The organism is Parasphingorhabdus sp. W113 (assembly GCF_055693205.1).
The window spans coordinates 3,532,608-3,588,914 of sequence record NZ_CM146328.1 but is presented as its reverse complement, the minus strand read 5'-3'; the positions used below and the strand labels follow the sequence as shown (position 1 = coordinate 3,588,914).

General features: G+C 59.6%; 55 protein-coding genes, 2 tRNA genes and 2 pseudogenes (2 of these 59 running past the window's edge). 30 read left to right on the top strand and 29 right to left on the bottom strand.

Going from position 1 to position 56,307, the window contains the following annotated elements; translation table 11 throughout:
• Both ACZ1GS_RS17500 and ACZ1GS_RS17495 read left to right on the top strand, forming a co-directional pair.
• Positions 1–472, top strand: the 3' portion of a protein-coding gene (locus ACZ1GS_RS17500; protein WP_472696435.1) for a peptidyl-prolyl cis-trans isomerase. The gene continues 371 nt to the left of window position 1, outside the view; 472 of the gene's 843 nt are visible here — the last part of the coding sequence; the start codon falls outside the window, past its left edge; it ends in the stop codon at positions 470–472.
• Positions 469–1,470: a HupE/UreJ family protein gene (locus tag ACZ1GS_RS17495; protein WP_472696434.1), complete on the top strand. Its 1,002-nt coding sequence runs from the start codon at positions 469–471 to the stop codon at positions 1,468–1,470. Before ACZ1GS_RS17500 ends, ACZ1GS_RS17495 begins: the two co-directional genes overlap by 4 nt.
• A gap of 28 nt (positions 1,471–1,498) precedes the next feature.
• Here the strand turns inward: ACZ1GS_RS17495 and ACZ1GS_RS17490 are convergent, their stop codons facing one another.
• From ACZ1GS_RS17490 to ACZ1GS_RS17470, 5 genes are all read right to left on the bottom strand, one after another.
• Positions 1,499–1,873: a DUF6768 family protein gene (locus tag ACZ1GS_RS17490; RefSeq protein WP_472696433.1), complete on the bottom strand. Its 375-nt coding sequence runs from the start codon at positions 1,871–1,873 to the stop codon at positions 1,499–1,501.
• Positions 1,860–2,423: an RNA polymerase sigma factor gene (locus ACZ1GS_RS17485; RefSeq protein ID WP_472696432.1), complete on the bottom strand. Its 564-nt coding sequence runs from the start codon at positions 2,421–2,423 to the stop codon at positions 1,860–1,862. The genes ACZ1GS_RS17490 and ACZ1GS_RS17485 overlap by 14 nt, the downstream gene beginning before the upstream one ends.
• A gap of 75 nt (positions 2,424–2,498) precedes the next feature.
• Positions 2,499–3,266: an SDR family NAD(P)-dependent oxidoreductase gene (locus ACZ1GS_RS17480; RefSeq protein WP_472696431.1), complete on the bottom strand. Its 768-nt coding sequence runs from the start codon at positions 3,264–3,266 to the stop codon at positions 2,499–2,501.
• 5 nt (positions 3,267–3,271) lie between these two features.
• The gene (locus tag ACZ1GS_RS17475; protein WP_472696430.1) at positions 3,272–4,204 is read right to left on the bottom strand and encodes an SDR family oxidoreductase; all 933 of its coding nucleotides are present in this window, start codon (positions 4,202–4,204) and stop codon (positions 3,272–3,274) included.
• 103 nt (positions 4,205–4,307) lie between these two features.
• On the bottom strand, positions 4,308–5,081 hold the full coding sequence (locus tag ACZ1GS_RS17470; protein ID WP_472696429.1) for an SDR family oxidoreductase: 774 nt from the start codon (positions 5,079–5,081) through the stop codon (positions 4,308–4,310).
• 101 nt (positions 5,082–5,182) lie between these two features.
• Between ACZ1GS_RS17470 and ACZ1GS_RS17465 the strand changes: the two genes are divergently transcribed.
• Entirely contained in the window at positions 5,183–5,371 is a 189-nt protein-coding gene (locus ACZ1GS_RS17465; RefSeq protein WP_472696428.1) for a hypothetical protein, read from the top strand.
• 22 nt (positions 5,372–5,393) lie between these two features.
• Here ACZ1GS_RS17465 and ACZ1GS_RS17460 read toward each other — a convergent pair.
• Positions 5,394–5,485 (bottom strand) — tRNA-Ser (locus ACZ1GS_RS17460).
• 258 nt (positions 5,486–5,743) lie between these two features.
• On the opposite strand from ACZ1GS_RS17460, the gene ACZ1GS_RS17455 reads away from it, so the two are divergent.
• Positions 5,744–6,580 carry a DUF1134 domain-containing protein gene (locus ACZ1GS_RS17455; protein ID WP_472698169.1) on the top strand — a complete coding sequence of 279 codons (837 nt, stop codon included), beginning with the start codon at positions 5,744–5,746 and terminating at the stop codon, positions 6,578–6,580.
• A gap of 33 nt (positions 6,581–6,613) precedes the next feature.
• Here ACZ1GS_RS17455 and ACZ1GS_RS17450 read toward each other — a convergent pair whose 3' ends face one another.
• The 7 genes from ACZ1GS_RS17450 to ACZ1GS_RS17420 form a co-directional block, all read right to left on the bottom strand.
• Positions 6,614–7,228 carry a riboflavin synthase gene (locus ACZ1GS_RS17450; protein WP_472696427.1) on the bottom strand — a complete coding sequence of 205 codons (615 nt, stop codon included), beginning with the start codon at positions 7,226–7,228 and terminating at the stop codon, positions 6,614–6,616.
• 58 nt (positions 7,229–7,286) lie between these two features.
• Positions 7,287–8,234, bottom strand: coding sequence for a bifunctional diaminohydroxyphosphoribosylaminopyrimidine deaminase/5-amino-6-(5-phosphoribosylamino)uracil reductase RibD (ribD, locus tag ACZ1GS_RS17445; RefSeq protein ID WP_472698168.1), 948 nt, complete (start codon positions 8,232–8,234; stop codon positions 7,287–7,289).
• Positions 8,235–8,271: 37 nt separating this feature from the next.
• Positions 8,272–8,688, bottom strand: coding sequence for a hypothetical protein (locus ACZ1GS_RS17440; protein WP_472696426.1), 417 nt, complete (start codon positions 8,686–8,688; stop codon positions 8,272–8,274).
• A gap of 83 nt (positions 8,689–8,771) precedes the next feature.
• On the bottom strand, positions 8,772–9,440 hold the full coding sequence (locus ACZ1GS_RS17435; protein ID WP_472696425.1) for an energy transducer TonB: 669 nt from the start codon (positions 9,438–9,440) through the stop codon (positions 8,772–8,774).
• 161 nt (positions 9,441–9,601) lie between these two features.
• Complete coding sequence (gltX, locus tag ACZ1GS_RS17430) at positions 9,602–10,939, bottom strand: glutamate--tRNA ligase (RefSeq protein WP_472696424.1); 1,338 nt, start codon at positions 10,937–10,939, stop codon at positions 9,602–9,604.
• 108 nt (positions 10,940–11,047) lie between these two features.
• The gene (locus tag ACZ1GS_RS17425; RefSeq protein WP_472696423.1) at positions 11,048–12,703 is read right to left on the bottom strand and encodes an NAD+ synthase; all 1,656 of its coding nucleotides are present in this window, start codon (positions 12,701–12,703) and stop codon (positions 11,048–11,050) included.
• Between the two features lie 40 nt (positions 12,704–12,743).
• A complete protein-coding gene (locus ACZ1GS_RS17420) occupies positions 12,744–13,301 on the bottom strand; it encodes a DUF2306 domain-containing protein (protein ID WP_472696422.1) in 558 nt (185 codons plus the stop codon).
• 158 nt (positions 13,302–13,459) lie between these two features.
• Here ACZ1GS_RS17420 and ACZ1GS_RS17415 point away from each other — a divergent pair, with 158 nt between their 5' ends.
• The 3 genes from ACZ1GS_RS17415 (at position 13,460) to ACZ1GS_RS17405 (ending at position 15,767) form a co-directional block, all read left to right on the top strand.
• Positions 13,460–14,272, top strand: coding sequence for a LytTR family DNA-binding domain-containing protein (locus tag ACZ1GS_RS17415; protein ID WP_472696421.1), 813 nt, complete (start codon positions 13,460–13,462; stop codon positions 14,270–14,272).
• Between the two features lie 111 nt (positions 14,273–14,383).
• Positions 14,384–15,319: a ribose-phosphate pyrophosphokinase gene (locus ACZ1GS_RS17410; protein ID WP_472696420.1), complete on the top strand. Its 936-nt coding sequence runs from the start codon at positions 14,384–14,386 to the stop codon at positions 15,317–15,319.
• 43 nt (positions 15,320–15,362) lie between these two features.
• Positions 15,363–15,767, top strand: coding sequence for a hypothetical protein (locus ACZ1GS_RS17405; protein ID WP_472696419.1), 405 nt, complete (start codon positions 15,363–15,365; stop codon positions 15,765–15,767).
• Positions 15,768–15,801: 34 nt separating this feature from the next.
• Here ACZ1GS_RS17405 and ACZ1GS_RS17400 read toward each other — a convergent pair whose 3' ends face one another.
• Positions 15,802–16,299 (bottom strand): hypothetical protein, encoded by a 498-nt coding sequence (locus tag ACZ1GS_RS17400; RefSeq protein WP_472696418.1) that lies wholly within the window; start codon positions 16,297–16,299, stop codon positions 15,802–15,804.
• A 63-nt stretch (positions 16,300–16,362) separates the two neighbouring features.
• Here ACZ1GS_RS17400 and hisN point away from each other — a divergent pair, with 63 nt between their 5' ends.
• The 9 genes and pseudogenes from hisN to ACZ1GS_RS17355 all read left to right on the top strand — a co-directional run bounded on the left by hisN (position 16,363) and on the right by ACZ1GS_RS17355 (position 25,120).
• Positions 16,363–17,142, top strand: a complete 780-nt coding sequence (gene hisN, locus ACZ1GS_RS17395; protein ID WP_472696417.1) for a histidinol-phosphatase — start codon at positions 16,363–16,365, stop codon at positions 17,140–17,142.
• Positions 17,130–18,032, top strand: a complete 903-nt coding sequence (locus ACZ1GS_RS17390; RefSeq protein WP_472696416.1) for a helix-turn-helix domain-containing protein — start codon at positions 17,130–17,132, stop codon at positions 18,030–18,032. The genes hisN and ACZ1GS_RS17390 overlap by 13 nt, the downstream gene beginning before the upstream one ends.
• A 115-nt stretch (positions 18,033–18,147) precedes the next feature.
• A complete protein-coding gene (locus tag ACZ1GS_RS17385; protein ID WP_472696415.1) occupies positions 18,148–18,621 on the top strand; it encodes a hypothetical protein in 474 nt (157 codons plus the stop codon).
• Positions 18,622–18,738: 117 nt separating this feature from the next.
• Positions 18,739–18,939, top strand: a complete 201-nt coding sequence (gene rpmI / locus ACZ1GS_RS17380) for a 50S ribosomal protein L35 (protein WP_472696414.1) — start codon at positions 18,739–18,741, stop codon at positions 18,937–18,939.
• 59 nt (positions 18,940–18,998) lie between these two features.
• Positions 18,999–19,361, top strand: a complete 363-nt coding sequence (gene rplT / locus ACZ1GS_RS17375; RefSeq protein WP_229954995.1) for a 50S ribosomal protein L20 — start codon at positions 18,999–19,001, stop codon at positions 19,359–19,361.
• Between the two features lie 113 nt (positions 19,362–19,474).
• On the top strand, positions 19,475–20,590 hold the full coding sequence (pheS, locus tag ACZ1GS_RS17370) for a phenylalanine--tRNA ligase subunit alpha (protein ID WP_472696413.1): 1,116 nt from the start codon (positions 19,475–19,477) through the stop codon (positions 20,588–20,590).
• A gap of 115 nt (positions 20,591–20,705) precedes the next feature.
• Positions 20,706–23,071 (top strand): annotated as a pseudogene (gene pheT / locus ACZ1GS_RS17365) (phenylalanine--tRNA ligase subunit beta).
• 4 nt (positions 23,072–23,075) lie between these two features.
• On the top strand, positions 23,076–24,638 hold the full coding sequence (locus ACZ1GS_RS17360; RefSeq protein ID WP_472696412.1) for a peptide chain release factor 3: 1,563 nt from the start codon (positions 23,076–23,078) through the stop codon (positions 24,636–24,638).
• A gap of 11 nt (positions 24,639–24,649) precedes the next feature.
• Positions 24,650–25,120: a YtoQ family protein gene (locus ACZ1GS_RS17355; RefSeq protein WP_472696411.1), complete on the top strand. Its 471-nt coding sequence runs from the start codon at positions 24,650–24,652 to the stop codon at positions 25,118–25,120.
• A 20-nt stretch (positions 25,121–25,140) separates the two neighbouring features.
• On the opposite strand, the gene ACZ1GS_RS17350 is transcribed toward ACZ1GS_RS17355, so the two are convergent.
• The 4 genes from ACZ1GS_RS17350 to metX are packed head-to-tail and all read right to left on the bottom strand — an operon-like array spanning position 25,141 to position 29,552.
• Positions 25,141–26,934, bottom strand: coding sequence for an SLC13 family permease (locus ACZ1GS_RS17350; protein WP_472696410.1), 1,794 nt, complete (start codon positions 26,932–26,934; stop codon positions 25,141–25,143).
• Between the two features lie 29 nt (positions 26,935–26,963).
• Complete coding sequence (locus ACZ1GS_RS17345) at positions 26,964–27,797, bottom strand: enoyl-CoA hydratase/isomerase family protein (protein ID WP_472696409.1); 834 nt, start codon at positions 27,795–27,797, stop codon at positions 26,964–26,966.
• 31 nt (positions 27,798–27,828) lie between these two features.
• Positions 27,829–28,419, bottom strand: coding sequence for a methionine biosynthesis protein MetW (gene metW / locus ACZ1GS_RS17340; RefSeq protein WP_472696408.1), 591 nt, complete (start codon positions 28,417–28,419; stop codon positions 27,829–27,831).
• Entirely contained in the window at positions 28,419–29,552 is a 1,134-nt protein-coding gene (gene metX / locus ACZ1GS_RS17335; protein WP_472696407.1) for a homoserine O-acetyltransferase MetX, read from the bottom strand. The genes metW and metX overlap by 1 nt, the downstream gene beginning before the upstream one ends.
• Positions 29,553–29,666: 114 nt before the next feature.
• Here metX and hisC point away from each other — a divergent pair, with 114 nt between their 5' ends.
• Positions 29,667–30,773, top strand: a complete 1,107-nt coding sequence (gene hisC / locus ACZ1GS_RS17330; RefSeq protein ID WP_472696406.1) for a histidinol-phosphate transaminase — start codon at positions 29,667–29,669, stop codon at positions 30,771–30,773.
• Positions 30,773–31,682: pseudogene (locus tag ACZ1GS_RS17325) on the top strand (prephenate/arogenate dehydrogenase family protein). The gene hisC and the pseudogene ACZ1GS_RS17325 overlap by 1 nt, the downstream one beginning before the upstream one ends.
• A 240-nt stretch (positions 31,683–31,922) precedes the next feature.
• Here the strand turns inward: ACZ1GS_RS17325 and ACZ1GS_RS17320 are convergent.
• From ACZ1GS_RS17320 to ftsE, 4 genes are read right to left on the bottom strand one after another with little or no spacing between them, the layout of a single operon-like run.
• Positions 31,923–32,615 (bottom strand): lysophospholipid acyltransferase family protein, encoded by a 693-nt coding sequence (locus ACZ1GS_RS17320; RefSeq protein ID WP_472696405.1) that lies wholly within the window; start codon positions 32,613–32,615, stop codon positions 31,923–31,925.
• The gene (locus ACZ1GS_RS17315) at positions 32,615–33,148 is read right to left on the bottom strand and encodes a YdcF family protein (RefSeq protein ID WP_472696404.1); all 534 of its coding nucleotides are present in this window, start codon (positions 33,146–33,148) and stop codon (positions 32,615–32,617) included. The genes ACZ1GS_RS17320 and ACZ1GS_RS17315 overlap by 1 nt, the downstream gene beginning before the upstream one ends.
• A 9-nt stretch (positions 33,149–33,157) precedes the next feature.
• Entirely contained in the window at positions 33,158–34,066 is a 909-nt protein-coding gene (locus tag ACZ1GS_RS17310) for a cell division protein FtsX (protein ID WP_472696403.1), read from the bottom strand.
• A 12-nt stretch (positions 34,067–34,078) separates the two neighbouring features.
• Positions 34,079–34,792 (bottom strand): cell division ATP-binding protein FtsE, encoded by a 714-nt coding sequence (ftsE, locus tag ACZ1GS_RS17305; RefSeq protein WP_472696402.1) that lies wholly within the window; start codon positions 34,790–34,792, stop codon positions 34,079–34,081.
• Positions 34,793–34,992: 200 nt separating this feature from the next.
• Here ftsE and ACZ1GS_RS17300 point away from each other — a divergent pair, with 200 nt between their 5' ends.
• Positions 34,993–35,823, top strand: coding sequence for a zinc-ribbon domain-containing protein (locus tag ACZ1GS_RS17300; protein WP_472696401.1), 831 nt, complete (start codon positions 34,993–34,995; stop codon positions 35,821–35,823).
• Between the two features lie 49 nt (positions 35,824–35,872).
• On the opposite strand, the gene ACZ1GS_RS17295 is transcribed toward ACZ1GS_RS17300, so the two are convergent.
• Positions 35,873–36,157 (bottom strand): hypothetical protein, encoded by a 285-nt coding sequence (locus ACZ1GS_RS17295; RefSeq protein WP_472696400.1) that lies wholly within the window; start codon positions 36,155–36,157, stop codon positions 35,873–35,875.
• Between the two features lie 240 nt (positions 36,158–36,397).
• On the opposite strand from ACZ1GS_RS17295, the gene ACZ1GS_RS17290 reads away from it, so the two are divergent.
• The 3 genes from ACZ1GS_RS17290 (at position 36,398) to ACZ1GS_RS17280 (ending at position 38,304) form a co-directional block, all read left to right on the top strand.
• Positions 36,398–36,486: transfer RNA gene (locus ACZ1GS_RS17290), tRNA-Leu, on the top strand.
• 174 nt (positions 36,487–36,660) lie between these two features.
• Positions 36,661–37,221, top strand: a complete 561-nt coding sequence (locus ACZ1GS_RS17285) for a phosphoribosyltransferase (RefSeq protein ID WP_472696399.1) — start codon at positions 36,661–36,663, stop codon at positions 37,219–37,221.
• A 111-nt stretch (positions 37,222–37,332) separates the two neighbouring features.
• Positions 37,333–38,304: an NAD-dependent epimerase/dehydratase family protein gene (locus tag ACZ1GS_RS17280; RefSeq protein ID WP_472698167.1), complete on the top strand. Its 972-nt coding sequence runs from the start codon at positions 37,333–37,335 to the stop codon at positions 38,302–38,304.
• Between the two features lie 19 nt (positions 38,305–38,323).
• Here ACZ1GS_RS17280 and ACZ1GS_RS17275 read toward each other — a convergent pair whose 3' ends face one another.
• Positions 38,324–38,893 carry an NADPH-dependent FMN reductase gene (locus ACZ1GS_RS17275; protein ID WP_472696398.1) on the bottom strand — a complete coding sequence of 190 codons (570 nt, stop codon included), beginning with the start codon at positions 38,891–38,893 and terminating at the stop codon, positions 38,324–38,326.
• A gap of 197 nt (positions 38,894–39,090) precedes the next feature.
• On the opposite strand from ACZ1GS_RS17275, the gene ACZ1GS_RS17270 reads away from it, so the two are divergent.
• The 7 genes from ACZ1GS_RS17270 (at position 39,091) to ACZ1GS_RS17240 (ending at position 48,877) form a co-directional block, all read left to right on the top strand.
• Positions 39,091–40,251: an acyl-CoA dehydrogenase family protein gene (locus ACZ1GS_RS17270; protein WP_472696397.1), complete on the top strand. Its 1,161-nt coding sequence runs from the start codon at positions 39,091–39,093 to the stop codon at positions 40,249–40,251.
• Positions 40,252–40,402: 151 nt separating this feature from the next.
• Entirely contained in the window at positions 40,403–41,617 is a 1,215-nt protein-coding gene (locus tag ACZ1GS_RS17265) for an acetyl-CoA C-acetyltransferase (protein WP_472696396.1), read from the top strand.
• A gap of 91 nt (positions 41,618–41,708) precedes the next feature.
• Positions 41,709–43,898, top strand: coding sequence for a 3-hydroxyacyl-CoA dehydrogenase NAD-binding domain-containing protein (locus ACZ1GS_RS17260; RefSeq protein ID WP_472696395.1), 2,190 nt, complete (start codon positions 41,709–41,711; stop codon positions 43,896–43,898).
• 138 nt (positions 43,899–44,036) lie between these two features.
• Positions 44,037–45,182 (top strand): NAD(P)H-dependent flavin oxidoreductase, encoded by a 1,146-nt coding sequence (locus ACZ1GS_RS17255; RefSeq protein WP_472696394.1) that lies wholly within the window; start codon positions 44,037–44,039, stop codon positions 45,180–45,182.
• A 15-nt stretch (positions 45,183–45,197) separates the two neighbouring features.
• Positions 45,198–46,355 carry a CaiB/BaiF CoA transferase family protein gene (locus tag ACZ1GS_RS17250; protein ID WP_472696393.1) on the top strand — a complete coding sequence of 386 codons (1,158 nt, stop codon included), beginning with the start codon at positions 45,198–45,200 and terminating at the stop codon, positions 46,353–46,355.
• A 7-nt stretch (positions 46,356–46,362) separates the two neighbouring features.
• On the top strand, positions 46,363–47,166 hold the full coding sequence (locus ACZ1GS_RS17245) for a TIGR03084 family metal-binding protein (protein ID WP_472696392.1): 804 nt from the start codon (positions 46,363–46,365) through the stop codon (positions 47,164–47,166).
• A 73-nt stretch (positions 47,167–47,239) separates the two neighbouring features.
• Entirely contained in the window at positions 47,240–48,877 is a 1,638-nt protein-coding gene (locus tag ACZ1GS_RS17240; RefSeq protein WP_472696391.1) for an acyl-CoA synthetase, read from the top strand.
• Between the two features lie 33 nt (positions 48,878–48,910).
• Here the strand turns inward: ACZ1GS_RS17240 and ACZ1GS_RS17235 are convergent, their stop codons facing one another.
• Entirely contained in the window at positions 48,911–50,002 is a 1,092-nt protein-coding gene (locus ACZ1GS_RS17235) for an NAD(P)/FAD-dependent oxidoreductase (protein WP_472696390.1), read from the bottom strand.
• 58 nt (positions 50,003–50,060) lie between these two features.
• Between ACZ1GS_RS17235 and ACZ1GS_RS17230 the strand changes: the two genes are divergently transcribed.
• Entirely contained in the window at positions 50,061–51,020 is a 960-nt protein-coding gene (locus ACZ1GS_RS17230; protein ID WP_472696389.1) for a diacylglycerol/lipid kinase family protein, read from the top strand.
• 5 nt (positions 51,021–51,025) lie between these two features.
• On the opposite strand, the gene ACZ1GS_RS17225 is transcribed toward ACZ1GS_RS17230, so the two are convergent.
• From ACZ1GS_RS17225 to ACZ1GS_RS17210, 4 genes are all read right to left on the bottom strand, one after another.
• Positions 51,026–51,916 (bottom strand): alpha/beta fold hydrolase, encoded by an 891-nt coding sequence (locus ACZ1GS_RS17225; protein ID WP_472696388.1) that lies wholly within the window; start codon positions 51,914–51,916, stop codon positions 51,026–51,028.
• Positions 51,917–51,993: 77 nt separating this feature from the next.
• Complete coding sequence (locus ACZ1GS_RS17220) at positions 51,994–54,759, bottom strand: MSCRAMM family protein (protein WP_472696387.1); 2,766 nt, start codon at positions 54,757–54,759, stop codon at positions 51,994–51,996.
• Positions 54,760–54,817: 58 nt separating this feature from the next.
• Complete coding sequence (locus tag ACZ1GS_RS17215; protein ID WP_472696386.1) at positions 54,818–55,663, bottom strand: fimbrial biogenesis chaperone; 846 nt, start codon at positions 55,661–55,663, stop codon at positions 54,818–54,820.
• Between the two features lie 255 nt (positions 55,664–55,918).
• Positions 55,919–56,307, bottom strand: partial view of a DUF4402 domain-containing protein gene (locus tag ACZ1GS_RS17210; protein WP_472696385.1) — the 3' portion only. 100 nt of this gene lie beyond the right edge of the window; 389 of the gene's 489 nt are visible here — the last part of the coding sequence; the start codon falls outside the window, past its right edge — the gene reads right to left on this strand; the stop codon is at positions 55,919–55,921.

The window sequence follows — 56,307 nt, the reverse complement described above, 5'->3', positions numbered from 1 at the left end:
ATTGCAACAATGGCTCGATGAACGGCCAGAACAATATACGCTGTCGGCGCGCTATGATCTGGACCAGGTCTATCTCGGCCAAGCACCCGATATTACGGACGAAGATGTTGCGGCCTTGCGCGACCAGCTGAACCAGGAGGCGATTGATTCGGCTGCAGCGGGGCGACCGATTTCCTTGCCAACCACCGTCCGCAAGTCGGCGACATCCGCTATTGCACGGCAATTCGGGGAAGAATTTGCCGCGGCTCTGGCCAGTCTTCCAGTCGGCTCCTGGCAGGGGCCGGTTGATTCTGGCTTCGGCCAGCATCTGGTGAAGATTCGGGCCCGGGTTCCGGGCCAACCGCCGTCGCTGGACGATGTCCGCCAGACCGTGACCAATGACTGGCGCGCAGCCCAACGCGCCCGCCAGCAAGCCGCCGCGTTCGACCGCTATCGCGCACAATATGATATTCAGGTGGCTGGCCGGCAATGAGAGCAGTCTGGTTCGGTTTTCTCGGCCTGATGATCCTCGCCCTGACCCCAGGCACGGCCCGGGCGGATGAATTGCGACCAGCCTATATCGAACTGACCCAAGAGTCAGAACAGGACTGGACGATTGTCTGGAAAGCATCGGCCAATTCCCGGCTTGGGCGCTCCGGGCAGGTCGAGTGGCCCGAGAATTGTACCCCGACCGGCGAAGCCGAGCGGCGTTTCGTTGCCAGCAGCATTCTGACCCGTCAGGCGCTGCGGTGCACCGGGTCCATCGCCGGACAGGAAATTGGCCTTGCTGGGCTCGAACTGGCCACCACTGACGCGCTGGTCCGCATCAGCCCGCTTGCAGAGGACACCCAGACGCTGCGGCTGACCCCCGACGCGCCCAGCGCAACCATCGCGCAGAAGGATGCAATTGCCAATGTGGCCTGGACCTACACCATCATCGGAATCGAGCATATCCTGCTGGGCTTTGACCATCTGCTATTCGTGCTCGCGCTGGTCCTGCTGCTCAAGGGCGGGTGGCTGGTGGCGCAGACGGTTACTGCGTTTACCATCGCCCACAGCATCACGCTGATCGGAACGACGCTCGGCTATCTTGCGCTGCCATCCCAACCGGTCGAAGCGGTCATTGCGCTGTCAATTGTGTTCCTGGCGGTGGAAATTGTCAAAGCGCAGCGCGCCGGAGATGCGGCCAGTCTGCGCCTGTCGGAACGCTATCCGTGGATTGTCGCTTTCCTGTTCGGGCTGCTGCACGGTTTTGGCTTTGCCGGCGCGCTGGCGGAAATCGGTTTGCCGCAGGATGCCATCCCGATGGCGCTGCTGACCTTTAACCTAGGCGTTGAAATCGGCCAGCTGGCCATTGTTGCGATCGCCCTCGCGGTGCTGGCGCTGATCCGCCGGGTTCGCATCGCCGCGCTACAGCCGGTCAAGCTGGCGACCTCCTATGGAATCGGCATTATCGCAACCTACTGGTTTATCGAACGGATGATCGCCTGATCCATCATCCGGGTCGCCGCTGGATCGGTCATTTGATGCGGTCATTGAGCTGCACGATCCGCAGCTCCAGTGTCTTTAACTCGGTCAGCACTGACAGCAGATTCATCCGCTGAAACAACCAGTTCTTCATAAACGCGACCATCATGAACAGCAAGATGGTCGCGGCTGACCAGAGGATGATGTCCCGCATGGCGGCAGCGTGGAACGCCTGCCAGCCAGCATAAAGGGCCGCCATCGCCACGAAGAAGGTCAGGATCGTAATCAGATAGGACCAGAAGCGCATCGGGCCCTGCAAGGTGGCGCCAAGCTGCTCGAATAGGCCCCGGCCATTTTCCAGATCGGCGAGAAACGCCTGGTCCTCGGCGCTCAGCCTGCCTTCCGGCTGATTGTCAAACATGTTCATGGTCTTCTCCTTCGTCTTGGTGATCGAGTGCCGCCTGCAATTGGCGGCGGGCATGAAACAGGCGGGACTTGGTGGTCCCCACCGGCGTCGCGGTCGCTTCGGCAATTTCGCGCATCGTCAGCCCCTCCTGAAAATAGAGGAGCGCGGTGGCGCGATGATCGTTGCTCAGTCCCGCAAAGGCCTGCTCCAGCGACACCTTGTCCTCACCGCGCGGGCTGATCGTCGCAACCGCTTCTTCCCGCGCATCCATCCGCTCCCGATAGCGCTTGTTGGACCGGATATGATCGGCGCATTTATGATGCAAAATCCGATAGGCCCAAGCCGGAAAGCGATCCGGATTGCGCAGACCAGTCCAGCCTTTGCAGATGCCGCTCCACGCCTCTTGTACGGCGATCTCGGCTTGCTCCCTGTCGCCCAAAAGACGATGGGCCGTTCGCAGCAGCCTGGGATACCAGCGCGCCGCCAATCGTTCTCCGGCACGGCGATCCCCGGCCTGGATCCGACGGAGCAGCAAGGCATCAAAAACCCGGTCTGTATCACTATATCGCATAAGCAAGCTGAATGCCTTTTACCCTGATAGTCGGCATCGCGGGTAAAAAGGTTCAAACGGGCGGAAATATGTTCGCTATTGCGCGGTATAGCCGCCATCGACGACAAATTCTGCGCCGGTCACATAGCTGGATTCATCCGATGCGAGGAACAGGACGCAATTGGCAATATCCTTCGGCTCCCCGAGCCGTCCCGCCGGGATAGCCGCCTCTATCGCGGCATAATTCTCGGCATTGGTGTCGGCACCCGCGCTTTGCATATTGGTGCGGATAATGCCCGGATGTACGGTATTGACCCGAATTTGATCAGCCGCCACTTCCAGGGCGACGGATTTACTAAACAGCTTCACCGCGCCCTTCGATGCCGCATAGCTCGCGCTGCCGCGGAACCCGACCAACCCTGCGACGGAAGACAGGTTAATGATCGACCCGCCGCCGGTCTCCCGCATCGCGGCCACCGCTGCCTGCGTGCCCATGAAGCTGCCCTCGACATTGACATCATATTGGCGGCGCAAGGCCGGTACTGCGTTGCTGCTGGTGATCGCGGCGACATCCAGGATTCCGGCATTGTTGACCAATATGTCGAGCCGGCCATGCGCGGCCAATATGGCCGCGATGGTGGCGTCCCAGCCCTCCTGTGACGTCACATCCTGATGCATCGCGGTCACCTGGCCACCCTGATCGCGAATCAGCTGCGCGGTTTCTTCCACGCCAGGCAGATCCACATCGCTGAGCACGACAATAGCCTTTTCCTCGGCCAGCCGCTCGGCAATCGCGGCACCAATGCCGGGCCGCGACGCGCCACCAGTGACCAATGCAATCTTGCCCTCCAGGCGCTGTGTCATACGGTCTAGCCTGCGGGTGGCCGGTGGGCATTTTCCGACCAGTCCTGGCGGGCCGCCCATTGTTCCAGCGTTTCAAACTCGACTTCGGGCAGGCGTTGCTGGACAAAATCGAAATTCACTTCAAACGGCTTGGTCTCGGCCTTGTTATTATATTCATAAAAGGCCGCGATGCCGGCGGACATGGTGGCGCGATTTTCCTCCGGTACATCATCGCCAAAGGCATTGACCAGCAAGTCACCAAATTCCTTAGGCGTACAGGGATCATATTTGATCTCGCGCCCGAAAACCTTCGACAGGGTGGCCGCAACCTCCGGCGGTTTGATCCGCTGCGGGCCGCCAATATTGAGCCAGGAGCCTTCAAAGTCAGGCCGCTCCATGGCCGCGACCATGCATTTGCCGACATCGTCAAGACTGATCCAGTTGGCCTCGAGATGCGCCTCATGCGGATAGACATAGCGGCTTTCATCGACAATGAATGGCCGCGCCCAGTTGGTCAGCAGATTGTCCATGAACAGCACTGATCCGAACACCGTCGCCGGGACGCCGGACCGGAAAATCGAGTTTACCGCAATCGTGTTATTGCCATAAGTGAACGGTTCCCCCGGGCGCTCCGGAATCCAGCTCGATGTGTTCCAGATGAACCGCTTGCCGCCCGCTTTCTGGACCGCTTCGGCCACGCGACCGGTCAGCGTCGCGCGATCTTCGCGCGCCTGCAGGGGATGGGTATAGAACACGGCGTCCGACCCTTCAAAGGCGGGAATCCAGGTATCCTCGTCATAAAGATCGAATATGCGCGCCTCGTCGGCAATATTGCTGCCACCGAGATCGGGGGATTCGCTACGGGACAGGGCGCGGACCTTGTGTCCGGTTGCGCCCAACTGACGGATTTGTGCCAAACCTTGACGCCCGGTTGCGCCGACGACAGATACCAATGCCATTGTTCATCCTCCTTTTATCATGAGGATGACGCTAGGGCTTCCGGTCGCCAGCCCCAATGCTCCATTTTATCAGGACAAAAATGCTAGGCGGGCCGTGTTGCCATCAACTGCCCTGTGTGGTGAGGCGCGCCTGCCAGCGCTGCATCCCGGTGATCCAGCGCTCCGGATCGCTGCCCTTCTGACGGATATAGTCGGCGACCTCGGGATGCGGCAAAATCAGAAACCGCTCTTCGGTGATCGCTTCAAGCGTTGTTTCAGCCACCACTTCCGCGGTCAGCATTCCGTCTTTCGCCACCGTCGAAGTGTCGATATCAGCCGTCATCGCGGTCGCCACGCCTTGCGGGCAGAGCACCGATACTTTCAGACCGTCATCGCCATGGGTGATCGCCAGCCATTCGGCGAAACTCACCGCGGCATGTTTGGTCACCGAATAAGGCGCCGATCCGATTTGAGCGAGCAGGCCCGCCGCCGATGCAGTGCTCAGCATATAGCCGCCGCCCCGCGCCAACATTTTCGGCACCAGCACCCGTGCCGCCCGAATATGGGCGTTGACGTTAATATCCCAGATGCGTTGCCAGTCCGCATCGGCCGTTTCGACGCCGCCTTCCATGATGATTCCGGCATTGGAAACAAACAGGTCGATCGGCCCGATATCCGCTTCCACCGTTTCAATCAGGGCGGTGATATCGGCTTCGCGCCCGACATCCGTCCCGATTGCGGTGCCGCCAATATCCGCCGCCACCGCTTCCGCGCCGGCCAGGTCGCGATCGGCACAGACAATATGCCGCGCCCCTTCCTGCGCAAAGCGCCGGGCCAATGCCGCACCGATCCCGCTGGCGGCTCCGGTGATGACGATGATGGTGTCCTTGAGATTCATACCCGCTGCTTTCTGTTGTCCCGTGATCAACCTTCGCTACTATAGCACCGCACAGACTTGGCAAGCATCACCGCCGCGGACGACAGGGAAACGCCACCACCATGCGCACCAGACAAAGCATCTGCACCCGGAAAAAGCGCTACGCCACCGAACAGGAGGCGATCCGCATCGCGCAGCAAAGCGGCTACACTCTCCGCCCCTATCGCTGCGACCGCTGCCGAAAATACCACCTGACCAGCCGCACCAAAGGCAAGCGGATTCCCCGACCGGCGGACCAGGGCATTGAATGATGGGTTTTGAGGGGGAGAAAAGTGGCGGACACGGAGGGATTCGAACCCTCGAAGGACCGTGAGGCCCTTGCCTCCTTAGCAGGGAGGTGGTTTCAGCCGCTCACCCACGTGTCCGCATGATTGGCTAGCCAAGGTCCAGCGCTATAACGACGCTTCGCCTTGCCTGCAACGGCTAAAATATGGCCGTCTGGTGCTCCGTTTCGGGGCGTTTTTCTGCGGTGACCAGACATTCCGTGGTGGAAACCACTCAACAGAACGCAAAATCGACTCGGGTCACCGCCCGTTCATTGCGCAGTCAGGGGGAAAGGCCAACAACCATTGGCGGCTGGTATGGGAAGGAGTTTACCCATGACTAAGTCGTGCCCAAAGGAAATGTCTGTGAAAAAAACCCCAAGTCAACCATTGGGCCGGAAACTGCTTGGCCTGTTTGCCGTTGCGGCGCTGGCCCTGTCACCCGCCACGCCCGCTTTCGCCCAGGTCCAGACGATTGACCCGAATGATGCGATTGACGCGGATCTCGACAATCCTGATTATGATGGCACGCTGACCACGCCGGCAGCCGAAACCGATACCACGGTCAGCGCGACCGTCGACAACCCGGCGGCCGACACCACTATCGACAGCGACCTCAACACCGACAATGCCGTGCCGGTCGAAAATGCCGGCGGAACCGATCAGGCGACAACCGGCGAAGGCGATTTTGCCGGTGCGAATGTCGATGACGCGACCACCTATCAGGACGATGACCTGATCGGCGCCGCGGAAGGCGTGTTCGGCAAAGGGGCCAAAGGTCTGGCTGGAGTGATCGAAGATATTTTGAAGAAGCAGGGACGTCCCAACGCCTATATTGCCGGGCGCGAGGCGTCTGGCGCCTTTGTTGTCGGTCTGCGCTATGGCTCCGGCAAACTGCACCACAAGATCGAAGGCGAACGGCCGGTATACTGGACCGGGCCGTCAATCGGCTTTGATGTGGGCGGCAACGCGGCCAACAGCTTTGTGCTGGTCTATAATCTTTACGACACCGAAGACCTGTATCAACGATTCCCTGCCGGCGAAGGCGCGGCCTATTTTATCGGCGGTTTCCATGTCAGCTATTTGCGCAGCGGCGACAAAGTGCTGATTCCGGTGCGTCTCGGCGCTGGTCTGCGACTGGGCGCGAATGTCGGCTATATGAAGTTCAGCAAGAAGCAGCGCTGGTTGCCCTTCTAAACCGGGCCTCCGCATTGCCAGTGATTCAACGGTTCAGGCGGTCGCTGCGCGCTGCTGCTCCATCCGGGCGAGATAGCGCGCGAGAATATCAATCTCGAGATTGACCTGATCGCCAGCCTTGAGCTGGGCAAAGGTCGTGACACTGGCGGTGTGCGGAATGATATTGAGGCCGAATATGGCGCTGCCATCTGCCTCATCCTTGACGCTATTGACGGTCAGCGATATGCCGTCGACCGTCACCGATCCCTTGGGTGCCAGATAGGCGGCGATTGTCGCCGGTGCGCGGATCAGGATCGGATGGGAATCGCCCTCGGTTTCGACCGAAAGCACATCGCCAACGGCATCGACATGGCCGGTGACGATATGACCACCGAGCTCATCCCCGACTTTCAGTGCGCGCTCGAGATTAAGCGTGCGCCCTTCGGTCCACATGCCTCTGGCGGTCTTGGAGATGCTTTCCGCTGAAATGTCGACCGCGAACCAGTCCGGTCCCTTGTCGACCACCGTCAGACAGGCGCCGGAACAGGCAATGGATGCCCCGATCGCAACCGTGCTCATGTCATAATGACAGGCAATGACCAGCCGCAGATCCCCGCGCTGTTCGGCCTTGGTAATCGTGCCAATATCGGAAACTATGCCTGTGAACATGAAAAATCCTTATTCTGAAAGCGCGGCAGCGAGAAAGTCATGGTGCTGATCGCCCAAACTAGGCGGCGCGTTCATATATCTCAAGCATATCCTGTCCCAATGCCCGGCGATCGAGCCGTGTCCACTGGCCATGGGCATCGCCGAGACCGGCGAGTCCAATGTCACCAATGCCTGGCAGTCCGCCGCCAATGATGATCGGCGCGCGATAAAGCAGCAACCGATCGACAAGATTTGCCTTCAGGAACGAGGCCGCGGTCGCCGATCCGCCTTCGACCATCAGCCAGTTATGATTTTCGAGATCCGCTATCGCCTCCGGTTTCGCAATCGTTATCCAATGGTCCGGAACCTCCGCTCCGCCCAGCACAACCGGTTGCGGCGACCGGTCTTCAAGGCCCGCCAGACGGACATCCAAACGCGGAACGTCTGCTTCTACAGTTCCCGCACCAACCAGGATCAGGTCACAGCGCGCGCGTTCGAGATGCGCGTGGGCCCGCGCCCGGTCCCCGGTAATCCACTGGCTGCTGCCATCCGCCAGCGCTATGCAACCGTCCAGTGACAACGCGAGCTTGAGCGTTACATGGGGCCGGTCCTTTTCGAGACGGGTGAAAAAACCTGCCATGACGCGGTGCGCCTCCTGTTCACACAGGCCGACAACCACCGATATCCCCGCCTCGCCGAGACGATCAATGCCGTGGCGCCGGGTGCGGGTATCGCTGTCCAATGTGGCCGCAATGACCCGGGCCGGTTGCGCCTTACTGAGCAGATCGGCGCAGGCTGGTCCGCGGGGGCTTTCATGGGCGCAGGGCTCCATGGTGGTATAGATGTCGGCACCGCGCGCCGCTGCACCGGCCTGCTCCAGCGCCATGGCTTCGGCATGAGGCCGCCCGCCGGGCTGCGTCCAGCCGCGCCCCACAATATGGCCATCCTTGACGATCACGCACCCGACATTGGGATTGGCGCCGGTGCGGCCGCGGCCGCGCTCGGACAGCGCGAGGGCCATAACCATATAGTCGGTATCCGTCATTTTATGCGCGAGCCAGCATTCAGCATTGCAGTCCGGCGGGGCGTTCGACCGGCGTGTCAACCTCACCGCGCGCCGCGCGCCGGGCCGCGATATCGCGTTCCATTTCTTCCGGATCCATACCCGACATCCGGGCCAGCTTTTTCATGGCTTCCTTGCGTTCAGCCAGGGCCTTGTCCTTGCGGCACTGAATCGCCCAGCGGTCGGCCAGAATCTCTTCGTCGGTGCGATCCGCTGACCAGCTTTCGAAAAAGATCACTTTCGGCCCTTCCGGAGCCGCGGTGTTGATTTTCGAATCGATGATGAAAATCGTGATGATCAGGGTGGGAAAAAATATCGCCAATATGGCCGGTATCGCCCGTTCCCGGGGGCTTTGCCGAACAAAACCGACCAGATCCTTAAACCCGCCAACAAGGGAAACATCTCGGAAAAAACTCATACCCTCAAATAGGGACTTCTCGATGCGATGACCAGCCCTGCCGTGCAACAAAGCCAGCCATCGCGCCGTTTTTTGTCCCGTGATCAGTCGTTAATCGTGAACTGAACCTTCAAAGTGATCCAGCTGGCAAAAGCCTGGCCATCTCTGGTCGCAGGCGTAAACCGCCATTTCTTCAGCGCATGTTTTCGGGTCGCGGACCAGAAATCCGGATGCGGGCTGTCAATCAGCTCGATCTGCTCGGGTCGACCATCGGTTCCGACCAGTACCTTTACCGTTACCAGTCCTTCTGTCCCAAGGCGCAGCAGGCCGGGAGGGTAAGCCGGTTGAAACGACCGGCTATAGCGCCGGTTCAGCTGGGCATCGATGATTTCCGGCTCCGGTATGAACTTAATCTCCGCGGTCGGGAAACCACTATCCGTCCCCGATCCCGCCATGGCAATTTCATCGCCCAGATCGCGAAAGGCCGGCTCTTTCCAGCCAGGCAGCGACGGTGGCTCGACAATTGGGCCGGCGGGCGTTTTCACATCGACCGGGCGGGGATCGCTCTGGGGCTTCTCAATCGGTTCCGGTGGCGGCGTGGGTTCCGGTTCCATCGGGATGGGCCGCATGATGATCGGTCCTTTTTCCTCGATATGGGCGGTGATCGCCGGCATCGCCATAACGCCGGCAAATACCGCTGCGTGCAGGCCGATGGTAATTGCCAGTCCCCTGCGGCTGGGTGGTCGGTTTGCGTAGCTCGTTGTGTAGCTCATAGGTTTTCCTTTCATCCGTCTCCTCGGATGACGGCGCAAACCCGTCTTGATGACGTTGTCGCTGCACCGTCATATGTGATGTTATACTATAACATGTATGAAAGCAAATGAGACCCTTAAGCCAGGCTGCAACCCCGCTCTGTCTGGCTGTTAAACGAAGGTCAGGACGCCGCCTGCGCCAATCGCTCCAAGGCCGAATCCCGGCCAATAAGGGGTAGCAAGGCCGACATGTCGGGGCCGTGGTCAAGCCCGGTCAGCGCCTGTCGCAGCGGCATGAACAAGGGCTTGCCCTTGCGTCCAGTCTCCTGCTTGAGCGCCGCGGTCCAATCTTTCCAGGCGGTGTCTGACCATGGCAGCGACTCCAGCGCTACGCGCGCCGCGGCAAGATAGGTCTTATCATCCGCCGTTAAGTCTGGTGCGGCAACTGGGCCGGTCACGACCTGCCACCAGTCGGTCACTTCGCTCAGATCATGAATATTGGGACGGATCACCTCCCAGGCTTCAGCGGTCATCGCTTCAGGCAAGCGATCGGCCACAGCATCATAGGCCATGAGATGCACGATTTTCTGATTCAATTGCGCGAGCTCTTCGTCATCAAAACGCGCCGGAGCACGTCCGAAGCGACTGAAATCAAAGCCTTCGATCAGCGTCATGACGTCAGCAATTGGTTCGACCGGATCGCTGGTCCCGATCCGCGCGAGCAACGCGACAATCGATTGCGGTTCGATATGGCGCTCGCGAAATCCACTGACTCCCAGCGACCCCAGCCGCTTGGACAATTTGCCCTCGGTACCGATCAGCAGCGCTTCATGCGCAAATTCGGGGACCACTGCATCAAAGGCCTGGAACATCTGAATCTGCACCGCGGTATTGGCGACATGGTCTTCGCCGCGCACGACATGGGTGATGCCCATGTCCATGTCATCAATGGTCGACGGCAACATGTAGAGCCAGCTGCCATCCTCGCGCCGGATCACCGGATCGGACAGCAAAGCCGGGTCGAAATTCTGATCGCCCCGAATATGGTCATGCCATACTATCGGATTGGCATGGTCCAGCTTGAACCGCCAATGGGCCTGACGGCCCTCGGCTTCGAAAGCGGCAATCTGGTCCGCGCTCAGGTCGAGCGCCCCGCGATCATAAATTGGTGGTTTTCCGCGACCGAGCTGCACCTTGCGTTTGAGGTCCAGTTCCTGCGCCGTTTCATAGGCGGGATAGACCCGGCCTGCGGCTTTCAGCTGCTCAAACCGTTCCTCATAGCGCGCAAATCGCGTCGACTGACGCTCTTCCGCATCGGGATGGATGCCCAGCCAGGCGAGATCTTCCCGGATCGCGGTGACATATTCTTCCTTGGAACGCTGCTTGTCGGTGTCATCCAGCCGCAACAGGAAGGTCCCGCCATTTTTCTTCGCGAACATCCAGTTGTGGAGCGCGGTACGGATATTACCGACATGAAGATGGCCGGTCGGCGACGGTGCAAAGCGGGTTTTTATGGTCATGATCCAGCCCTATGCCGATCCTCTCGGTTCAAGTCGAGACATGTTGTGTGAAATGCCCCCGGGCCAAACGAGCCGGACGGTGCCCGCTTAGGGAAGGCCCGGTGGCCGCTATGTCGTCCGGAACGCATTGGTGATCGGATAGCGGCGATCCCGGCCAAAATTACGCGTCCCCAGTTTCACGCCCGGCGGGGCCTGGCGGCGTTTATATTCCGCAATATAGAGCAGTTTCTCGATCCGGATCACCACGTCCCTGTCAAAACCGCGCGCCACCAGATCCGAAACCGACAGCTCCTCTTCGATCAGGCCATGCAGGAGCGGATCGAGGATCTCATAGTCCGGCAGACTGTCGCTGTCCTTCTGGTCTTCGCGCAGTTCCGCGCTGGGCGGCTTGGTGATGACCGTGTCAGGCATGACCGGCCCATCCGGCCCGATGCCGAGACTCGGCTTGTTGCGGTTGCGCCATTCGGACAGTTTGAACACGGTCAGCTTGTAGGCGTCCTTGAGCACCGAATAGCCGCCGGCCATATCGCCATAGATGGTGGCATAACCGACGCTCATTTCGCTCTTGTTGCCGGTCGTCAGCAGCATATGGCCAAATTTGTTGCTCATCGCCATCAGCGTGACGCCGCGGATCCGCGACTGGATATTTTCTTCAGTTATGTCGACATCCTCGTCGGCAAAACTGCCTTCGAGCATCGCATCAAACCCTTCGACCGCGGGAACAATCGAAATCGTGTCGAGCCGGGTGCCGAGCAGTTCGGCGCAGCCGGCGGCGTCATCAAGACTCTCCTGCGAGGTAAAGCGCGATGGCATCATTACACACCATACCCGGTCCGCGCCCAGAGCGTCGACCGCAACCGCGGCGGACAAGGCGCTGTCAATGCCGCCCGAAAGGCCGAGGATGACACCGGGAAAGCGATTGGCATTCACATAGTCGCGCAAGCCAACTATCATCGCATTGTAGATATCCGCCGGATGGTCATCGAGCGCGTGCAACTCTCCAGGCGCACAGGTCCAGTTGCCGTCGGATTTGGTCCAGTGCGTATCGACCACCGCTTCATCCCAGTCGGGGAGCTGGTGCATCACCGCAGCGTCACCGTTCAAGACAAAACTGGCACCGTCGAAAACCACTTCATCCTGGCCGCCGACCCGGTTGAGAAAGATCATCGGTATCCCGGTTTCGCGCACCCGTCGGGTCGCCACCTGACCCAGTCGCTTGTCGTCTTTCTCGATTTCATAGGGACTGCCATGCACCGAGATGAAAAGTTCCACGCCCTGGTCTTTGAGATGCTCGCACACCGTCGGGAACCAGACATCTTCGCAGATCGGCAAGCCGATCTTGCAATCCCGAAAAGTGATCAGGTCCGGCAATGGCCCGGAGGTGAACAGGCGCTTCTCGTCAAACGTCCCGTAATTGGGGAGCTCCACCTTGTACCGCACCGCCGCTATGCGCCCTTGCTCGAGCAAGGCGATGCCATTGTACAAATGGTCGCCCTCGCGGAAAATCGAGCCGACCAGCATCGCCGTGTCGCGGCCGGCCGTGGCTTCGGCGAGGCGCTGCAATTCAGCAGCAGCCCGTTCCTGCACGGCTGGCTTCAATACCAGGTCCTCCGGCGGATAACCGATGAGCTGCAATTCGGGGAAAACGACCAGATCGCTATCCGTCTTGCTATCGTAAATCGCAAGCATTGCATCGGCATTGCCGGACAAATCGCCCACCGATTGGGTGAGCTGAGCCATTGTAATCTTGAGCGTTCCGTTCATTCCGTCCTGATAGAAAGCCGCTGGCCACGGGGCAAATGATTTATCCGAAAACCAGCGACCCCAGCACCCGGCCGGGAATGAAAGCAAACAGACCGGCGATCAGCAGGCCGATATAGGGACCGCGCATCGCCCGATAATGTTCCTTCACATTGCCGCGCCGGATCTGCCACACCCCCATCGGAATCGAGACCAGCGTAATGATCGAGAATATATGGATGAAGCTGTACCCGCTGCCAGCAATGCCCGTGCCCGGCCGACCGATCCAGAAACTCGCGATCGCGGTGATCAGCATGAGGATTCCCCAGATTCGACCAAGCATCTTATGTTGGGCGTCGCCCTTTTTCCGCCACAGGATATAGCCGCCCAGGGGAATGGCCGGAATGACGGTAGCGAGATGGATCATGACTGGAAGAGTTAGCGGCCGGGCTGGACTGCCGGCTGGCGCAGATCCGACCGCATAGCCACCGGAAAGGTTCGACAGCGCCATCATCACCAAGGTGAACAGGATTGTCGCGCCAGCCATGAAGATCATGTTCTGGATCGATAGGCCGCTTTGCGTAGCAGGAACCGAAGGCGCATCGCCCATGTCATTTTTCATCTGGATTGTCCTCTTTTGGATGGCGTTGCCAGCGGTGTGGTCGAAGAATGAATGACATAACAGCTTGCTTACGCCAATGGATTGCGCTTATGCGTAAACGCGCCAAAAACTGGTAATTTGCCCATTCACGAAGCGCGAACGGGCCATTGGGGCATCGTATGAACAGCAAGAAACACCTGCCGGTACGCAAGCAGATCGCAGTCGAATTGCTGATCATGGCGGCGATCGGATTGGTGCTTGGCTTTCTCGGGCCATTTGGCACTTATGCGATGCCGGTGGGGATGCGTCTGCTCTACTGGGTCGGGTTCATCATCGTCGGCTATGCGATTTTCCGACCGGTATCGATCACCGCCGAATGGCTCCGGGCCAGCACCGGTGTCCCGGAATGGGCGGCGGTATTGCTGTCCGCCGCCATTGCCGCTTTGCCGCTATCAGTCCTGATCGGATTTGCGATTGCCGGGATGCGGTTTGATCCGCGCTTTTTCGGCAATGCGTTTCTCGTCCTTTATCTGCAGTGTGCCGCTATTGGCTGCGGCATTTATCTGCTGATGCGCCTGGTCTTCGGGCGGGATCATGCTCATGCAACGGCGCCCGCAACAGAAGAAGCAACCACGCCTCCGCCGTCTGGTCCCGCAGACTCGTCCGAGGACCTGCCGATCCAGGCGCGGATTCAGGATCGCCTGCCACCGGGCTTTCCGCCCGAGATCCTCGCCCTGGGTGTCGAAGATCATTATGTGCGCGTCCATGCGCCCGAGCGATCCGAAATGCTGCTCATGCGCCTCTCCGATGCAATTGTCGAAATGGAGCCGCTGGACGGCATGCAAGTGCATCGCAGCTGGTGGGTGGCGCGCAGCGCTGTCATGACGTCAAAAAAAGACGTCCGCAATTGGCGCCTCGTGCTGCACAACGATCTGGAAGTCCCGGTTTCCCGCGCATATGTCGCCAGGCTGAAACAATCTGGCTGGATTTGATCAAAAGGCGCTTTTGATTTTGGCGGCACCTGTCTAACAGTGTCACGAAAGCATCATATTGGGTCCGTGATTCTCAGCTGGTAACGGACCAGATTTCGGGGGAGCCAATTTATGAAACTCATGTCTGGCAACAGCAATTTGCCGCTTGCACAAGCCGTCGCGGATTATCTCGACATCAAATTGACCGACGCCAGCGTGAAGCGCTTTGCCGATGACGAGATTTTCATCGAGATCCACGAAAATGTCCGCGGCGAAGATGTTTTCATCATGCAGTCGACCAGCTACCCGGCGAACGACAATCTGATGGAACTGCTGATCGGTATTGATGCGCTGCGCCGGGCGTCGGCCAAGCGCATTACCGCCGTGATCCCCTATTTCGGCTATGCCCGCCAGGACCGCAAACCCGGACCGCGGACGCCGATTTCCGCTAAACTGGTGGCCAATCTGATCACCGAAGCTGGCGCCGACCGGGTGCTGTCAATCGATCTGCACGCCGGGCAGATCCAGGGCTTTTTCGATATTCCAACCGACAATCTCTACGGCGCACCGGTGATGTCGGCGGACATCCAGGCGCGCTTCTCAGGCCATGAACTGATGGTCGTATCGCCCGATGTGGGCGGTGTGGTCCGGGCCCGCGCGCTGGCCAAACGGCTCGACAACGCGCCGCTGGCGATTGTCGACAAGCGCCGCGAACGCGCGGGCGAATCCGAAGTGATGAACATTATCGGCGACGTGTCCGGGCGTTTTTGTATTCTCATCGATGATATTGTCGATTCCGGCGGCACCTTGTGCAACGCCGCCCAGGCACTCAAGGATCAGGGCGCAACCGGTGTGGTCGCCTATTGTACCCACGGGGTACTTTCGGGCGGCGCGGTGGCCCGGGTTGACGGCAGCGCGCTCAAGGAACTGGTCATTACCGACTCGATCGGTGCCACCGAAGCGGTCCAGCAGTCCGATCATGTCCGCCATCTGACCATCGCCCCGCTGCTCGGCGAAGCGATCAAGCGGATCGCCGACGAAAGTTCGGTCTCAAGTCTGTTTGATTGATCGGAACCCGAATCGGTAAAAGGGGCAGAGGGTCGGGGGGCCAATGACAATGCCAAGTTTGGATCAACTGTTTCGCTATCGCGTGGCCATCGCGCTTTTCGCCATTGCCCTGTCGCTTTTTACCTGGACGACCGAATGGGCCGGCTGGGTCTATGTCTGCCCCTATTGCCGGGCGCAGCGGACGATCATCGGCTTGCTCGGCCTGGCCCTGTTGATGCAGCCGCAGCATTGGTTCAATCGCTGGATTTCCTCGACTCTGGCGTTTTTCGGCCTGGCAGTGGCGGCGGTTCAGCATTTTAACGGCTGGAAAAAGATCATGGCCGGAGAGTTTTCCTGGGGCACCTTCTGGTGGGCCAATTCCTGGGTGTTGTCCGGCGGCGCGCTGTTTATCATCACCGGGCTGATTCTGTATCTGTGGAGTTGGCGATCGGTTGAAAAAACGCTCTGATGCGTTGTTCAAACCCGTATCACGTTACCTAAATCTAGCGTCTGGCAGCGATGGTTCGCAGCATATCTTCGGCAATTTTCTTTTGACCGGCGTGCAGTGCACCACGACCGGTTGCGCCAAGCGCAGCGGTTAGCCGGTCTTTGGCTAGAGGGTAATTGCCCAACAAATAGTAACTGGATCCCGACATATATCGGAAATATCCATTGCCCGATTGCTGTGCCGCAGCACGATCAAATTGCTTGGCTGCCTTTTTGTATTTTCCCTGATTCAGAAATTTGAGTCCACGGTTGGCATAGTTTTGACCTCGCACCATCTTGCCGCGCTCGAGGTCGTCGGCGGGGCCGCGTACACCGCACCCATTCTGACATGCCGGAGAATTTTCTGGCAAAGGTTGTGCGGCAACTGTTCCGCCAGACAGGATTGAACCGGTAATCACCAGTATCGCCAGGAACATCTTAGAGATTAATGTCATATTGAGCCTTGCAACAGCGATGTACTCCACACTTCCTAGGCTGGTCCACTGGATTTGCAAACCGATTCCAAATATCAGCTATAGACAATAGACCCCTGGCCACGGTTCGTTTACAGCATGGCCATGACTCCCAAAGATATTGCCCTTGCAGAACAACTTGCCGACGCCGCAGGCGAAGCGATCCGGCCGCTTTATCGCGCCAAATTCGATCAGGACACCAAGAGCGATTCCACGCCGGTGACAGAAGCCGATCGGGCCGCCGAGGCGGCCATGCGCGGCATCATTGAGGCCGCCTGTCCCGGCGACGGCATTATCGGCGAAGAATATGGCACGATCAACGAAGGCGCGGCGCGCCAATGGGTGCTCGATCCGATTGACGGAACCACCAGCTTCATCGCCGGGCGACCGATTTTCGGAACGCTGATCGCGCTGCTGCAGGACGGCTGGCCAGTGCTCGGGATTATCGATCAGCCGATCGGCCGGGAACGCTGGGTCGGCGTGGTCGGACGTCCAACTACCTTCAACGGCGCACCGGCCCAGAGCGCGCGCTGCCGCGATCTTAAGGATGCCGTGCTGGCGACAACCACACCGCACCAGTTTGACGAGCATGATGCCGATCATTTCATGGGACTCGCCGGCAAGGTGGCCCCGCGCAAGATCATCTATGGCGGCGACTGCTATAATTACGGCCTCGTCGCATCCGGTCATGTCGATGTCGTTTGTGAAGCCGGTCTGATGCTGCACGACTATGCCGCGCTGGCCCCGATTGTCGATGGCGCTGGCGGCATGATGTGCGACTGGAACGGAGAACCGTTACACGCCGAATCCGACGGCCACGTCCTGGCGATCGGCGATCAGGCGCGCGTCGACGACGTGCTGGAGGCGATTGCTTGTCATCACTAAACCAGGCGGACGTCAAAATCCGCTTCTTCCCCCCAGCAGAAGCGCTCAAACCCTATGTCAGCACGCTCTATTTGACCGAAGTGGACAGCCGCAACGGCGAGCCGATTGGGGACCATCTGCATCCCGAATGGGCAAATTTGCGATTCATGCAGGATGAAACACCGGTCGGCAGTATCGGATCAGCACCGCATAGGCGCATGCCGCAATTTGTCGCCACCGGACCGACCAGCATGGCGTCCTGGTTCGAAACCGCCAAGATGCGCTCTTGGGGCATTGGTTTATTGCCATTGGGATGGAGCAAATTTATCCCGGTTTCCGCCGAAGACTATGCCGACCGGACGGTTGACGGCGACACGGATGCCGGGTTTCAGACCTTTGCAGGTCTGCGCAGACAACTGTTCGCCGCAGGCACGGCTGATGCCAATGCCGAAGCGGAGCAGATCAACCAGTTTCTGCTGGCGTTGCTGGACAATGCGCCACCGGATAATGATCTGGTCCACCAGGCCCACCGCATCCTGGTCGATCCCGATCTCGCCACGGTTCAGGAAATGGCGGAGCGGCTAAATATTATCGGCCGTTCACTGGACCGGCTCAGCCGCAAGGCCTTCGGTTTTCCACCCAAGCTCCTGCTGCGGCGCCAGCGCTTTCTGCGCAGCCTGGCTGACAATATGCTCAATCCGGAACAGAGCTGGATCGCCACGATAGACCCGCAATATTATGATCAGGCCCATTTCGGTCGGGATTTCCGGCGCTTCATGGGCATGAGTGCAAGCGCCTATAAGGCCCGCCCCCACCCGTTTCTCAACGCCGCCGTGCATGGCCGGATGGCAGCGGCGGGCGCGGGCATGCAGGTGCTGCATGCTCCTGCGCAACCAAAAGCCGACAATTAGTCTGCGGATTATCCGACCATCTTGGCAGTGACCGGCAACGGTTGGACCTTGCCGTAAATTTTGACAGTCCTTCCTCGAAGGCTTAGTTTCCACGGCATATCCGGCGGAGGGTTCCATGAACAGGCTGCAGATTCGCGACATTGCGTTGATGATTGCATTATTGTTTGTCACGACGATGATCGGGGCAGAAATTTTCGGCCATGTCGTTGTCGGTGCCTTGACCTTTTCGAACCCGCCGGCCTCGTTTGCCATTTTCCATGGTGAATATGCCTATGACAGCAGCGGTTTCTGGCAAATCGTGGCGCCCCTTGCGGTGCTCTTTTTCGCCATCGCCACGGCCTTGAACTGGTCGACATCGCGCAGAATGCTGCTGCTGTCCGGCTTCGTCCTGTTTCTTATTATTTGCGCAGTTTCTATTCTGGTGATCTTTCCGCAGTTTCAGGCGCTGACGGCCATAAATCCGTCCGCCCCCCTTGATCCGGCGCTTGCCGAACGCGGCCGCAACTGGACGATCATCGGTCTTGTACGGTGGGCAGCAACCATTGTGGTGGCGCTGATCATGATGACGGCTTTGATGCGCAGGAATTAGACGCTAATTTCCTTGCATTCGCGCCGAATCCTGTTACTGCGCCCTTTCCTATGTGACGCTCTGGCCAGTGTGGGCTGCCACAAGTGTCCGTAACGGTACTTTTCAAAGGAGACCAAAATGCCCAAGTTGAAGACCAAAAGTGGTGTGAAGAAACGCTTCAAAATCACCGCAAACGGCAAGGTAAAGCACGGCGTCGCCGGCAAACGCCACCGTTTGATGAGCCATAACAGCAAATATATCCGCCAGAACCGCGGCACCAAGAAATTGTGTGATGCGGATGCGCGTACAGTCAAGAAATGGGCGCCTTACGGGCTCTGATCACAAGACGCGTCGCGCTCGGCTTGAGCGCAACTGGATAGATTACAAGGATATAGATAATGGCACGTGTAAAACGGGGTACGACCACTCGTACAAAACATAAAAGATTACTGGTTCAGGCGAAGGGCTATTACGGCCGTCGCAAGAACACCATTCGCGTCGCGCGGCAGGCTGTCGAAAAAGCCGGCCAATATGCCTATCGCGATCGGAAAGTTAAAAAGCGGGCGTTCCGTGCAATCTGGATTCAGCGGATCAACGCTGCGGTCCGCGCCGAAGGCATGACCTATGGCACATTCATTCACGGCACCAAGCTGGCCGGCATCGAGCTGGACCGCAAGGTCATGGCCGATCTGGCGATGAACGAACCTGCTGTGTTTAGCGGCCTGATCAAACAGGCGCAGGATGCTTTGGCCAAGGCCTGAAGCATTTCCATAATTTCAAAAAAGCGCCGGAGAGCAATCTCTACGGCGCTTTTTTATTGGGTTTTTCAGATGGTTTCCCTAGACGGAACGGCGATAGAAGACAGGATAGAACGATGAGCAACATCGAAGCGATCAAAGACCAGTATCTCGCGCAGATCGAAGCCGCGACCGATGGCGAAGCCCTGGAGACGATCCGGGTGGCCGCGCTGGGCAAGAAAGGCGAGATTTCGCTGCTGCTGAAAACGCTCGGCAAAATGACGCCGGAAGAGCGCCAGAGCGAAGGGCCGCGGATCAATGGTGCGCGGCAAGCGGTTGCCGATGCAATCACCGCTCGCAAGGACGCGCTCGATGCCGCGGCGCTCAACGCCAAGCTCGCAACCGAAACGCTGGATCTCACCTTGCCGCCACCCGCCACACCGCTGGGCAGCATTCACCCGGTGTCCCAGGTCATGGACGAACTGGCAGAGATTTTCGCCGATCTCGGATTCTCGGTCGCGACCGGCCCGGAGATCGAGGATGACTGGCATAATTTCTCGGCGCTCAACATTCCCGACACCCATCCTGCACGGGCGATGCACGACACGTTCTATTTTCCCGATGTCGATGATCAGGGCATGCCGAAACTGCTGCGGACCCACACATCGCCAGTGCAGATCCGGACGATGATCGATGCCGCGCAACGCAGCCAGGGCGCGGGCGAGCCCATTTACATCATCGCGCCAGGGCGCACCTATCGCAGCGACAGCGATGCGACCCACACGCCGATGTTCCATCAGGTCGAAGGGCTGGTGATCGACAAGGGGATTCATATGGGCCACCTCAAATGGACGCTGGAAACCTTTGTTCGCGCGTTTTTCGAACGCGATGATATCGAGCTGCGCCTGCGCCCGAGCTATTTTCCGTTCACCGAGCCAAGCGCCGAAGTCGATGTCGGCTTTTCGGTCGAAAAAGGCCGCCGGATCATCGGTGGATCATCGGGCAGCAACGAAAGCGGCTGGATGGAAATCCTTGGCTCCGGCATGGTTCACCCCAATGTGATCCGCAATTGCGGGCTCGACCCTGACGTCTGGCAGGGCTTTGCCTTTGGCTGCGGCATCGACCGGCTGGCGATGCTGAAATATGGCATGGATGACCTGCGTGCCTTTTTCGATGGCGATCTGCGCTGGGCCCGACATTATGGATTTGACGCGCTGGACGTTCCGACGCTCAGCGGAGGAGTGGGCGCATGAAATCGACTGCCATCATGAAATCCCAAAAAGCGCCTGTCGCCCCCGCGAAGGCGGGGGTCCAGCTCCTATCATTTCGGCGCGCATCCACCCCGTTATTGAAGCAGGAGATTGGACAATGAAATTCTCCCTCTCTTGGCTCAAGGCGCATCTCGACACCGATGCCAGCCTGACCGAAATTACCGACAAGCTGACCGCTATCGGGCTGGAACTCGAAGGTCTGGAAAATCCGGCTGATGCGCTGAAACCCTTTCGTGTGGCCAAGGTCATCAAGGCCGGCCCGCACCCTAATGCCGACAAGTTGCAGCTGCTCACCGTCGACGACGGGTCTGCCGAGCCATGGCAGGTGGTCTGTGGCGCGCCCAATGCGCGGCAGGATATGGTCGGCGTGTTCGGGCCTCCCGGCACCTATATTCCGGGCAGCGATTTCACGCTGAAGCCAGCCAAAATCCGCGATGTCGAAAGTTTTGGCATGATGTGCAGCGCTCGCGAACTGGAGCTCGGCGACGATCATGACGGCATTATCGAACTGCCCGCCGACGCGCCGGTGGGCACCAGCTATGCCGACTATGCAGAACTGGACGACCCGGTCATGGATGTAGCGATCACACCCAACCGCCAGGATTGCATGGGCGTTCGCGGGATCGCGCGGGATCTCGCGGCGGCCGGTCTCGGCACGCTCAAACCGCTTGCCGTTCCGGCCCTATCGCGCACCGGCGACGGTCCGGATGTGCGCACGGATGATCCAGAGGGTTGCCCGGCCTTTTATGGCTGTACGGTCAGCGGCGTGAGCAATGGCGCATCACCCGACTGGATGCAGGCACGGCTCAAGTCCGCGGGGCAGAAGCCGATCAACGCGCTGGTCGACATTACCAATTATGTGATGCTCGACCATGGCCGCCCCCTGCACGTCTATGATGTCAGCAAGCTCAGCGGCGGGCTGGTCGCGCGCAAAGCCAAGCCTGGCGAAAAACTGACCGCGCTCAATGACAAGGAATATGTACTCGACGCCAGCATGACCGTGATCGCCGATGACAAGGGCGCGCATGATATTGGCGGGATCATGGGGGGAGCCGAAACCGGCTCGGAAACCACGACGACCGATGTGCTGATCGAATGCGCTTATTTTGATCCTGCCCATATCGCCCGGACCGGTCAGAAACTGATGCTGACCAGCGATGCCCGGCAACGGTTTGAGCGCGGCGTCGACCCGGCGTTTCTCGATAGCGGGATCGATATCGCCACGGCGCTTGTGCTTGATCTGTGCGGCGGAACCGCAAGCGAAGTTACTCGTGCGGGCACGCCGCCGACCGAACAGCGCGTGCTGGCCTATGATCCGCAGCAATGTGCCGCCCTTGGTGGCCTGGATGTCGCGGCCGATGAACAGAAGGCTATCCTCGAAGCTCTCGGTTTCGCGGTTGCGGATGACTGGACGGTAACCGTGCCGACATGGCGTCGTGACGTCGTCGGCTGGCAGGATCTGGTCGAGGAAGTCATCCGGATCAAAGGACTCGATGCGATTCCCTCGGCACCTTTGCCGCGCAAAGCCGGGGTCGCCAAGCCGACCGCCTCGCCCGAACAGCTGGCTGAACGCAAGGCCCGCCGGGCCGCCGCCACGCGCGGGCTCAACGAGACCGTTACCTGGAGCTTCATCTCCGACAAGGAAGCCGCGCCATTTGGTGGCGGAGCCTGGTCGCTGGCCAATCCGATCTCGGAAGATCTCAAGGTCATGCGGCCCTCCTTGCTGCCCGGCCTGATCGCGGCAGCCCAACGCAATGCCGATCGCGGCGCGCCGGCCATCCGCCTGTTCGAAGTCGGCCGACGCTATCTCGCGGAAACCGAACATCCGACCCTCGGCCTGGTCCTCGCCGGCACCAATCAGGCGCGCAGCTGGCAGGGGGAGCAGCGACGAAATTCGATCCGTTCGACGCCAAGGCCGAGGTCCTGGCCATTCTCGCCGCCGCCGGTGCACCGGTCGATAAACTGATGGATTTTGGCGAGGCCGGCGATCATTATCATCCCGGCCAATCCGGAACCTTGCGGCTGGGTCCGAAGAAAATCCTCGCCGCCTATGGCGCGCTGCATCCGAATGTGCTGAAAGCCTTCGGTCTCAAAACCAGCGCGGTGGCGGCAGAGATTTTCCTCGATGCGATTCCGCTCAAGAAAAGAGCCAGCCACATGCGCGATGCCTTTACGCCGCCGGCGTTGCAAAGCGTGACCCGTGACTTTGCGTTCATTGTCGACGCGGCCCTGCCGGCTGGTGATCTGGTGCGCGCGGTCAAGGGCGCGGACAAGAAGCTCATCACCGATGCGCGGTTGTTCGATCTGTTCGAAGGCGCGAGTGTCGGCGAAGGCAAGAAATCGCTGGCGGTCGAGATCACTTTGCAACCGACCGAAGCGAGCCTGACCGACGAGGATCTCAAAGCGTTGACCGACAAGGTGGTCGCCAACGCATCCAAGCTCGGTGCAGAATTGCGCGGCTAATAACATGACCAATCCCCGCCGCACCTTTGCGATTATTTCTCACCCCGATGCGGGTAAGACCACGCTGACCGAGAAGCTGCTGCTGAAAGGCGGCGCGATTCATCTCGCCGGCGAGGTCAAGGCGCGCGGCGACAACCGGCGGGCGCGATCGGACTGGATGAAGATCGAACAGCAGCGCGGGATCTCGGTGACCTCGTCGGTGATGACCTTCGAACGCAAGGGGATTACCTTCAACCTGCTCGACACGCCTGGCCATGAAGATTTTTCGGAAGACACCTATCGCACGCTGACCGCGGTCGACAGCGCGATCATGGTGATCGACGCGGCCAGCGGGATCGAGGCACAGACGCTCAAGCTATTCGAGGTCTGCCGGTTGCGCAGCGTGCCGATCATCACCTTCGTCAACAAGGTTGACCGCGAAGGCCGCGATCCGTTCGAACTGCTCGACGAAGTTGCCGACAAGCTCGCGCTCGACGTCTGCCCGATGAGCTGGCCCACCGGCATGGGCGGCCAGTTTGAAGGCATTTACGACCTCCTTCGCAACCAGCTCCACCAGCCCGATGGCGACAGCAAGCAATATGATGGCCAAGTCCAGCAATTTGCCGGGCTGGATGATCCGAAGCTCGCCGATGTCCTGAGCGACGAGGCGCTCGAGCGGCTGACCAGCGAAGGCGAGCTGGCCCAGGGCGGCTATAGCAGTTTTGATCTCGAAGCCTATCGCAACGGAGACCTGACCCCGGTCTATTTCGGATCCGCGCTCAAGCAATTTGGTGTCGAGGAGCTGATCGAGGCAATTGCCGACTATGCCCCCGCGCCGCGGCCGCAACCGGCCGAACCGGAACCCATCCATCCGGACAGCGAAGACGTCACCGGTTTTGTCTTCAAGATCCAGGCGAATATGGACCCGCAGCATCGCGACCGGATCGCGTTCATGCGGCTCTGCTCGGGCGAGTTCAAGCGCGGGATGAAACTGACGCCCTCCGCGCTCGGCAAGCCAATCGCGATCCACTCGCCGATCCTGTTCTTTGCCCAGGACCGGGAAATTGCCGATACCGCCCAGCCCGGCGATATTATCGGCATTCCCAATCACGGCACCTTGCGGGTTGGCGATACGCTGTCGGAAAAGAATCAGGTGCGGATTACCGGCCTGCCCAATTTTGCGCCCGAGATTTTGCGCCGCGTGATCCTGAAAGACCCGACCCAGACCAAGAAGCTGCGCAAGGCGCTCGACGACCTGTCCGAAGAAGGTGTCGTGCAGGTCTTCTATCCCGAACTCGGCGCAAACTGGATTATCGGCGTCGTCGGCCAGCTCCAGCTCGAAGTTCTGGTCAGCCGCTTGTCCGCGGAATATAAGGTTGAAGCAGGCCTGGAACCCGCGCCCTTTGAAACCGCCCGCTGGATCAGCGGCGCCGAGGATGTGATGAGCGCCTTTGCCAATATCAACCAGACCAGCCTTGCCCGGGATCGCGATGACAATATGGTGTTCCTCGCCAAAAGCGCGTGGGATGTTGGCTATCAGGAAGAGCGCAATCCCGATTTGAAATTCAGCGCCACCAGAGAGCGATAGAGGAACAGCAAATGGCGAAAAATTGGTCGGTCTATTTGTCCGGTGAAATTCACACCGACTGGCGCGGGGCCATTGCGCAGGGCGCCGCAGCCAAAGGACTTCCAGTGGAATTTTCCGCACCGGTTACCGACCATCCGGCCTCGGATGATTGCGGCGTCACGATATTGGGCGCGGAAGATGACAAAGTCTGGCACGATCGCAAGGGCGCACAGATCAACGCCATCCGGACCTCCACGCTGATCAAGCAGGCCGATATTGTCGTCGTCCGCTTTGGCGACAAATATAAGCAATGGAACGCCGCTTTTGATGCCGGCTATGCGGCAGCGCTCGGCAAGCCACTGATCATCAATCACGGACCCGAGATCATCCACCCGCTCAAGGAAATCGACGCTGCGGCCCTCGCCGTCGCCGAAACGCCGGAACAGATTGTCGATATTCTCGATTATGTCATCACCGGCAGGCTCGCTGGCTATACCGCCTGAAACCCGCCGCCGCCGCGCGCTCAGAGAATATAGTAGATCGCCAGACAGGCGGCGATGCCGACGCCGATATTCAGCGGCAGACCGATCTTCACAAAATCGGCGAAGCGGTAGTTGCCGGCCGTGTAGACCAGCGTGTTTGTCTGATAACCCACTGGCGTGGCAAAACTCGCGGAGGCGCCGAACATCACCGCAACCAGCAGGCTGCGCACATCGACCCCGGTTTGCTCGGCAATGCCGATGACCAGTGGCGTCATGATGACCGCCACGGCATTATTGGTCGCGGTTTCGGTGAGCAGCGAGGTCAGCGAATAGACCGCAATGATCAGCCAGAGCGGCGAGATCATGTTGAGCAACGGCAGCAGCGTGTCGACAATCAGCTGCACCGTTCCGGCATTTTCAAGCCCCTTCCCGACCGCCAGCATCGCAAAGATCAGCACCAGGACATTGCCGTCAATCGCCGACCAGGCCTCATCGCTGTCGATACAGCGGGTGACCAGCACCGCCGCCACACCGAGCATCGCCAGCGCCGCGATCGGCATCACACCCAGCGTGGCGGCGATGATGATGATCGCCAGCGTGAGAATAGCGATCGGCGCCCGCGCGCGTCGATAGGCGCGGGATTCCGGTTCCTGCAAATGGACCAGATCGGCATTGTCCTGCAAGGTTTCGACCGACACATCGTCGGTCTGCACCAGCAGGCCGTCACCATGGCGGATGCGCGCTTCAGCCAGCGTCGGTCCGGCAATATGCCGCGGCCGCGAGAGACCCAGAACGCGGGCCGGCACACGCGAAAGAAAGGGCAGATTGGGCAATGATTTGCCGACCGAGCGATGAGAGGGTCCGATCACCAGCTCGACCAAGCGGGTATGGGTGTCGCCAATCGGCGTCGTTGGCTGCTTGACGCCAACATAGCCCAGGGACAGGCCATCAATTTCGGCGAGCGACAATAATTCTTCCTGGGTCACCGCAGCGACAATGGTTTCCCCGCCGACCAGCACATGATCGGAAAAAGCCACGCGGTCGATCGCATTGCCCATCCGGCGGCCGGCAATGGTGACACCGGACCGGGTAAAGGCGGTGATCTCGGAGACTTTCTTGCCGATATATTCGCTGTCTTCCTGTATCCGGATATCGGTCAGATATTGCGACTCCGGGGTCTGATCGGCGAGGTTATTGGCTTTCCTGTTGGGCAGAAAGAAGGGACCGAGAATCGCGATCATGATGATTCCGGTGACCGCAGCGATCAGGCCGACCTGAGTGATTTCGAACAGGCCGAACGGGGCCTGGCCATTTTCCTGGGCAACGCCGTCAACCAGCAGGTTGGTCGAGGTCCCGAGCAAGGTCAGGCTGCCACCGAGGATCGAGATATAGGAGAGCGGGATCAGCAGCTTGCTCACCGCGATGCCGGAAACCTTCGCAATCTTGCGCATGATCGGGATCAGAATGATCACCACCGGCGTGTTGTTGACAAAGGCGGAGGACAGGAATGTCCCGCCAAGAAACGCGCCGATCGCACTTTTGGGCCGGGTTTCCGCCTGCTTTGCGGCAAAGCCTGCCAGCGCCTCGATGACCCCGGTCCGGACAAGCGCGCCAGACAGGATGAACATCGCGCCAATGGTCAGCGGCGCCGGGTTGGAGAACACCCCGAGCAGGTCCGGGCTGTCGAGCAACCCGATGACCAGCATCACCGCAGCAGCGACCACGGCGGTGACCGCAGGCGGGCTGCGTTCGCTGATAAACGCCCAGAACAAGGCGACCAATATGGCCAGCCCGACAAAGGGTTTCGCGGTTTCCCAAATTGATATCCAGTCCACTATGTGCTCCTAAGCCGGCGACCTTGCGATCAGCTTTTGTTCAATTGATCGATCAGGGCGCCAAGCTGCAACTCGCCGTCTCTTGTTTGACCGCCGACATCGAGAAATGTCTGCATATTGGCGCGCGCCGCCGGTGTGCGAATCAGCTGCTGAAACAGGAAGGATTCCTCAGCGAGCCCTGCGTCCTGCGCGCCTGACGCGTTGCCGGTCGATTGCTTGGCGAGCCGGACCGCTTCGACCGGAAAGCGGGCAATCCGTTCGGCCAGCGCACGGACTTTGTCCTCAATCGCGTCTGCCGCATAAACCCGGTTCAGATAGCCCCAGCGCTCGGCAGTCGCCGCATCCATATCCTCAGCGCCGACTATGACTTCGATCGCTCGTCCATGACCGATAATCCGTGCCAGATTTTGCGTGCCGGTCCCGCCAGGCAAAATGCCCAGCGGCACTTCCATCTGATTGAACAGCGCTTTCCCAAGGACACCAAAGCGCATGTCCATATTGGAGATAATCTCGTTCCCGCCGCCGCCGACACGGCCTTCGACCTGGGCGATGGTAATCTTGTCGATGGTCCGGAAGCGCTGGCACAGGACATGAAATGGATTAGCCTCGGTGCTGCGCTCCGCTGGCTCGTCGACGGGAAAGGATAAAATCAGCTCGACATCAAAATGCGCCATGAAAAAGTCCGGGTTGGCGCTTTTGAAGATGATAACCGTCAGGTCGCGATCCGCTTCCAGCTCTTCGGCCAGCGCCATCCATTCGCCAAATAGTTGCTGGGTGATCAGGTTGATCGGTGGATTGGCAATGATCACCTCGGCCAACCGGCCGGTTCGTGTCACCTTCAGAAGCTCATAGTCATAGGCCATAATCAATCCTTATCGTGACCCGCGCGCCGGTTCACCGCCGCAACAGGAACACCGCATGTTCGGCCAGCAAATTAGCCATGCCGCTGCCGGTCTGCTTGTCGCCGCTGAGGAACCATTGTCCTTCCTGATGGAGCTTGTGATCCCGCACCAGCGCGCGAAAATCGTCGATCGTGACATGGTGGATATTGGGCGTATCATACCAGTTTTGCGGCAACAGGCGGGTGACCGGCATCCGCCCGCCCACCAGCAGCGACATCCGCACCCGCCAATGGGCGAAATTGGGGAAGCTGACAAAGGCCTGTTTGCCGATCCGTAGCAATCCGTCGAGGATCGCATCGGGTCGCCGGGTGGTCTGCAAGGTCTGGCTGAGCACGGCATAGTCAAAACTGCCATCCGGATAGGCGCTGAGATCAATATCGGCATCGCCCTGAACCACAGATAGCCCCTTGCTCACGGCGCTGGCCACATTGGCCGGGTCCAGCTCCAGCCCGCGCGCATCGACCTGCTTCTGGTCGCGCAAGGCCGCCATCAGGGCGCCATCCCCGCAGCCAATGTCGAGCACCCGGCTACCCGGCGCGATATTGTCGGCAATGATCTGCAGATCGGGGCGGAGTTTGGTCATCAGGCCTCTCCCGCTTTCAGAAACCCGTCGACAATCTGGTTCATCTCGGGATTTTCGAGCAGGAAACTGTCATGGCCAAAGGCGCTCGACAGCTCGACAAAACTCGCCGCCGCCCCGGCCGCGTTGAGCGCATGGACAATGGTCCGCGATTCACTGGTCGGGTAGAGCCAGTCGGTGTCAAAGCTGATCAGGCAAAAGCGGGTTTGCGATCCGGCAAAGGCATTGGCCAGAGTCCCGCCATGCGCTTCGGCGAGATCAAAATAGTCCATCGCACGGGTGATGTAGAGATAGCTATTCGCATCAAACCGGTCGACAAAGCTGATCCCCTGATGGCGCAAATAGCTCTCGACCTGAAAATCGGCATCAAAGCCAAAGGTCTTCGTTTCGCGGTCCTGCAGGCGGCGACCGAATTTCTCGGTCAGGCCGGCTTCGGACAAATAGGTAATATGGGCCGCCATGCGCGCCACCGCGAGACCTGCACTGGGCGGATTGTCCTGGGCATAATAGGCGCCGCCCTGCCAGCGCGGATCAGCCATGATCGCCTGACGACCGACCTCATGAAAGGCGATATTCTGGGCACTATGGCGCGCGGCGGAGGCGATAATCACCGCCGACCGCACTCGCTCGGGATAGAGGGCGGTCCAGCTAATCGCCTGCATTCCTCCCATCGATCCGCCAATGACGGCATGAAGGCAGGCAATGCCAAGATGATCAAGCAGCAAGGCCTGGGCACGCACCATATCGGCAATGGTCAGCACCGGAAAATCCATGCCCCAGGGCTTTTCGGTCGCCGGATTGATCGTCGCCGGACCGGACGAGCCCATGCAGCTGCCGATGACATTGGCGCAAATGACAAAATGGCGGTCGGTGTCGATCGGCTTGCCGGGCCCGACCATCCGCACCCACCAGCCATCCTTGCCGGTCACCGGATGGGTCGAGGCGAGAAACTGATCCCCGGTCAGCGCATGACAGACCAGGATCGCATTGGAGCAATCGGCATTCAGCGTACCGTAGGTTTCATAAGCAATTTCAACCGGGGTCAGTTCGCCGCCATTGTCGAGCGGCAACGGGCCCATCAAACGAACCGTTTTATCGCGTCCGAACCGCGTATCATCGCTCGGCATTGTGCTCATGAATTCAGGGGCTAAGGCGGGATTGCGTGGCGGTCAAACGATATTGCGGTTGACTGCATCGCTGTGCAGGCTAGTCCGGCGAGACGAAATCACCGCTAGCATGAAGTGAAAGCCATGGGAAAACTGACTCCGCAGCCAAAAGACTGGATCCTCGACATCGCCGCCTATGTGCCCGGAAAAGCCGGCAGCGATGATGGCCGCAAGCTGATCAAATTGTCCGCCAATGAAAACCCGCTGGGCTGCAGCCCCGATGCCAGCAGCGCGCTGGCCGCCGCTGCCGCGACCGCCGACCGTTACCCCGATGGCGGATCCAACGCCCTGCGCGCGGCGATCAGCGAGAAATATGATCTCGACCCGGCGCGGATCATCTGCGGCACCGGATCAGACGATGTCCTGCAGCTGGTTGCCAATGCCTTTACCGGCCCCGGCGATGAAGTCATCTATGTGCGCTATGGCTTCGCAGTTTATGAGATTGCGGCCAAGCGCTATGGCGGCACCCCGGTGGTGGCCGATGATCGCGACTATGGCACCGATATTGATGCGGTGCTCGCCAAGGTGACCGACAAGACCAAGCTGATCTATCTCGCCAATCCGAACAATCCCACCGGGACCCTGTCGAGCGCCGCGGAGATCAAACGTCTGCATGACACCCTGCCCAGTTCGGTGCTGCTGGTGCTCGATGGCGCCTATGCCGAATATCTGGAGGCCGATGAAGATGACGGGGCGATGGATCTCGCGCGGACCAGCGACAATGTCCTGGTCACCCGGACCTTTTCGAAGATTCATGGCCTCGCCGCGGAACGGATTGGCTGGGGCTATGCTGCGCCGGCGATCATCGATGCGATGAACCGGATCCGCCAACCGTTCAATGTCACCACCGCCGGACAGGAAGCCGCATTGGCGGCGCTGGCCGATGATGGTTTCGTAGCCGCCAGCCGCGATCATAACCGCCAGTGGCGGGCATGGCTGACCGAAGAAATCGAGGCCATGGGCAATCATGGCTTGCGGGTTATCCCATCGCACACCAATTTCCTGCTGGTCCTGTTTGAAGGGGCGCTATCGGCAGAAGCGGCCAACTCCGCTTTGATGGAACATGGTTATGTGGTTCGCTGGCTGCCGGGTCAGGGTCTGGTCAACGGCTTGCGGATCACCATCGGCACCGAAACCGAGACCCGCGGCGTGGCCGACGCGCTGCGCCAGATATTGGACCAAGCCGCCTGATGCTGCCCTTTGCGAATATCACCATCATCGGACTGGGTCTGATCGGCTCGTCCATTGCCCATGGCATCAAGGCGAGCATGCCTACCGCCCGGATCACCGGCTATGACGCGGACCCCGCCGTGCGGGCCCGCGTGCTGGACCTCGGCTTTTGTGATGATGTCGCGGATAGCGCGGGCGCCGCGGTGACTGACGCCGATCTCGTCCTGCTCTGCATCCCGGTTGGCGCCATGGCGTCGGTCGCCGCAGACATGGCGGAAGACCTGCCATCCGAAGCGATTATCAGCGACGTGGGATCCTCGAAAGGCGGCGTGATCGAGCGCTTGACCAAAGCCTTGCCGGGCGCGCGGATCATCCCCGCCCACCCGGTTGCCGGCACCGAGCATAGCGGACCGGACGCCGGCTTCGCGACGCTGTTTCACGACCGCTGGTGCATCCTGACGCCGCCCGATGACGCCGCCGAAGGCGATGTCGAACGCGTCCGCGCCTTCTGGGAGAAGCTCGGCGCCAATATCGAGATCATGGATGCCAAACATCATGATCTGGTGCTCGCCGTGACCAGCCATTTGCCGCATCTCATCGCCTATACGATTGTCGGCACCGCATCCGACCTCGAGGATGTCACGCGCAGCGAAGTGATCAAATATTCCGCGGGCGGTTTCCGCGATTTCACCCGCATTGCCGCCTCGGACCCAACCATGTGGCGCGACGTGTTCCTGTCCAACAAGGATGCGGTGCTCGAAATGCTCCAGCGCTTTTCCGAAGACCTCACCGCCCTGCAGCGCGCGATTCTGCTGGGACAAGGGCGACGAGCTGTTCGAACTCTTCTCCAAAACCCGCGCGATCCGTCGCCGGATCATCGAAGAGGGCCAGGACGATGCCGGGCCGGATTTCGGCCGGAGTCACGACTAGCGCTCAGGGATACCGAGCGCGGTTGAAACATCACACAGACGGCCCCTTTTCTGTTCCGCCGTTCATTCTTATAAATACTTATTTATCAGTGGTTTAACGACATAACGCCGATGGCGAGTGTGACCTTTCACCGAAACCCATCCGGCCATTCATCGCCGGGTTGTTCCGACTATAGCGCCCGGGCCGGTTGTAGGACAGCCACCCAGTGGTCGTGGCGCGTGCGGTGACGCCCGGCAACCGTCAGTCGTTCAGCGCGTTGATCGCTTCGTGCACCCGGTCGCGAATATCATCGCGATCGAGCCCGGGTTCGATTTCGGGTTGGACGGCATAGGTGATCACGCCACTTTTCTGGACAAAAGTGTCGCGCGGCGCGACCAGGCCGCTGTCCAGCGCGACCGGCACCAGCGGGAGGCCCATAAGTTTATAGATTCCGGCAAATCCGGTTTGCAGCGGCGGACGTTCGCCATGATGCGCCCGGCTGCCTTCGGCAAAAATCACGATCGGACGGCCTTCGGCCTTGGCCTGTTTGGCCTGCTTGATAATCTGGCGCATCGCCGCGCCGCCGCCGTCGCGGTCAATGCCGAGCAGGCCGTGCCGTTTGGCAATCCAGCCCCATAGCGGAATGACCAGCAGTTCCTTCTTGGCAATCACCACCGGTTTTTCAAAGATCCGCAGCAGGTCGATCGTTTCGAACATGCTTTCATGCTTGAAGACATAGAGCAACGGTTCGTTGCGGATCTCGCCCCGGATTTCGGCCTTGATACCGAGGATGATCCGCGCGCAAAGATAATGATAGCCGCTCCACACTCGCGCCATGAAATGGGTGCCCCGCCGCGAGAAAATCGCCACCAGAAAGGCGAGAATGATGATCGGCGTCGATCCCCCGTAGAAGATCGGCAGGAACAGCAGCGAACGGATTTTGGCCAGCATCATCACACCCCCGCAAAGGCCGCCAGTCGGCGCATCAGAAATTTGTTATATTCGACGAACATCGTCCCGAGCGAAGGCTTGGTGGCCACGGCATCGGGAACGATTCGGATATCGGCCGGGATCGCCCGTTCAAGCTCAAGCCGGGCGCGCCGCATGTGCCAGTCCGACGTCACCAGACGCAGCGAGCTATCCTCCCGGCCGGCCGCCCAGCGCGCGGTTTCGAGTGCGTTGGACCGCGTATCGACGGCCTGAAAGCCGAGATCGATACAGCATTCAAACAAACTGTCCGGGCGATCATATTCCGCGGCGAGCTCGCCTGGCTTTACATCCCGGTCGACGCCCGAGATCAGCAGAGACTTGGCTTGCTCCGCCTCGAGCAGCTGCAGGGCATATTCGATCCGGCCCGGTCCGCCGGTCAGCACGACAATCGAATCCGTTTTGGCGTCGCTTTCTGCCGGACGGGGAAGGTCAATCGCAAACCAGGCAAAGCCGATCATCCAGCCGAGGAGCAAAAAACAAAAGAGGCGCAAGATCATCAGCGTGGACTACAATATTTTCTTGAGGGCGCCGATAACCGTCATCCGAGCGGTCATCATCGCCAGAACCATTCCCAATATCGGAATGGCGGCGATAATCAACCAGCTATACCAGGACAAGCCGAGCGATTCGATCAAGCCGGACCCCAGGGCGGATAGCTGCATGCTGATCAGCACGACGATCGCGACCCCGCCGATCAGGCCCAGGATCCCGCCAAGCAACGCATCAAGGGCGATACGCCGTTGAAAAAGCCTGCTGATCTGCCGATCGGTGCCGCCGAGCAGATGAATCACGCCGATGGTTTCCTTGTGCGTGTTCAGCGCCGCCCGGACCGATATGATCACCGCCGCAGCGGTGGCCAGAGCGAGCAGGGCAACCAGCCCGAAAGCAATCCATTGCAGCGACCGGACCAGTGCCAGCACCGGCGCGACATAGCCGCTGCTCGGTTCCACCCGCGCATTGGCGGTCAGCGGGCGCAGCGCGTTGCGCAAATTGGTCAACCCGGCCTCATTGGCCGGTTGCGCGAGAGTGAGGTCAATCAGACTCGGCAACGGAATATCATCCGCGATGCTGCCCGTGCCGACGTCCTGACCGATCCACGGGGCAATTAATTGCTCGATCTCGTCCTGCGGCACCACCCGGACGTCCGCCACCAGATCCATGCCGCGCAAACGCGCCGCAGCATCCTGTGTCTGCTGGTCCCTGGCCTCGGGATCGGCCTCGACAATCTGGACGGTGACCCGGCTCGAGAGCTGATCGGAAATGCTGGTCGCGGCTTCCGAAAGCGCGAGACCGGTGGCTCCGGCCAGCACGGTCAGGAAAATCATGATCGCGATCACCCACGGCATCGGCCCCGACAATCGGCCTTCCGGAATCAACCGCCGGTCATGACCGGGAAGAAAGAACAGATCGAACATCGGCCCCGGCCGCTATTGCGCCGTATCGCGCGGCAGCGGGGGATGGCGCAGAGATCCGGTCGGATCGGACAATCCGCCTTTTTCCAGCTTCATCATCTGGGCGCCCGGAACTTTGCTGAGCAAATGGATGTCATGGGTTGCCACCACGATCGTCGTGCCCAGCGTGTTCAGCGCCTCGAACAGCTGAAGCAGGCGCACCGCCATTTCGGGATCGACATTGCCCGTGGGTTCATCGGCAACCAGGATTTCAGGCCGGCCGATTACCGCCCGGGCAATCGCCACACGTTGCTGCTCGCCGCCGGAAAGCGTGGCCGGACGGGCTTCTGCGCGGTCCCCGAGGCCAACCCAGTCGAGCATTTCCGCGACCGGCGTTTCGAGATCTTTTTCCTTCACCCCGGCAACCCGCAGCGGCAGCGCGATATTGTCGAACGCCGACAGATGCGGCACCAGCCGGAAATCCTGAAACACCACCCCGATGCGCCGCCGAAAACCGGGCAGGCGTTCGCGCGGCATAGTCACCGCATCCTCGCCGAACAACCGGATCAGGCCGCGGCTGGGCCGTTGCGACAGATAGAGCAATTTGAGCAGTGACGTCTTGCCGGCGCCGGATGCGCCAGTCAGAAAATAGAAGCTTCCCGGATAGAGCGTGAAGGTCAGGTCCGACAGCGTTTCCGCCCCTGCTCCGTAGCGCAGGCCAACATTTTCAAATTGGACAATTTCGTTCATCGGAATTGGTTAAATCGCCTGCTCGGGGCCCTATGCGCCTGTTTGGCGTTCTCAATAGGACGTTACATAGCTGGAAATCAACTGTCGCGTGCCAAAGCCGGTCTTTGATCGCATTGAAAACGCTGAAATAATGGCACTGGCCTCAAAACCGTTAACCATAGACTTGCAGTTTGCCGGTTTGGCGTGTTTAGAAGAACGCGATGATATTGAATTGCCCGGCCTGTAAAACACGGTATCTTGTTCCGGACAGCGCCATCGGCCCGACCGGCCGATCGGTGCGCTGTGCTTCGTGTCGCCACAACTGGTTTCAGGAAGCCGCGGCGCTCACGCCGCCGGAAAAACCCGCCCAGCCGCAAACGCCGCCCGCAACAACCCGCCCTCCGGAAAACCAGAATGCAGCGCCGGCAGAGCCGGTTGCCGACGGCAGCCCGGCAGCGGCTGCAGCCCCGGCTGCGCAGCCGAGCGGGCAACCGGCCGAACCCGACAGCCCGGCACCACAAGCCGCTGTCACCGAACCGGTGATTCCCGCTGCGCCGGCCATGGCGCCGCCCTTTGTGTCGGAAAATAGCAGCTTTGCCCATGAACCGCCGTTCAAGCCCCGCCGCAACCCCGCCAAATTGTGGACAATAGCGGCCATTGCCTTCGCGGCTTTCGTCGTTTTGATCGGTGGCGCACTCTATGCCTTTGGCGCGCCAAACTGGTTTGAAGACTATCAAATGGCTTCGGTCGAAGACACGCCCTTGCTGATCGAACTCAGCGCAAAACAGGACCGCCGCACCTTGCCGGACGGGACCGAATATTTCGCCGCGAGCGGAACGATCATCAATCCGACCGACAGCGAACAATCCGTGCCGCCCATGCTCGTCATCCTGCGCGATGCCAGCGGCCGGGTGGTCTATAGCTGGAAGATGAAAGCGCCCGCCTCGGCACTGGCGCCGGGCGCACGGGTCAATTTCAACGAAGCGAAACTCGATGTGCCGCGCGCGGCCAGCCAGCTCGAGGTCGGCTGGGCTGATTTGTCCCGCGAATAAGGACGATTGGCCGCCGCAGCCGCCACAACCAAAGATTCAACCGATGGTCCTAGTGAAATTCGGTCAACCTTAGCACCGGTTCGCCCGTCTTGACCCGTGTGCCGGATGATCGCGCCATCGGCAGCGCATAGCTGCCATTGCGGGAAAATGTGCCGCTGCCGGACAGTCGGGCGCCAAGATTGCCAAAGCGTACCGGCTCTCCTTTGACAATCCGGGCCCGCGCGGTCGCCGGGGCCCGGGCCACCGGCCGGGTCGCACCCGCGGCGGAATCCGTCTCTGCCGCGTCGCTGCTCGCCAGCAGCAATAAGGGAAGAAGCAATTCAAACATCGGCATCAGGACAGCGCCGATCCGCGCCACCAAACAAGGTAAATAGATAGTTAATGCCGGGTTTTTTGCATGTCATGCCCTAGAAAACGGATGGCCCCGTCGAGATTGTATGGAAAAGGGACATTTTTCTGCCGACGGTTAATTGCGCGCGCGTCGCGGAGCCAAGAATATCGGTTGCGGGTCCAGAACCGCTTTGCTAAGGGCACGCGCCTACCGGAGGCAGATTGCCTTAGTTCGGATGACAGTGCGGTCGTGGCGGAATTGGTAGACGCGCAGCGTTGAGGTCGCTGTGGGGTTAATACCCCGTGGAAGTTCGAGTCTTCTCGACCGCACCAGTCCCGGTTTCGACGGGTTTCGATCCTTCCGAAATATCTGGCTCTGGCGCGATGCCGGCTGCAACCCTTCCCGTTGCGCTTTTGTTTCCCGGACCGCAAAGCAGGCCGAGAAAGCCTTTGTACCCCCTCGCAATCCGATTTAGGACCGTGGTGACAAACGGGAGGCCCAGGGCGATGACTGCGGATAAAATCTATATTTCGGCCGACGCCCTGCTGGCGGATTCTTTCCGGCTTGGCATGCAGATCCTGCAAAGCGACTTTCAGCCGACCCATATTGTCGGGATCTGGCGCGGCGGCGCACCGGTGGGCATCGCGGTGCAGGAAATCCTCGAATATCACGGCGTCGAGACAGACCATATCGCGATCCGCACATCCTCTTATAGCGGCATCGACACAAAAGAGCGGACGGTTACGGTTTTTGCGCTGGGCTATCTGGTCGACACGCTCAATCCCGATGACAGCCTGCTGGTTGTTGACGACGTGTTCGACAGTGGCCGCAGCATCGAGGCTTTTCTCGAGGAACTGGGCAGCCGGTGCCGCCACAATATGCCGCGCGATATCCGTGTGGCAACGGTCTATTACAAGCCGGAGCGCAACGAGACGCTGTTGCAACCAGACTTTTTTCTGCATGAAACCGCCGACTGGCTGATTTTTCCCCATGAGCTGCAAGGCCTGACGACCGACGAAATCCAGCGAAACAAGCCGGAATCGGAAATTATCCTGCGCACCAAATAAGCCGCAAGAGATTGGAAATCTTTATCTCTTGCTGATAACAATGCCGGTCAGTAATCATCCGGGCACAAGCGCCTCGGCGGCATGGATAGTAACGACGATATGTAAGACACCATATTGATTACCGGCGCTGCGGGCTTTATCGGCCGGGCGATCAGTTTGCGGCTGCTCGCGGATGGCGCCGCTATTGTCGGTGTCGACAATATGAACTGCTATTGTGACCCTGCGCTCAAAGCCGCCCGCCTGGTCAATTTGCAGGCCCAGTCCGGATTCACCTTTGCCGAACTGGATATTGCGGATGCGATACGGGATCTGGTGGATCAGCATCAAATTCGCAAGGTCATCCATCTCGCCGCGCAGGCCGGGGTCCGCTGCAGTATCGACAATCCGTTCGCCTATCAGCAGTCCAATCTCCAGGGGCATCTGGCGATTCTCGAGGCGTGCCGTCATGCCGCCAATTTCGAGCATCTCGTCTATGCCAGTTCGAGTTCGGTCTCTGGCGATCGCCCGATGGGCGGTGCCGGCTTTGCCGAAGACGAGGCGGCAATGGATCCGGTTTCGCTCTATGCCGCGACCAAGCGGTCCGGCGAGTTGATCAGCCAGGCCTATGCGAAGCTTTCCGGGTTTCCGCAGACCGGGCTGCACTTTTTCACCGTTTATGGCCCCTGGGGTCGGCCGGATATGGCCTATTTCGGATTTACCCAAAAGATTCTCGCCGGCGAGCCGATCGCAGTGTTTGGCGAATGCCGGATGGCACGGGACTTTACCTATATTGATGATATTGTCGACGGCATCATCGGGGCGCTGCATGCGCCGCCACCAGCGGGCAAAAATCGCTTGCTGAATATTGGCGACAACCGGCCAGTCGGCCTGATGGACATGATCGGAGCGCTGGAAACGGCACTGGGTAAAACGGCTCACAAGATCATGAAGCCGATGCAGCCGGGTGATGTCACCGCCACTTATGCCGATATATCAAAGCTCCAGAATTTGACCGGATATCAGCCCAAGGTGATGCTCGAGGAGGGGCTGCAGCGCTTCGTGCAATGGTATCGCGACTTTTACGACCAGCCAGCGGATCATTGATCCACCATGCGCGCCGCGATCAGCGGCGATGCGAGCCGCGCAACACCTGTTCGGCGACCAGATGCAATTGCTGGTTCACCCCGTCATCGGCGCAGAGGCCGTCCTTGAATATGCCGCCCGACGCATTGATCCCGACACCGAGCGGAGTCGGCCAGCCGCGCAACGCGTGAACGATCGATCGCAACGCCGCGAGCGTGGAACCGGTGGCCTGCCAGCCATAGGCGGTAACGATCAGGCCAACGGGAATGCCATCAAGATAGACCCGCGCATCGCCGGCGGTTTCCTCGATATAGTCCACCGCATTTTTCACCAGGCCCGAAATCGTGCCATGATAGCCGGGACTGGACAGGATGATCCCGTCCGCCCGGCGAACCGCTTCCACCAGGGCCTTGCCGGTATCATTCAGGCCAGCCGGATCTGACCGGTAATGGGGCAGCGCGCAAAGGCGGTCGGAACCGAATAATTCGGTTTCAGCGCCCAGATCGGCCGCCGCCTTCAGCGCAATGGCCAGCGCCTGTTCCGTCGAAGATGCGGGATTCGTCGTGCCGCCGAGCCCGAGAATATACGGTTTGTCTGATGCGATAGCCATAAGCGCCCTTATCAAGGCTTTTCAATATATTGCAACGGGCAACAGCGAGACATGGCTGGGTTGTCAGGAGATGACAGAAGGAACAGGTTGGCGGCCGCGCATCACAGATCTATTAATTGACCGATTAAACCGGACTCGCTAGTCCGAACAGAATCACAATACATACCGCTCACACGACCGAATTGAGGATATCTTTCATGCGCAAATTTACCGAAGAACAGCATATGTTTCGCGACGCCTATCGGCGCTTTCTGGCGGATGAAGTGGCGCCCCGGATGGACGAATTCCGGGAAGCCGGAATTGTCGACCGGGAGATTTTCAAAAAGGCGGGCGATCAGGGCTTTCTGATGATCTGGCCGGACGAGAAATATGGCGGCATGGGCGATAATGATTTCCGCTACGAACAGATCATCATCGAGGAAACCGTCCGCGCAGGCTGTGCCGAATGGTATAACACCCTGCACAGCCGGCTGGTCGGGCCCTATTTCCAGAATATCGGCAATGAGGAACAGCGCGAACGGTTCCTGCCCAAATGTGTCAGCGGCGAAACGATTCTCGCCGTGGCGATGACCGAACCCGGGGCCGGCAGCGATCTGTCGGGCATGAAGACGACCGCAACCGATAGGGGCGATTACTGGCAGCTCAACGGATCGAAAACCTATATTTCCAACGGTATCAACGCCGACATCGTTATTGTCGCCGCGAAAATTGCCGGCGTCGACGACAAGCATGCCATGGTGTTGCTGATTGTCGAGCGCGGGATGGAGGGCTTTGAACGCGGCGCCAATCTCGAGAAGATCGGCTTGCACGCCCAGGATACTGCCGAGCTGTTCTTCAAGGACGTCAAGATTCCCAAGGCCAACCAGCTGGGGACACCGGGCAAGGGCTTTATCCACTTGATGGAGGGGCTCGCCGAAGAGCGCCTGATCGGGATGGTCGGCTATGGCGCCTCGGCCCGCCGCGCTTTCGATATTACGCGCGACTTTGTGATGGAGCGGGATGTTTTTGGCAAGAAGCTCTCCGACATGCAGAACACGCAGTTCAAAATGGCCGAATTGGACGCCAAGATCGACATGTTACAGGTCTATATTGACCATTGCGTCGAGATTCATAACCAGGGCGGCCTCACCGCGAATATCGCCGCCAAGGGCAAGATGCTGGGCAGCGAAATCGAATGGGAAATGGCCGATCTAGGCCTGCAACTCCATGGCGGTGCCGGCTATATGAAGGAATATGAGATCAGCCGGATCTTCACCGACGCGCGGATGAGCCGCATCTATGCCGGCAGCTCGGAGATCATGCGCTATATTGTCGGCCGCGACGTGTTCAGCCAGAAATATCAAAGCATCCTCGAATAGTATAGGGTGAGTTCCCCCGGCCGGTGGCGATTCGTCGACGGCAGGCCTGTGCCAAACACTATTTACGTTTACGTAAACTGCTTGACTATGCTGCAACGCAACATTAATCATGCGGTTAATCACCCTGAACCACGACAATGAGGAATATCGCATGACCGAAGCCTTTATTTATGACGCTGTGCGCAGCCCGCGCGGCAAGGGCCGCAGCGACGGCAGCCTGCACGAAATCACCGCTCTCGACCTGGCCGCACAAGTGCTCGGATCGATTAATGATCGGAATGAACTGGATGGTCACGAAGTCGAAGACATTGCCTATGGTTGTGTCTCGCCGGTTGGCGAACAGGGCGCGGTGATCAGCCGGATGGCGGCGCTCAAGGCCGGCTATGCCGACACCACCTCGGCGATTCAGGTCAACCGCTTCTGCGGCTCCGGCCTCGAAGCGGTGAATATCGCAGCGGGCAAGATCAAGTCGGGCGAAGCCGATCTCGCGATTGGCGGCGGCGTCGAATCCATGTCGCGCGTGCCGATGGGCAGCGACGGGTTGGGCGGCATGGCTGATCCGTCCCTGGTGTTTCAGGAATATTTTGTGCCGCAGGGCATTTCCGCCGATCTGATCGCCACCAAATATGGCTATAGCCGCGACGATGTCGACGCCTATGCGGTCGAAAGCCAGAAGCGCGCCGGGAAAAGCTGGGAAGAAAAACGCTTTGCCAAGTCGATTCTGCCGATCAAGGATGTCATTGGCGAGACCGTTCTCGATCATGACGAACTGATGCGTCCCGAAACCGACATGCAGTCGCTCGGCGCGCTGAACCCTGCGTTCCAGATGATGGGCGAGCAGATGCCGGGCTTTAATGACGTGGCGATCCTCAAGCATCCCGATGTCGAGAAAATGAACCATGTCCACCATGCCGGCAACAGCTCGGGCATTGTCGATGGTGCCGCAGCGGTGCTGATCGGTAACGAGGAAGCCGGTTCCAAATATGGGCTGAAACCCCGCGCCCGGATCGTTTCCATGGCGTCCATCGGTTCAGAACCGACCATCATGCTGACCGGCCCCGAATTTGCGGCCCAGAAAGCGCTGAAACGTGCGGGCATGGATGCCAGCGATATCGACGTGTGGGAATTGAACGAAGCCTTCGCGGCGGTCGTCCTGCGCTTCATGGAAGCGATGAATGTCGATCATAGCGATATCAACGTCAATGGCGGCGCCATCGCCATGGGTCACCCGCTGGGGGCCACTGGCGCGATGATCCTCGGCACCGTGCTGGACGAGCTCGAGCGCTCGAACAAGCAGACCGCCCTGTCGACGCTGTGCATCGGCGGCGGGATGGGCATCGCTACCATCATTGAGCGGGTGAACTAGAACACCCGGATTGTGTCCCCGCAAAGGCGGGGAACTGTTGCGCTAACCTCAAGGAGACTCCCGCCCCGCGCGGGCGTACAGGAGATAAAACATGACTTACGAAACACTCACCGTCGAGATTGACAGCGATGGCATTGCCCTCGTCACCATCGATGTCCCGGGCCAGACGATGAATGTCTGGAACGAGGCGTTGATGGCGGACTTTCCCAAATTTGTCGATGAACTGATCAGCAACGATGCGATCACCGGTGCGGTGATTACATCCGGCAAAAAGTCCGGTTTCCTCGCCGGTGCCGACCTGAACATGCTCGGCTCCTCCAAAGCCACGACGATGAAGGAAGCCTTTGACCAGGCCTGGGGCCTGAACGGCGAACTGCGCCGCATGGAAACCGGCGGCCACAGCGCCAAGGATCTGCTCAAGGGCAAAGTCTTTGCCAAGCCCGTCGCCTGTGCCCTGAACGGTCTCGCGCTCGGAGGCGGCCTCGAGCTCGCACTGGCCTGTCATTACCGGGTCTGTGCCGACAATCCCAAGATCCAGCTCGGCCTGCCCGAAGTCCAGGTCGGATTGCTGCCCGGCGGCGGCGGCACCCAGCGGCTTCCGCGCCTCGCCGGTCTGCAAGCGGCCGGCATGGCGATCATGATGGGCCAGCCGATGAACCCGCAAGCCGCGCTTGCCCAGAAAATCATCGATGAGGTCGTCCCGGCCGACGAAGTGATTGCCAAAGCCAAGGCCTGGGTCAAAGCCAATCCGAAAGCGTCGGCGCCATGGGACAAGAAGGGCTGGAAATTCCCGGGCGGAGCCGGTTCGATGGACCCGCGCGCCGTACCCCTTTACCTCGGCTCTTCAGCGATGGCGCTCAAGCAGAGCAAAGGCAATTACGAAGCGGTCAAGGCGATCCTGTCCTGTCTCTATGAAGGATCGATGTTGCCGATCGATACCGCATTGCGGGTCGAGAGCAAATATTTCACCAAGCTGCTCAGCGGACCCCAGTCGAAAAACATGATCCGCACCCTGTTCGTCAACAAGCAGGCCGCCGAAAAAGGCGCGATGCGCCCCGAAGGCGTGCCGCCAACCGAATTGAAAACCGTCGGTGTGCTGGGCGCCGGTCTGATGGGATCGGGCATCACCCATGTGACGGCCAAGGGCGGCATGAATGTCATCGTGCTCGACCGCAATATGGACGAAGCACAGAAGGCCATCGATTACAGCCAGAAGATCGTCGACAAAGGCGTGAAGCGCGGCAAGATGACCCAAGAGAAAGCCGATGCTTTCATGGCGCGGATCACACCGACCGATAATTATGACGATCTCAAGGATGTCGATCTGATCATCGAAGCGGTGTTCGAACGGCCCGATGTCAAAGCCGATGTGATCAAGAAAACCGAAGCGGTCATCGGCAAGGATGTGGTCTTTGCATCGAACACCTCGACATTGCCGATTACCGGCCTTGCCAAGAATAGCGAACGCCCCGATCAGTTTATCGGCATGCACTTTTTCTCGCCTGTCGAGAAAATGCCGCTGCTCGAGATCATTCCGGGTGCCGAAACCGGCGACAAGGCTTTGGCCGTGGCGCTGGATTACAATGCCCGCATTCGCAAGACGCCGATTGTTGTCAAGGATGTCCGTGGTTTCTACACCAACCGGGTGTTCCCGCCTTATGCCAATGAAGCAACCATGATGGTTGCCGAAGGCGTCAATCCTGCGCTGATCGAAAATGCGGCCGTGTCCATGGGCATGCCCATCGGCCCGCTGGCCATTGTCGATGAAACCACCCTGCAGCTCGGCTATGATATCATGACGTCCACCAAGGAAGAAATGGGCGATGCTTATGTGCCCAGCGGAACCGAGGATCTGATGGAATTGATGGTCAAGAAGATCGACCGGCGCGGACGGCGTTTCGGGGGCGGTTTCTACGAGTATGCCGACGATGGCTCGAAGAAATTATGGCCGGGCCTGGCAGAGCATTTCCCGCTCGCCGAGAAACAGCCAACGGTGGAAGAAGTCAAACAGCGTTTGATGTACATCCAGCTGATTGCAACCGCCCAATGCTATCACGAAGGCGTTGTGTCCGATCCGCAGTCCGCTGATCTCGGCGCCATTTTCGGCTGGGGCTTCGCGCCCTGGACCGGCGGTCCGATGAGCCATATCGATACTATCGGTGTCGACAATTTTGTCCGCACCGCTGACATGCTGGCTCAGAAATATGGCGAGCGATTCAAGCCACCGATGAGCTTCCGCGAAAAAGCCGATGCCGGCGAGACCTTCTACAAGGCCGCCTAGCCGATAGCGACAAACCGAACAGAAAAGGGGCTCTTTGCGGGGCCCCTTTTTTTGCCCGCACGCCTTGCTTATCGGGTTGATAATGGCGGGCGTTTCACCCAAGCTGTTTTCAAGATCACAACAAGCTTTGAGGACAGGATGATGAAAAACCCGATTTGCGACATGCTCGGTATCGAATTTCCGCTGGTCGCGTTCAGCCATTGCCGGGATGTTGTCGCTGCGGTGTCCAGGGCCGGTGGCATGGGGGTGTTCGGCGGCGTCAACTGTACGCCCGAAACGCTTGAGGAGGAATTGCGCTGGATCGATGACCATGTCGACGGCAAGCCCTATGGCCTCGATATCATCGTGCCGAACAAGGTCGAGGGCAAGGGCGAACGCTTCGATGAAGAGGCGGTGCTGGCCAGCCTTCCCGAGGAACATATCCAGTTTGCCAATGACTTGATGAAACGTCATGGCGTTGAAACCAGCGGTCAGGAAGAAATCCGCCGCGAGCAAGTTGCCTTTACCGACAATCTCCGCGGCGGCACCGCCGATGCGATTCTGGACGTCGCATTCCGGCATCCGATCGGCTTGATCGCCAATGCACTGGGCGTACCGCCGCAGGTGATGACAGACATGGGCCGCCAACATGACGTTCCGGTGGCCGCATTGGTCGGCACCAAGGACCACGCGATGGCGCAGGTCGCCGCGGGCGTCGACATCATCATTGCGGTCGGCGGCGAAGCGGGCGGCCATACCGGCGACGTCGCCACCATGGTGCTGATCCCCGAAGTCTGCAATGCGCTGCGGGCGATTGGTGACGACACCCCGGTGCTCGCCGCCGGCGGTATCGCCACGGGTGCGCAAATGGCGGCGGCTATGGCGATGGGCGCCAGTGGCGTGTGGTGCGGATCGGTCTGGCTGACCACCGCGGAAGCGGAAACCAATCCGGTGGTCAAAGAGAAAATGCTCCAGGCGAGTTCGCGCGATACGGTGCGGGCGCGATCGCGCACCGGCAAACCGTCCCGGCAATTGCGGTCGCCGTGGACCGATGCCTGGGAAGCGGAAGGTGCGCCGACCCCCCTGCCCATGCCCCTACAATCGCTAGTTGCCGAACCACCGCTGCGCTCTATCGATAAGCTGAGCCAGGGCGACAATCAGGGCGCCAAGGATCTCGCCACCTATTGGGTCGGGCAAGGCGTCGGTTTGATGAACCAGCCGCTCTCGACCGGTCAGGTGGTGCAGGAATTCAAGGAAGACTTTATCACCGCCTATGAGCGGCTGGCAGGCCAGCTGGAAGGCTGAAAATCGGGAGATATCATGGCAGAAACGACCGCAGAACAGCCGCTTTCAGGCATCAGGGTTGTCGAATTCTCGACCATGATCACCGCCTCGCTGGCGACGATGATGTTCGCCCAACAAGGCGCCGATGTGATCAAAGTCGAACCGCCGGGGATTGGCGATCCGATGCGCTGGCTGGGCAGCCAGAAAGCCGGTATCTCGGGCCTGTTCAACAATTGCAACCGCGCCAAACGGTCGATCACGCTCGACCTCAAGGATCCGGACGGGGTGGCCGCCGCCCGCGCGCTGTGCCTCGATGCGGATGTTGTCATCCACAATTATCGGCCCGGCGTGATGCAGCGTCTGGGTCTCGACAGCGCGTCCCTGCGCGCCGAGAAGCCGGACCTGATCTATTGCGCGATTACCGGCTTTGGCCGCGAAGGGCCGCTCTCCGATCGCCCGGCTTATGACCATGTCATGCAGGCCATGGCCGGCTTTACCAAGGTCCAGGGCCATCCCGACAGCTTTGCCTATATGAAAACACTGATCTGCGACAAGGTCACCGCCTATACCGCGGCCCAGGCGATTACCGCTGCGCTATTTGCCCGGGAACGCAACGGCAACGGCCAGCATATCGACCTGTCAATGCTGGCCAGTTGCCTCGCCTTCCTGTGGCCGGACGGCGGCATGCATATCACCCTGATGGATGAAGACGTGACCCATGGCGCGCCCTTTGCCGACTATTATCAGCTGCCGCTCAAGACCACCGACGGCGCTATATCTTATGCCGCGATGAGCGACGAGCATTGGGACGCCGTGTTCGACATGGTCGGGCGGCCGGACCTGAAAAGCGAAGAAAAATATAAAGGCCTGGCCAATCGCAGCCTGCATATGGCGGAACTGGCGGCGGTTGTGGCGGCGGAAGAGCCGCGGCACAATACCGAAAACATGCTCGCTGGCCTCACCGCACAGGATGTGCCCGCCGCCCAATGTCTGTCGCTCGAAGAGCTCAAATCGCACGACCATCTGTTGGCCATCGCTGCGTTCGAGCAGCAGGATCACCCGATCCTGGGCGCAATCGATATGGTTGCCGCGCCCGCCTATCTCAACGGAAAGAAATTGCCGCCCGCCGGCCCCAGCCCGGCTTTGGGACAACATACCGACGCGATCCTCGCGGAAATTGGACAGAAGGAATGAACCGAACATGATGGAACAGGCCCAGGATTTTCTCGATGAAAGCGAAGCGATCCACGCGCTGGTCAAGGATTTGTCCGATGAACAGATGGAACAGGAAACCGGCTTCAAGCAGTGGACGATCAACGCCATCATCCGCCACCTGCATATCTGGAACATGGCCGCTTACTGGTCGCTGACCGAACCGGAGCAGTTTCACGGCTTTTTCAAGCAGGCCATGGCCGGCATGAAGGGGCAAAGCTCGATGCGCTTCTTTGAATCGGACTATCTCGACGGTCTGTCGGGCCAGCCGCTGGTTGCCACCTGGCGGGATTTCTACCAGAAAATGGCTCCGGAATTTGGTGCCGCCGATCCGGCCATGCGTGTCGAATGGGCCGGGCCGTCGATGAGCGTGCGGTCATCGATCACCGCGCGGCTGATGGAAAACTGGTCCCATGCCCAGGCGATTTACGACGTGCTGGGGATTCAGCGCACCAATCAGGACCGCATCCGGAATATCGTGATGATCGGACTCAACACCTATGGCTGGACCTTCAAGGTCAATGGCGAGGAAGCGCCCGAGCCGGTTCCCTATCTCAAGCTGACAGCGCCGTCCGGGGCAAGCTGGGACTATGGCGATGCCAGCGATGTCGAGCGGATCGAGGGCCTCGCAGAGGAATTTTGCCAAGTCGTCACCCAGACCCGCAATATTGCGGATACCGGTCTGAAAGTGACCGGTCCCAATGCCACTCGGTGGATGGCGATCGCGCAATGTTTTGCCGGCGGCGCCGAGAAACCACCCGCGCCAGGGACGCGTTCTATCGAAATCGTGTAAAAATTCAGTAGCTGTCTATCTTGCGGATCATCGGAATCCAGCTATGCTCCTAGAAAAAATAGGAGAGAATCTGATGAGCTGGCACATGGCCGATATCTGGGAAAATATAGCCCAGGCGATTCCTGAAAAACCGGCGCTGATCGATGGCGACAAGCGCTATAGCTGGGCCGAATATGAAAACCGCGCCGCGCGGGTTGCGCAGGTGCTGACCGATCACGGCTTGGAGGCGGGATCCAAGATCGCCATCTATGCCTATAATTGCGCGGAATATATGGAAGCACAATTCGGGGCGTTCAAAGCGCGTATCTGCCCGGTCAATGTCAATTATCGCTATCTCGAAGCCGAGCTGACCCATGTGATCAATAATAGCGATAGCGAGGCTCTGGTCTTCCACGCCGAATTCGCGCCGCGGGTTGCAGCGATCCGCGATCAGCTCGAGCATGTGAAACTGTTCCTCGAAATTGCCGACGGTTCCGGGGAGCATCTGGAGGGCGCGGTCGACTATGAAACCGCCGTAGCCGCCGCCAGCCCGATGCCAGTGATACCGCGATCGGATGACGATCTCTACATGCTGTATACCGGCGGCACGACCGGGATGCCCAAGGGCGTGATGTATGATCACAAGACCTTTTCCAGCGCCTTGTTCACCAAGGGCTTTGAAATGCGCGAAATGAGCCTGCCCGAAGGCGCGGCCGGCTTTGGCCCGCTGACCCAGGCCTTGCACGCGGCGGGCGCCGCCAGCCGGTCGATCCCGGCCTGCCCGATCATGCACGGCACCGGCATGTGGATCGGCGCGATGATCCCCCACGCGCTGGGTGGCTGCGTCATCCTGTTCAATAATCGCCATTTTGATCCCGCGGCGCTGTGGGACCTCGCTGAAAAGGAAAAAGCCACCGACCTCACCATTGTCGGCGACGTGTTTGCCAAACCGATGCTGGCCGCACTAAACGACGCCAAGGCAGCGGGCAAAAGCTATGATTTATCAGCGCTGCAGATGATGGGCTCTTCCGGTGTGATGTGGTCCTCCGAAGTCAAGAAAGGCCTGCTCGAGCATATTGAAATGGTGATTGTCGACAGCATGGGCTCGACCGAAGGCAGCATGGGCGCGTCCATGGTGACCCGTGAAAATGTGAACGCCGACAAGACCGCCAGCTTCGACATGGCCGACACCACCAAGATTCTCACCGAAGATGGCGAAGAAATTCAGCCGGGATCCGGTGATATCGGGATGATCTGCAACGGCGGAATGGTCCCGCTGGGCTATTATAAGGACGAGGAAAAAAGCGCTGCGACGTTCAAGACGTTTAACGGCGTCCGCTATTCCATTCCGGGCGATTTCGCGACCGTCGAAGCCGATGGCTCGGTGACCCTGCTTGGGCGCGGATCGGTCTGTATCAATAGCGGCGGCGAAAAGATTTTCCCGGAAGAGGTCGAGGAAGCGCTGAAGACCCATGACAGTGTCTATGACTGCTTGGTGGTCGGCGTGCCGGATGATCGTTTCGGTGAGAAAGTGACTGCTGTGCTGTCGCTCGCGGATGGTGCTCTTGATGACAGCGCCCTGCAGGCGCATGTCCGCGGCAAGCTGGCCGACTATAAAACACCGCGCGCGTTCCTGCCGGTCGATACCGTGCCTCGCGCAGCCAATGGCAAACCGGACTATAAAAGCGCCAAGGCGATGGCCTTGAAAATGCTGGATCTGCAGCCGGCCTGATACCAGACAGCTGGACCCGGCCGCGCTTTGCGTTCAGGGGGTCCAGTCAAATTCGCGATAATAGCGAGGCAGGAACAGTTTCTTGCCCTTGATCGCTGATGTCAGCAGTGGGCCGGTCACCCCGAAAGGCAAAGCGCTGGCGCCTTTATCGGGGCCCAAAGGCAGCAATATCAGAGGTTTAGGCCAGGGCTTGTAAGGCCTGATGGCGGTCATGGCTTTGCCGCGCAAGCGCGCCTTGATCGCCTTGCCCAGCCAGCCGACCTGGCGAGTCAATCCAACAATTGTCATGCTGTCGCCGGTCTCGGCCATATCGCCAACAACGAACAGATCGGGATTGTCGGTCGGGCGCAGCCAGTCATCCACGGTGACTTTGCCTTGATCATTGACCGTGACACCATCACAGCTCTGGATCACATCAGTGACCGGCTGTGCCCCGATCACCGGAATCACGAGATCGGCGCTGATCGGAAATCCGTCCGCCAGTTTCAACTTTCCGCTGGTCGGGACATAAGGTTGATCGGTGCGTTTGAGCTTCCTGATCCGTTCGCCCAGCCGCAACTTGACCCCAAGCTCGCCCAGCTGGCGCTGAATCGCCTTGCCCAATTTGGGAGGATAGTCCGGAAACAAATGGTCGCTCGCGGACAGCAAGGTCACCTGCTTTTCCGGATGGGCAAAAGCAATTTCCCCCGCCAATTCCGTCCCGACAGCGCCCGCGCCGACAATCGCCAGCGCCTTGGCTTTGCCGATTTGCGTGGCGACCCGTCGGGCCTTGGTCAGAAAGGCTGCGCTGTCGTCGCCCTGCATTTTAAACGGCGCGGCATAGCTGGAACCCGTCGCGACGATCAGCATGTCGCCAGCCATTTCGGTCCCATCGGTCAGGGTCACGGTGGTCCCGTGGATCGCGGTTGCCCGGTCCCGGATAACCCTGCCCTGTTTCAGCAACCGATCATAAGGCAGGACAATTTCGTCCAGCAATTCCGGTCGCGCCATCGCCCGGATCAGGGCGACATTGTGAACCCAACGGTCGCGCGGTTCGATCAGCGTGACCGACCCATGGTCGTCCAGCGCCCGCGCCAGCATGGTCCCGGCATATCCGCCGCCGATTATGGTGATTGTCTTGCGCATGTCCTGCCCCCCGCTCTCCCGCGAACCTAAGCGGTTGACAGCCGGATGGAAACAGCAATTGCGACAGAAGACGTTGACGCGCCCGCCAGAATATCGCCATGTCCTGTCGATGCGCGTGCAGTTGATCCATAATCCGGCGTCGGGGACCCACCATGCCTTGCGGCTGGATGTCCTCGCCCAGGCCTTTGAAGCCTGCGGTGCCACGGTCGTTCAGAGCCAGACCCAATCCGACGGCCGGGTGGCGCTCGCGCATGACAGCAACCTGATTTGCGTCGCGGGCGGCGATGGCACATTGCGGCTGGTCCTCGCAGCGATGGCCGATGACATGGCATCGGTTCCGCTCTGCATCTTCCCGTCGGGCACGGTGAATCTGGTCGCTCGCGAACTGGGCTATCCCGCAGATCCGGAACGGTTTGCCAGCCAGGTCATGTCGGGATATTTGGCGGGTGCGGCAGGCCGGTTTGAAGAACCCGTCGTCACCAGCGACGATCGCCCGTTCGTCGCCTGCCTCAGCGCCGGCCCGGATGGCATAGCGGTGGCGCGCCACTCGCCCGCATTGAAACGGAAAACAGGTGCATTTGCCTATGCCCTGTCCTTTTTGCGCCTTTTCTGGCGCTGGCCACGGCGCCGTTTTCTGCTGACGGTGCAAACCCGCAGCGGCGGGTCAAAACAGCAGCTCTGCGAGGCTTTTTATATTCTCAAAAGCCGTCAATTTGCCGGTTCCTGGTCGCTCTCGCCGGATGCCGCGCTGGGATCCGATCATTTCATTCTGATCAGCCTGACCCAGGCCAGTCGAAGCCGCTATCTGCGATTCATGCTGGCCGTGGCGCGGCGCAAAGACCCGGCGGCCCTGCCCTTTGTTGAACAGACACGCGCCGATTCCCTGACGATCGATTCCCTCGACGGATCGAATAATATTGAATTATTTCAGGTGGATGGTGACACAGTCGACGAAATACCGAACCGCATCAGCATGTCCGGCTATACGGTCAGCTACTGCCTGCCGGTGGACGATTAGACCCGTCAGGCCGCCCGGCAATGGGCCGCGATCATTTCCACCATCAGCGGTAATTTACTTGGTGGCAGGTCATGCCCCATGCCTTCGACCAGCTCGAGACGGGCCTCATTGACATTGGCCGCAATATCGGCGCCGCACGGATGCGGAATAAGCGGGTCTTCGACACCGTGGATCACCATCGTCGGCACCGCAATTCGTCGGGCCACCGCCCGCAGATCGCCAGTCTCGATAATCGCCGCCATGTGGCGGCGTGGCCCGGGGGGATAGAAACAGCGGTCAAGCGCGGTTTGCAGCAAGGCCTTGCGTTCTTCCTGCCGGTTGCGGCCTTCTTCCGATGCGATAATTGTCGAGAAGGCCATGCCGTTGACCAAGGCCTCATCGGGTGTTCGTGCGCGCGATCGGGCCGATCGGATCAGCGCCTTGCGCACCGCCGGTTCCGCGCCGGGCAAGCCGGGGCCGTTGGTTGATGACATGACCGGCGTGAAACTCAGCACCCGTTCGGCATGGTCTGCGGCGATCAGCTGCCCGATCATCCCGCCCATCGACGCCCCGACGATATGGGCCTTGTCGATATTCAGCGCGTCGAGCACGCCAATCGCATCTTTCGCCATATCGCTGAGATCATAAGGGGCGAGTTTCCGGCTGGGGAAGAACCGCTTGGCGAACAGCTGCCGCAGCGGCCCGGGCGCGTCTGCATTGTCAAACTTGTGCGACAAACCGACATCGCGATTGTCAAAGGTGATGACGCGAAAGCCGCTATCGACTAGCCCGTTGACGAAATCGAGCGGCCAGTAGACCAGCTGGGCGGAGAAGCCCATGACCAGCAGGATGGCCGGGTTTTCGGCATCCCCATGATCTTCGATTTCAATATTAATGCCGTTGGCGATGACTTGCATGATAGGGACCTGTTGCGCGAAAAGGGTTGATCGGATCGCTCAAACCCTAGCAGGACTGCCCTTGCGCACAAGATGAATCAGGGCTCCGGAAACCCGAGTGGCGCACCGGTCGGCACCTCCGCCGCCTGCGCCATTACGGCATCGCTGGCAGCGACAAGCGCGCCAAGCTTCGCAACCTGATTGGCATCATTGACCACGGCCACCACATTCAGCGTCGGCGAGACCTTGATCACCTGGGCCGACAGCGCTTCGATCTGGACGCCATATGTCCCGTAAGGCACGCTTTCAAAGAGGAAAAAGCCGTCAAACTCGCTCTGCGTCTTGCGCACCACGCGCCCCTTGTTATCGAGCAATTCCAGCCCGACACCCGCCAGTGGCGTGCCACCGGAGCGGATCAGCGTGCCTTCGACTTCTCCGGCGCTGACCAGTGGCAGTTCGACCGTCGACGCAATACCTGGCCGCGGCGTTACCACGATGCCCGGCAGCGCGGGCTGAACATAGGGATCAGACAGGCTGCTGCTGTCAATGCCGATCAGCACCGGCCGGAACGGCTCGAGATTGTCGATGATCGACTGTCCGCTGGCATCGGTCGGCGTCAGCGCAGTGGTCTGGCCGGCGGTCAGTTCGACATTTTCCACCACTTCCTCGTCCGGCTGGCGTTTGCCATCGCGGTTTTCGTCCCGATAGACGATCGCCAGCGCTTGTCCGCTATTGGCTAACTTATTGTTAGAAAAGCGAATCTTTCCATTGCGTGGATCGGGTCCCAGACTGAAGGCGAGATTCAGCCCCGCGGCGATCGAGCCATCGGTGGCGGCTTCGGCGCTGGCCGTCAGTGAAAATCTGTCAAAGCGCCGGATCAGGCCCATGCCAATCCGGCCGCGATCCAGTTCGGCATCATAGCCCAATTCCGCGCGCCAGTCAGCGCGGTCCCCGGCGCGCCATTCGCCGGTGAAATTAACCCTTTGGAAACGTTTTTCGGGCGCAACCTGATAGGTTGCCTCGCCGCGCAACCGGACTTTTCCGACCCGGCCATTGGCCAATAGCCGCGCCTCGGCCCGATCTGGCGGATCGGGACCAAAATCGCTGAACCGCTTTTCCCAACTCAACTCGCTGGTTAGAGAAAAACGTCTTAAATTCAATGATGTACGGCCCGTGACTTCGAGCGATCGCCGGCCATCCGTCCGGGTTTCATATTGCGCGTCAATATGGAAGGGCATGATCTTGCTGCCCAGCTTGAAATTATGATCGATCGAGATGCTGTGGCGCCCATTCACCCGTTCGGCGATCCGGTCCGAGCGAAATCCGCCTTGCGCCCATATCGATTCCGCGGTGATGAAGCTGCTGCCCAGGCGTCCGAGCAGCTGACCGCGAAAAGCGGTTCCATTTTCGAAATCGGAAGACCCGGTGAGCTCCACCAGGGTGGGGCCAACCGCACGGCGTACCGATGCTTCGAGATAATTGCGCCGAATTCCATCGAGTTGCAGACTGAACAAGGAGGCCGACACCGCGGTTTTGGCGTTCAGGCCGCGCTCGAGGCCGAAACCGCCGCGCCAGCCCGCCTGGCGGATCGGTTCAAAATCGCTGAAACTGATCAGATCCTTGCCGGTTTGCTGTCCACCCGCCCAATAATAGGTTTTCCGCGGCGGGATCGAGTCCAGGCCGACAGGCACATCCTTGACGTCCCTACGAATCTGGCCCTGCGGACCGTAAAGCACCACTTCAAACCGGTTTTGGCCGTAAAGCAGCGGGATATCGATAAATTCGTAGCGACCATCGGCGCGATTATCGGCAAAGGCGAGCAGCTGGCCATTGCGATACAGTTCGGCGTCCCAGCCGGCTGGCAATTCACCGCGAAAACTGGTGCGATCAAAACTGTCCGGGCGGTCTACCGGCCGATTGGTGACCAGCGCGCCCCGGCCCACCGTGCTTTGCGAGACCAGAGGTGTCGAAATGGTCGAAATATCGCCCAGCGCGAAATGCGTGGCCTTGAGCGGCCCGAGCAACTCTCCCTTCGGATCCGTCCGATAGGCCCGCACCCGCAGACTTTCGGGAATCGCACTGTCATCCGATGACAGGCGCGCATCAAACGACGCCTTGCCAATCTCTCCAGAGGCAAACAGCTCGTAGCGGGCATCGAGTTTCTGGCCGGAACGCTGGTCTCGCAAGCCACCTGCGGACACCACGACATCGACCGAAGGGGTGCGCCAGAACTTGTACGGTTCGGTCGATTGCGGCAGCGAGGACAGATCGAAATTCTTGCGAGGCCGGATCTTGGCGGCGCGCTCCTTGCGCTCCAGCGCCTGCTGGAACGGCAGCTTGCGGTCGGATTCAATCACCAGCAACGCGTTGGACAGATCCGGGCGCAACGCGATATCGAACCAGCGCGACAGGCTGTCGACGTTGACGCACCAGCCTTCCGGCGTGTCGTAAATGTCCCGGGATTGCAGCTTTTTCCGGTCGTTCACCTTTTGTACCGTAGCACTGTCCCGGTCGATCACCAGGCTTTCACGCTCGGCAAACACCCAGCCAGTTGCGCGGCGCGACTTTTTGTCTAACCGGATTGGTACATCAAAGGCCATGATCACATCGGCAAAGTCGACGCAGACACCGCGATCGGTCTGATAGCCGCGAATGCCGTCACCGAGGCGATATTTGCCGGACCGCAAATCAAACAGCAGGGCATCATCATCATTGGCCGTCCAGCTGGTCGCAGACGCTGCCGTCGAAGTCTGCGCCTGTGCGGCAGGCACCAGAAACGCCGAAGCCGCCGAGATCAGCATGATCCCCGCGGCCCGGGTCAGCGTTTTCAGGCGCTGACAAATGATGTTTTCTGGTTCTGTCATCTTGTCATATCTGGCTTCTTAACGGCGTGAAGTCAGAGCAAGTTATTGTTAAACAGTCTTATCTAAGAACCATTTGAGTCTTGGTGATCAAGCCGCCGCCGACATTGTCGGGCTCATAATATTCCACCGACAGAGCGCCTTTCAGCTGTGCGGCAATTTCCGGCGGGATCGGCAGAGCAACCGAGCGCTGCGAGACTTCGGGGTAAACGGCAATGCCCCGGGCGACCAGAATCGGCTCGGATTGGCCCTGTTTGAGGACCCGGATCTCGCCATAGGTTGATCGGTCTCCGGTCCGGCTAAGATCGAAGGCAAACGCCTGGCCATTATCATCGGTTTCGACTCGCGCATTGGCAATGCCAGCGGTGGCCTGCAAATTGCCCTGACGAATGATAACCGGAATGGTTACACCATAAATGGGCGTAAGCGCGATGGTCAGGCCGCCATTCGGATTGCTCTGTTCGGTGACCGCTTGCGCTTTGGGGATTGCGCGAAACAGCAAATGGGCGCGATATTCACCGTCCGGCAGATCGCGTGGTGGGCGAATACCCAGGCGAATGGCCTGCGGTTGATTGGGTGGCAGAGTCACGCGGCGCGGCGCATAACGAATCATGGCTTTCGCGGCTTGCTCTTGGGCATTGGCTTCCTCGTCGGTGACCTCATCGAGCTTGCCCTCGGGCGTCATCCGGCGCAATTCGAGGGAGATCCGGTAAGTAGCTGTTTCTGAACCAATATTATTCAGAATTACTTCGGTACCGCGCTGACCGTCCAGAACGATCCGGGTCGGCGCCACGAGCAGATCGCCTGCGGCCTGGGCGGCTGTTCCGGGCAATCCCAAGGCGATTATACCAAGAGCAAGGCCCGTCCAGTTTCTGGTCTTTCTGGTCAGGCGTTTTGCAGCACTCATTATCATTGTCTTCTCCGGTTAATACGCATTCCGGATAATGCGCTGGTCCACGCATATCCCCACAGGAAACACTATGCCGAAAGAGGGTTACCAAAGCGCTAACCATAGCAAATTTGGGCCGGTTTCCAGGGATGCGACTCGGTGTCATGACTTCACAACGGATCGCCAAAACGCAGAAAACCCGCCTGCAACCGACGCTGCAGACGGGCTTTCCGCTATGTCGTCAGATGGCCGCTGGGACCACCCGGATCGCTATCACTGATAGTTGACGGTAACGTCAAACGTACCGGCATAAGCACCATCAGGCTGGTTAGCACCAACCGTCAATACACCACCAACGGTGAAGGCATCGGTACCGTCCAGAAGGATGGTGGTGACGCTAGGAGCCAGAGTTGCGGTCATGTTGTTGCCGCCGCTGTTCAGCGTAACCGTAGCATCCGAAGATACGTCTACGGTCTGACCGGTCGTGCCGGAGACAGCAAAAGCAGCTGCAGTCGTCGTACCCGAGCAGACCAGAGCGGCGCCACAGGTCACGGCACCAGCGGAGCTGACCGAAACGGTGTCTGAAGAAGCGCCGGAAATGATCGTTGCAAAGTCAAGATCGGTGGAGTTGGTCACGGTAACCTGCTGCAGGATGTTGGCCC

Excerpts from the sequence above, each read along its gene's own strand:
- ACZ1GS_RS17275 (WP_472696398.1), bottom strand. The coding sequence starts at position 38,893 with ATGGCTATCGCATCAGACAAACCGTATATTCTCGGGCTCGGCGGCACG.
- ACZ1GS_RS17440 (WP_472696426.1), bottom strand. The coding sequence starts at position 8,688 with ATGAGTTTTTTCCGAGATGTTTCCCTTGTTGGCGGGTTTAAGGATCTG.
- ACZ1GS_RS17310 (WP_472696403.1), bottom strand. The coding sequence starts at position 34,066 with ATGTTCGATCTGTTCTTTCTTCCCGGTCATGACCGGCGGTTGATTCCG.
- ACZ1GS_RS17385 (WP_472696415.1), top strand. The coding sequence starts at position 18,148 with ATGAACAGGCTGCAGATTCGCGACATTGCGTTGATGATTGCATTATTG.
- ribD (WP_472698168.1), bottom strand. The coding sequence starts at position 8,234 with ATGGTTATGGCCCTCGCGCTGTCCGAGCGCGGCCGCGGCCGCACCGGC.
- ACZ1GS_RS17315 (WP_472696404.1), bottom strand. The coding sequence starts at position 33,148 with ATGATCTTGCGCCTCTTTTGTTTTTTGCTCCTCGGCTGGATGATCGGC.
- ACZ1GS_RS17245 (WP_472696392.1), top strand. The coding sequence starts at position 46,363 with ATGATGGAACAGGCCCAGGATTTTCTCGATGAAAGCGAAGCGATCCAC.
- ACZ1GS_RS17295 (WP_472696400.1), bottom strand. The coding sequence starts at position 36,157 with ATGCCGATGTTTGAATTGCTTCTTCCCTTATTGCTGCTGGCGAGCAGC.
- ACZ1GS_RS17270 (WP_472696397.1), top strand. The coding sequence starts at position 39,091 with ATGCGCAAATTTACCGAAGAACAGCATATGTTTCGCGACGCCTATCGG.
- ACZ1GS_RS17490 (WP_472696433.1), bottom strand. The coding sequence starts at position 1,873 with ATGAACATGTTTGACAATCAGCCGGAAGGCAGGCTGAGCGCCGAGGAC.
- ACZ1GS_RS17480 (WP_472696431.1), bottom strand. The coding sequence starts at position 3,266 with ATGACACAGCGCCTGGAGGGCAAGATTGCATTGGTCACTGGTGGCGCG.
- ACZ1GS_RS17250 (WP_472696393.1), top strand. The coding sequence starts at position 45,198 with ATGGCAGAAACGACCGCAGAACAGCCGCTTTCAGGCATCAGGGTTGTC.
- ACZ1GS_RS17450 (WP_472696427.1), bottom strand. The coding sequence starts at position 7,228 with ATGTTCACAGGCATAGTTTCCGATATTGGCACGATTACCAAGGCCGAA.
- ACZ1GS_RS17240 (WP_472696391.1), top strand. The coding sequence starts at position 47,240 with ATGAGCTGGCACATGGCCGATATCTGGGAAAATATAGCCCAGGCGATT.
- rplT (WP_229954995.1), top strand. The coding sequence starts at position 18,999 with ATGGCACGTGTAAAACGGGGTACGACCACTCGTACAAAACATAAAAGA.
- ACZ1GS_RS17465 (WP_472696428.1), top strand. The coding sequence starts at position 5,183 with ATGCGCACCAGACAAAGCATCTGCACCCGGAAAAAGCGCTACGCCACC.
- ACZ1GS_RS17215 (WP_472696386.1), bottom strand. The coding sequence starts at position 55,663 with ATGAGTGCTGCAAAACGCCTGACCAGAAAGACCAGAAACTGGACGGGC.
- ACZ1GS_RS17300 (WP_472696401.1), top strand. The coding sequence starts at position 34,993 with ATGATATTGAATTGCCCGGCCTGTAAAACACGGTATCTTGTTCCGGAC.
- ACZ1GS_RS17485 (WP_472696432.1), bottom strand. The coding sequence starts at position 2,423 with ATGCGATATAGTGATACAGACCGGGTTTTTGATGCCTTGCTGCTCCGT.
- hisC (WP_472696406.1), top strand. The coding sequence starts at position 29,667 with ATGGGAAAACTGACTCCGCAGCCAAAAGACTGGATCCTCGACATCGCC.
- ACZ1GS_RS17420 (WP_472696422.1), bottom strand. The coding sequence starts at position 13,301 with ATGAAAAATGACATGGGCGATGCGCCTTCGGTTCCTGCTACGCAAAGC.
- ACZ1GS_RS17320 (WP_472696405.1), bottom strand. The coding sequence starts at position 32,615 with ATGATGCTGGCCAAAATCCGTTCGCTGCTGTTCCTGCCGATCTTCTAC.
- ACZ1GS_RS17470 (WP_472696429.1), bottom strand. The coding sequence starts at position 5,081 with ATGAATCTCAAGGACACCATCATCGTCATCACCGGAGCCGCCAGCGGG.
- ACZ1GS_RS17455 (WP_472698169.1), top strand. The coding sequence starts at position 5,744 with ATGTCTGTGAAAAAAACCCCAAGTCAACCATTGGGCCGGAAACTGCTT.
- metW (WP_472696408.1), bottom strand. The coding sequence starts at position 28,419 with ATGACCAAACTCCGCCCCGATCTGCAGATCATTGCCGACAATATCGCG.
- ACZ1GS_RS17415 (WP_472696421.1), top strand. The coding sequence starts at position 13,460 with ATGAACAGCAAGAAACACCTGCCGGTACGCAAGCAGATCGCAGTCGAA.
- pheS (WP_472696413.1), top strand. The coding sequence starts at position 19,475 with ATGAGCAACATCGAAGCGATCAAAGACCAGTATCTCGCGCAGATCGAA.
- ACZ1GS_RS17255 (WP_472696394.1), top strand. The coding sequence starts at position 44,037 with ATGATGAAAAACCCGATTTGCGACATGCTCGGTATCGAATTTCCGCTG.
- ACZ1GS_RS17220 (WP_472696387.1), bottom strand. The coding sequence starts at position 54,759 with ATGACAGAACCAGAAAACATCATTTGTCAGCGCCTGAAAACGCTGACC.
- ACZ1GS_RS17425 (WP_472696423.1), bottom strand. The coding sequence starts at position 12,703 with ATGAACGGAACGCTCAAGATTACAATGGCTCAGCTCACCCAATCGGTG.
- ACZ1GS_RS17285 (WP_472696399.1), top strand. The coding sequence starts at position 36,661 with ATGACTGCGGATAAAATCTATATTTCGGCCGACGCCCTGCTGGCGGAT.
- metX (WP_472696407.1), bottom strand. The coding sequence starts at position 29,552 with ATGAGCACAATGCCGAGCGATGATACGCGGTTCGGACGCGATAAAACG.
- gltX (WP_472696424.1), bottom strand. The coding sequence starts at position 10,939 with ATGACCATAAAAACCCGCTTTGCACCGTCGCCGACCGGCCATCTTCAT.
- ACZ1GS_RS17355 (WP_472696411.1), top strand. The coding sequence starts at position 24,650 with ATGGCGAAAAATTGGTCGGTCTATTTGTCCGGTGAAATTCACACCGAC.
- ACZ1GS_RS17235 (WP_472696390.1), bottom strand. The coding sequence starts at position 50,002 with ATGCGCAAGACAATCACCATAATCGGCGGCGGATATGCCGGGACCATG.
- ACZ1GS_RS17410 (WP_472696420.1), top strand. The coding sequence starts at position 14,384 with ATGAAACTCATGTCTGGCAACAGCAATTTGCCGCTTGCACAAGCCGTC.
- rpmI (WP_472696414.1), top strand. The coding sequence starts at position 18,739 with ATGCCCAAGTTGAAGACCAAAAGTGGTGTGAAGAAACGCTTCAAAATC.
- ACZ1GS_RS17435 (WP_472696425.1), bottom strand. The coding sequence starts at position 9,440 with ATGAGCTACACAACGAGCTACGCAAACCGACCACCCAGCCGCAGGGGA.
- ACZ1GS_RS17405 (WP_472696419.1), top strand. The coding sequence starts at position 15,363 with ATGACAATGCCAAGTTTGGATCAACTGTTTCGCTATCGCGTGGCCATC.
- ACZ1GS_RS17265 (WP_472696396.1), top strand. The coding sequence starts at position 40,403 with ATGACCGAAGCCTTTATTTATGACGCTGTGCGCAGCCCGCGCGGCAAG.
- ACZ1GS_RS17225 (WP_472696388.1), bottom strand. The coding sequence starts at position 51,916 with ATGCAAGTCATCGCCAACGGCATTAATATTGAAATCGAAGATCATGGG.
- ACZ1GS_RS17360 (WP_472696412.1), top strand. The coding sequence starts at position 23,076 with ATGACCAATCCCCGCCGCACCTTTGCGATTATTTCTCACCCCGATGCG.
- ACZ1GS_RS17475 (WP_472696430.1), bottom strand. The coding sequence starts at position 4,204 with ATGGCATTGGTATCTGTCGTCGGCGCAACCGGGCGTCAAGGTTTGGCA.
- ACZ1GS_RS17260 (WP_472696395.1), top strand. The coding sequence starts at position 41,709 with ATGACTTACGAAACACTCACCGTCGAGATTGACAGCGATGGCATTGCC.
- ACZ1GS_RS17345 (WP_472696409.1), bottom strand. The coding sequence starts at position 27,797 with ATGGCCTATGACTATGAGCTTCTGAAGGTGACACGAACCGGCCGGTTG.
- hisN (WP_472696417.1), top strand. The coding sequence starts at position 16,363 with ATGACTCCCAAAGATATTGCCCTTGCAGAACAACTTGCCGACGCCGCA.
- ftsE (WP_472696402.1), bottom strand. The coding sequence starts at position 34,792 with ATGAACGAAATTGTCCAATTTGAAAATGTTGGCCTGCGCTACGGAGCA.
- ACZ1GS_RS17495 (WP_472696434.1), top strand. The coding sequence starts at position 469 with ATGAGAGCAGTCTGGTTCGGTTTTCTCGGCCTGATGATCCTCGCCCTG.